This window comes from Epilithonimonas bovis DSM 19482, from assembly GCF_900108115.1.
Lineage (GTDB): Bacteria > Bacteroidota > Bacteroidia > Flavobacteriales > Weeksellaceae > Epilithonimonas > Epilithonimonas bovis.
Genome location: NZ_FTPU01000015.1, coordinates 1 through 57,671 on the forward strand (window position 1 = coordinate 1; position 57,671 = coordinate 57,671).

Sequence of the window (57,671 nt, forward strand, 5' to 3'; positions counted from 1 at the left end):
GGCGTAGTTTATCCTGAGTTTATCGAAGGGAAGCCTTTATCATAAAAGGATTTCTGATTATTTCCAATTCTCGCAGATTATTCGGATTATGCAGATGCTCAATTTATCTACAAAATCTGCCTCATTAGCGAGAATAACTTATTTCTTAGGATATCATTAAATGATGACCTCACAGATTTATCTGATAACGCAAATGCTCAATTTAAAATCTGTAAAATCTGCCTCATCAGCAAGAATATTATATTTCTCAGTATATCATTAAATGTCTACATTGTCAGGCTGAGGCGTAGTTTATCCTGAGTTTATCGAAGGGAAGCCTTTATCATAAAAGGATTTCTGATTATTTTTAATTCTCGCAGATTATCCGGATTGCGCAGATACTCAAATTTAAATCTGTAAAATCTGCCTCATCAGCGAGAGGTTTTATTTTTCAAATATGTCATTTAACTATGACCTCAAAATTGTAATTCACAATTAACTGACCCTATTCCTCCTCATCCAAAAAATTGAGTTCGTCGCTTCTCTGTTCATAATCGGGTGCAATCCCCGGTGGATTGAACAATCCCCAATGGTCTGTGATAAAATGTTTTGGATTAAAACCTGCCACCCAATCAATAAACAGCAACCTTAATTCCTCAATTTGCCTGCGAACCAGATGATAATACTCTGCCTCCTCAAAACCGAACATTTTCAAACTGTGGTGCGAAACCATCAGATCCCGGGCTGCCTTCCGGATCAAAGTGGCATTCTCCATTTTGATGTCATACAGTTTCACAGCGTTTGCACCCGCCAGTTTTACCAGAATCAGCATCGCATCGCCCAACATCTGCTCCTTCAGCATCAGAAGGTGTTCGTTGTCTTCCGGAACCAAATCCAAAAGTGTTTCTAAAGTAGAAAAGATCTCTTCTGCTTTTTGCTCAATGGGGGTTTTGGAAAAAAATGCTGCTTTATCCATTGCACTAATTGTAAAGGTAGCGCTGAAATTCAATAAAATTATTCCTGATGACTGCAATATCACCTAATTTATCTTTAGCATCTTGAATGCTGTGGTATTTTAACTGAAGAAATGCAGATAATTTTTGATCATCCAGTTCCTCTACGCCATTGGTAATATATTGCAGTAACACAAAATCTAAAAACTGACGGTGTTCGTCAGATAAATTTGCCAGGTGATCCTGCGCCTGCACCGCCCTTTGGCTTCTGTTTTTTATTTCCGAATTGTAGGCAACATAGGAAAGAACATCATAAATATCACTTTCTTCGGCATCCAATACCTTTTGAAATTCCCATAACTGATCTTTGGTAAAGCCGGTTTCAGCCAATTTTTGTAGCAGACTTCTTCTCGTAACCGGAACCGACCATTGTTTTTTCAGATCTTCCTCACTGGTGAAAAATTCCGGGAGCTTTCCAAAAAGGGTTTCTAAAAACTGCTGAGCGGTAATGGGTTTTCCTTCCGAACTCCAAAACGTAGTGGTAGTCATTGTCTGGAGTTTCCGCACATTGCCGTCCGAAAGTTTTACTTCAATGATTTTATTTTGTTTGTCACACCTGCAATCCACATAACCACAGACTTCACAAGGTTCTTTTGGCGGCGTTTCACAGATGCAAGGCGATTTCCCACAAATCTTACAAGGTTCTTTCGGTGTTGGCGGCGTAACAACAACGGGATCAATAGGTTCTCCGTCCCAATCCGGATCGTTAAAATGCTTGTAAGCCTTTACAAAATCATAGATGGTGAAATAATCTTTGTTATCATATAATCTGGTTCCCCTGCCTACAATCTGTTTAAATTCAATCATCGAATTCACGGGGCGCATCAGGACAATATTCCGGATTTCCGGTGCATCGACTCCGGTGCTCAGTTTCTGTGAAGTGGTAAGAATGGTGGGGATGTTCTTTTCATTGTCCTGAAAATCTCTCAGGTATTTCTCGCCCATTTCGCCATCTTCTGCCGTTACTCTCTGGCAATAACCCAGATTGGTGGACTCGGAAAACTGATTGATCAGATCCCGAACCAGCAGTGCGTGTTGCTGTGTGGCACAGAAGACCAAGGTTTTCTGGCTTTGGTCAATCATACTGAGAAACTCTTTTACCCGAAATTCTTCCCGTTGTTTGATTCTGATAATTCTGTTGAAATCACTTTCCTTGAATTCCCGACCGTCTTCTATTTCCCCTTCTATTAACTGATCTTCTGAAGTGTAAGTGTATTCATCCAAAGTAGTGGTAATCTGTTTTACCCTGAAAGGTGTTAAAAACCCATCATTGATCCCATCTTTTAATGAATAAATATACACAGGATCACCAAAATATTTATACGTATCACCATTGATGACGCGTCTTGGTGTGGCTGTGAGGCCCAATTGTGTGGCAGGAGAAAAATAATCCAAAATAGCTCTCCAGTTGCTCTCATCATTCGCACCACCTCGGTGACATTCGTCAATGATAATAAAATCGAAAAAATCGGGCGGATACTGCCCAAAGTTGGTCTTGGGCTGTACCTGGTAATTTTCTTTTCCTTCTGCTACTTTTAGCTGTTTGTGCAGCAAATCCTGCTCTATTTCATTTTCAGCTTTTTCTTCAATTTCCTGGTCGGATTCACCATAATTACCCGACATAAAGGTCTGGAAAATGGTAAAGAAAATACTGCCATTCTTCGGGACTCTGCCTTTTTTATTAATTTCTTTTGGCGAAATGCGCACCAATGCATCTTCTTCAAAAGCACCGAAGGAATTGAATGCCTGATCTGCCAGAATATTGCGGTCGGCAAGGAAAAGGATGCGCGGACTTCTTTTGGAATCTTTATTGATATTCCATTTGGCATTAAACAGCTTCCAGGCAATCTGGAAGGCAATGGCGGTTTTTCCCGTTCCTGTAGCCAGGGTCAGCAGAATGCGTTTCTGATCTTTCGCCACCGCTTCCATCACTTTATTGATGGCGTTTTGCTGATAATAGCGCAGTTCCCAGGTTCCGCTTTTGGTTTCAAACGGAATATCATAAAAGCGCTGCTCCCAATTGAAACTTAGCGGCTGCGAAATTTCTTCTTTCTGAAAGATCAAGTCCCAAAGTTCTTCCGGCGTTGGCACCACGCTGATGTCGCCCTCTTTGCCCTGCAAATCTGCTAAATAATACAAAACACCATTGGTTGCAATGGCATATCTCAGGTTGAGTCGGGCTGCATAATCTTTGGCCTGTCCCAAACCGGCGGTATAATACAGCGATTCTGCCTTGGCTTCGATTACTGCCAGATTGCGGTTGTTCATCTGCAGGATATAATCGGCTTTATCAGGCATTGCCCGTTTTCCGTTACCAATTAATCTGCCTTTGGTAATGGGATATTCTCTTCGCACTCTGGAATTGGGAACCACCGCCCAACCTTGCGTTTGCAGGTGCGGATCGATTAACTCGGCTCTGGTTTCGGATTCGTTTCTCAATGGTCTGAACTATGATTTTTTTATAAAACAACTCGCTTAAAAGTGAGACTTTTGCTACCAAAATTGATCAGCAACCCCACTTCAAATTTATACGCTTTCAAATAATTTAATATTTGTGCCAAGTGCACATCGTCTAACTGTGTAATCGCTTTAATTTCTACCAGCACTTTTCCTTCTACAATAAAATCGGCTCTTCTGGTGCCAATAGGTTCTGGTAAGTCTTTATAGTAAATTTCCTGATTAATTTCCCGTGCATATTCAAGACCTGCTTTGTACAATTCATAACCTAAAGCACGCTGATAAATTACTTCCTGGAAACCATTGCCCAGAAATTTGTGCACTTCAAAGGAAGCACCGATAATCTTTTCTGTTATGTCTTTGTACTTTAGTTCAGTCATATTTGTTTCTTTTTCTGAATCACGGATTATTTGGATTACACCTATTTTCTTCTGAATCACGGATTATTTGGATTACACCTATTTTCTTCTGAATCACGGATTAAATTTGATTACACAAATTACACAGATTTAAAGATAAAATAAAAAATCCGTGAAATCCCCTAATCCGTTAAAATGTGTGATTCAGACAACATCAATCCGTGAAATCCCTTAATCCGTAGAAATCTGTGATTCTGACATCTGCACCAATTCTCCTTTAAACGCTTTCTCCAAAATGCTTTTGCGCAGTTCTTCCAGATTACCCAGTTTGGTTTTGTATTTTGCTTCTAATTGTTTGGTTTGTTCTGAAAGCGCATCCAATTGTGATACAATTTCTTGTTGGGTTTCTAAAGATTTTGGGATGTTAATTCTTACTTCATCAAAACTGTAGTTGTTTATTTGTAAGATTGTTGTGCCATTTGCGATATCACTTAGTTTAAAACTTAAGAAGAAATAAAACAGCAATCTTTTATCAATTAATGTCTTGATTGGTATTGCAGCCATTATATTTAAATCAACAACTATATCAATATTTGTAAATCTCTTTTTATCAGTTAAAATCGCTCCACCTCTTTTTGGAAAGATGATACTTCCTCGAGGAATTATATTTTTCGTATTAATGTTTACCTTGTTTACATACCTTGATGAAGTATTTACAATTCCTTTCAAGTTTTCAGCTAAATTCATATCCGCTACTTTAAGATAAGCAATTTCTCCTTGTTTTTTTTCAATTTGAGGACTTAAGGTAGTTCCACTTTTAAACATCGAAACATCATTAATTTTTTTCTCTTCCCAACCCTCGCCTTTTTGGGAGAAGATTTGGTTGAGTTTGGACTGAAAGAGTTCTTTGGCGTTTTGGATATTTTTTTCGATGTTGGCTTTCGCATGATCAATGAGCGCAAATGCCGCATCCAATTTTTCTACAATCGCCTGTTGCTCGGAAAGTGATTTCGGATAAGAAATCTGAATTTTTAGAAGATCACTTTTTACTAAACTAGGAATTGTAGTTCCCTTATTGTAAGATGCAAAATCAATATTTAAACATTGGTAATAATTGAAAAGAGGTAACATTTTTTCGATAAAAGGATAAATTCCAAAAGCCGTATCAACATTCCAAAATTTTTGTTTTATCAATATTGGATTCGATATATTACCTTTCCTTCCAATAATAACAGTATTTTCCTCGCATAAAAATTTTGTTGCATATCCCATTACATTTCCTCCACTACCAAAGATTGGATATGAGCCATTTTCAGAAATTACATATTTTTGGTTTCTTCCATTAATAATCTGACAAACTTCCCCTAATTCTTCAACTTTCCAACTCATCCCACCAATTCATTTAAAGATTGTAACAGATCGGCGGTTTCAGTGTCCAGTTCCTGCATTTCGTCTAAAATTAAAACCGGTTCACGCAATGGTGCTTCTTCCGGTTTGTTCGGGTTTTTTACAGAGAGATCATACTGAGATCCTTCACTTTCGTTCAGGATGACATTCCAGGATTTTTCGGTTTCGGGCTTGGTTTTTTGTAAGGTCACAAATTCTTCCAAATCTTTGTCATTCAGCGGATTGGTTTTGCCCAGACTTCTGCCTGCCTCCAACTGGTAATACCAGATGTTTTTGGTGGGTTCGCCTTTGGTAAAAAACAGCACCACGGTTTTGACACCGGCTCCCAAAAAAGTGCCTTGTGGCATATCCAACACTGTGTGCAGATTACAACTTTCCAACAGATATTGGCGCAGCGCTACAGAAGCATTGTCGGTATTGCTGAGAAAGGTATTTTTGATGACGATGGCCGCTCTTCCGCCTGCTTTCAGAGATTTGATAAAATGCTGCATAAACAGAAACGCCGTCTCGCCGGTCTTGATGTCAAAATTCTGCTGCACTTCGCTGCGTTCTTTCCCACCAAATGGCGGATTGGCAAGGATGACATTGTACCGGTCTTTCTCCTGGATTGTTCTTATGCTCTCGCCCAGCGTGTTGGTGTGCACAATATTGGGTGCTTCTATGCCGTGCAGAATCATATTCATCGTCCCGATGATGTAGGCCAGGTTTTTCTTTTCTTTGCCGTACAGGGTTTGCTCCTGTAATTTTTTAAGATTAGCGGTGGTTTTATCCATACGCTCATACAGATAATCGTAGGCTTCGCACAAAAATCCTGCACTGCCGCAGGCGGCATCATAGATGGTTTCACCCATTTTGGGATCGGTCACTTTTATCATCGCCCGGATGAGCGGGCGCGGTGTGTAGTATTGTCCGCCATTGCGCCCCGCATTGCCCATATTCTTGATTTTGGTTTCGTACAGGTGGCTCAGTTCGTGCTTGTCTTTGCTGCTTCCCAGAGGCAACTCATCGATATAATCCAAAATCTCCCGAAGGTTGTAGCCCGATTTTATTTTGTTGGACAGTTCAGAGAATATTTCCCCGATTTTGTATTCGATGGTTTTGGGATTGTCGATGTGTTTTTCCTTGAAACCTGCGAGATACGGAAACAGTTCAAACTCGACAAATTTCACCAAGTCAGGCCCCGTCTTTACTTTATGAATATCCTGTTCTCCTTTTTCATTTTTGGGAGCAGCCCATTTTTGCCAACGGTAATTCTCGTCTAAGATTGGTGTATAACCTCTCCCTTCCAAAAACGCTTCGTCTGCCCGGTTTTGGTCAAAACTGTCTAAATATTTGAGAAACAAAACCCAGGAGGTCTGTTCGATATAATCAATTTCAGAATCGGCTCCTGAATCTTTGTATAAAAGGTCGTCAATATTTTTGAACGTCTGTTCGAAGTTGGGCATCTACGCTTTTTTTTAATAAATATAATTAATCTGTAAATATACAAAGTAAGCCCTACACAAGTAAACTGATTTTTTGAAAATATTTATTACTCTAAAGGGCAGATATTGAGAAAACGCCTCTTTTTCTTAATAAGCTGCAAAATTTTCTTCTGCCCTCCCTGCACCCTCCTTGCAGACTCCTTCCCAAAATCGCCCAATTTCGGGAACACTTCGCAACAAGTCCCGAACGAGTCTGCAACAAAACGGCTTTTTGCAGTGCCAAACAAAGACAGGATGCGACAGCCAAAGACATCAGAAGACATCCCAGGACAAAGGGCGACACAGGCGGCAGCCAACAGCCAACAGAGGAAACGGAGAGACAATGCCCGACAACTGGAGACCAACAAAGACAAAGCCCGAAGATCAACGCTTTTCTGTGACAAGGAGAGCCTAAAATGCTTATACACCGACAACCAGAGACAAACGCTACCATCTGATGAAAAAGACTGACGGGAAGCGCAAAATACGGTCATAAAATGAAACTTAACGACAGCTAAAGAAAGCTTACGACACTGCTAATCAATATCTTGCAATTGTAAGTTTTCCCCATTACTTTTGTTTTATTAATCCTTAAAAAGTAAACAATGGGAACAATTAAAAAAGGGATCCTCGGGGGATTCAGCGGAACCGTAGGCACGGTAGTGGGCGCCAACTGGCGAGGTATGGATGTGATGAGAAGCCGTCCAAAATCTTCGGGCAGCAACCCCACACCGCTACAGTTGCTGCAAAGGCAGAAGTTTGCCCTGGCTATTAAATTTCAGAATGCCCTGCGCTCTATGCAGAGCCGCCTCTACGGAGAGCGGTCCGGGGTAAGGTCGCGGGTCAACCTGGCAGCTGGCTATCTGCTAAAGGAAGTGGTTGCTGAGCAAAATGGGGAGGCGGTTCTAATGATGAACAAGGTCATCATTACCAAAGGTGACCTTACAGGCTTCCAAAACCTAACGGTGGTGGCCGGCAGCAACCAGACATTGGTTTTTGATTGGGAGGACAACAGCAATCAGATGCTGGCACAATCGACGGACATTTTCTGCACTGCCGTGTTCGAAGAAGAGAGTGGCGTCTTCAATGTTCAGGAAGGGCCAGAACAGCGGGATGCGACCCAAGCCACCCTGGCATTGCCTGACAACTGGAGCGGCAAAACGGTACATGTGTACGCTTTTTTCCAGAATGCTGCTCAGAACAAGGCGTGCAACTCGTTGTACCTTGGCACGGTGGCTGTGCTGTAGCACCACCTTTTTGACATTAAAAAACCGTAGAAAAGTTATCTTCTGCGGTTTTTTAGTGCCTACCCTTATTATCCCAAATAGGACTCATCCTGTCCGTCATTGCCCTCCATCAGCTCATCTACTTTTTGCGAGAGGTAGTAGATCTTACCACCAAGTCTTTTATACGGTACAATACCCTTGTCGCGCCAGCGCTGGAGAGTTCTGCCGCTTACATTAAAGAGCTGCATCATATCGGCATTGTCATAATACTTTTTTACCAGTCCCGGGCTTTGGTCTTGCTTCTCAAAATTAGGCTTGCGATAGGTTGGCCTCTTGCCATTATGATTTCCCATTGTCATCTTGTGCTTTATATTAAAAAATCCGTTTACCGCCATTGGCATTGTTTTCTTTTGGAACGGATTAATACAAATTTAATTAAATAAAAGCATAATTACCAGCCCTATACAGTATTAGAAGCCCTTTACAGGGGGAATTAGGGGCAAAAGTTTTCCACAATTTTATGAAAGCACCAATAATGCGCTGTTGAGGGCTAAAAAAAGCCAAAAACAGGACAATAAGCGGCACTTCCAATTAAACAATATTAATTAAAATAATGATTAACAAATAATTACAATTAAACAAACTTTTTATAACACAGCTAAACAGAATAGTTAAAATTAAATTTTTGAGCCTATAGCCTATTTTCATCTCACCCAATATTCTTTATTCTAGGGATTTCTGATTATTTTTATTGACCTATCCTTTTAATTAATATTAAAGAACAATAATTAATAGAAGTTATTCCAACAAAAGCCCTTCGATAGTTCGTCAGGCTCACTACAGGCTAAACTCAGGGTGACATTCCGAATACTAACCGCAATATTTTAGAATTGTCAGGCTGAGCCTGTCGAAGCCCTTATTAGTAAAAGGAATAAGTCAATATTTTTAATTCTCGCAGATTATTGCGATTAGGCAGATGCCAAAATTTTAATCGGTAAAATGGGCCTCAACAGCTGGAACATTTTATTTCTCGGTATGTAATTAAATGATGACCTTCTCATTAATAACCTATCTTCCAATGAGGTCAAAATTGATATTTCCCCAAAGCAACCAATCGTCATAAAACAATAAAACCTGCTCATAAGAACAGGTTTTTGATTGGATATAGAGAAGTTTTAGTTTTTAATAAATTTAAGAGCCTTCACCTCTTGGTCTGTAAATATCTGGATAATGTAATTACCTTGAGATAATTGACGGACATCAATATTCTCCCGGATATTACCCTTCGTGATACGTTCCAGGACATTTCTTCCAGAGTAATCTGTAATAACAACTTTATTGATCTTAGTTCCGCTGCTGATCTTCAGAATATCATGGACAGGGTTGGGGTAGATTGTTAAAATTGTTGTTTTATCGACATCCCCTGCAGCAAGGGTCTGATCAAGAGCATGTACAGCCAGGGATGATACAGATTCGCAACCATCCACAGTTTGAGTCGCATAGTAGATTTCGTCATGAACGATTGTTGTAGTGGCAGGCAGTGCATTGATATGATTTTCTGCATCAGACGCCGATGCATACCATTTGATACCGACACCGGTAACATTCAGCACGCTCAACTGATCACCCTGGTTGAATGTTTGCGTAGCAATACCCGTAGGAGCCGGCGTACTGTTAACGGTTACCTGTACTGCCTGGCGGCTTCCTAAGCAATCGATTAGTTTATAATTAATTCGGCCATTCCAGGTTCTGGGCGAATATAAATTACCAGTAAAGGGGTACTCCAGTCCGGCACCTGTAGTGATGGTCATATTATCGTCTGAAAAAGCTTCTCCTACTGAACCATTAGAATAATTAAGCCAAACACCCGCCTGGTTGGATGTGACATACAGCGCATAAGTTTTACCGGCAGGTATCGTTAGCTTACCTACTGTGATATTAACAGGACTGCCTGTATAGACCACATTGGCACTACCTAATTTTTTCCAGGCTGCGGGGTTGTTCTCATAACCGATGTATGTCCCTTCTTTATAATAGACCTCTACAGTGGTATTACCCATTGGAGACACATCAAATGAATTGATAACCAAATCCTTCTGAGCAGTTACATTAAACATATTGCCACTGTGGCGGTTACCCCCAGCAAAGGTAGTCTGTAAAACCTTCTGCGGAGACAACGATACACCCTGGGTATAATAGGTGGTACTGGCCGGCAGAACAGGCGTTGTAAAGATCTGCCCTGTAAAATAAGGGCTAACATCTGCCTGCTGGTTATACCACAGGAACTCGTCTGCACCTATGGCAGACACTGTAGCCGCCGTATTGGCACAGGTCGTATTGCCTGAAACCGATACATTGATGGGATTGGCCTCAGTAATGTTAAACGACAAGGTTTTGGACACATTGGCAGCATCTGTTACCGTTACCTGATAATTACCTGCGGCAAGATTGACAGCGGTGGACGCAGTCTGTACCGGCGTGGTATCCCAGCTATACGAATAAGGTGCCGTGCCGCCAGTGGCAACTACTGTGGCGGAGCCTGTTGAACTGCCATTGCACGATATGTTTACCTGAGATCCTACTAGCTGTAACATGTTGCTAACTTTGACAGAATATGTTCTACTACCAGAACAGCCACTGCTGTCTGTTGCAGATACTGTAAAGGTGTAGTTCCCTACCGTGGTAGGAGTGCCAGACAGAGTGCCGTTAGAAGAAAGCGCTAACCCAGCAGGTAAACTGCCGGAAGTGATAGCATAGGTAGCACTACCCAATCCGCCTGACTGACCAAACGTAACGGAATATGGCGTACCCACAGTACCATCAGTCAAAACACTGCTAGCCGGTGTCAAAGCTATCACGGAGCAGACATAAGGTGTATAAACTACATTATCCAGCCCTATATAATCAGAGTTAGTTCCTATGGGGCCCGCTGCAGTTACAAAGTAACGGAAAGCAATACGCCCTGATGTTGGTGCCGGAAGCCCTGAGATTGTAATGGTGTACAACGTCCATTGTCTTGGGTAACCACCTACAGTGAGTGAAGGATTAATACTTAAAAGAAGTGTCGTAAAATCACCCGTAGCTGTTGCACCACTACCTACATTGGTACTGGCACCATTCGTACTCAAGCGTACCTCCATACGATCCGGATAATCTTGTCCAACATCATATTTACGCGTATAGAACGTAATAACATCGCCATTCCTAAATGTCCTGTTAGGTGTCAGAAGCCAGTTGCTGATAGTTCCCGTTCCCCCAGATGTACTGTTAAAATTACAAGCAATATAGGCGTTAGCTGCTCCGTTATAGGCTGTAAAAGGACCACCATTGGATGGAGGGTTTCCCTGGAACCAAACAGGATTAATCCCTGCCGGGGTACTGTTATTGTGCTGATACCAGCCACTACCTGTAAGTGTCGTAATATCGTCAAAATTCTCTGTAAATGCCTGTGCGAAAAAAACTTTCGTAAAAAGCAAAATTAAGACGACTGTCATTTTTTTGTAAAATTTTCTCATATAGATATTTTTTTATTGTAATCATAAAAGTAAAAACGATGAATGCATTATAAAAAAATTAAAGGGGGACAAATGGGGGACAAATGATTTTACAAACAAACCCTATTGATTAACAATACATTACACATAAATATAATTTTAATTATTCATCAGACATCATCTATAAAACTGTAATTAATTGTGTCTGCAATAACAAAATGTAAGCATATCAATATCAATTTACCTCCAAAATGCTTTTAAAATGATACAATCTGCACATGGTCAGCCAATTGGCGTTTGCCGATTATAGACAGGATAACTGTAAATTTTAATTAGCTTATCCTACAATTTGCTATTTTTACCAAAAATTACAAATTGGACTTATCTCTAAGAACGGTCACGGTTACCCGATATATCTTGCCTTTGCGCGAAGGCGGCTCTCTGCCGGCGTTGGCAGAAGCGGATGACGATTTTAAGTATGTTTTGAAATTCCGGGGAGCCGGGCACGGCGTAAAAGCGCTGATCTCTGAACTGATTGGCGGTAAAATCGTTCAGGTTCTGGGATTCCGCATCCCGGAACTGGTGTTTGCCAACCTGTCGGAAGATTTTGGCCGAAGCGAAGGCGACGAAGAAATCCAGGATTTGCTGAAAGCCAGCTCTGGGCTTAACTTGGCGCTGCATTACTTGTCCGGTGCCATCACTTTTGATCCGGCAGCGGTAAAAATTGATCCGAAATTGTCTTCGGAAATTGTCTGGCTGGATGCTTATCTCACCAATATCGACAGGACTTTCCGCAATACCAATATGCTGATGTGGCACAAAGAACTGTGGCTGATAGATAATGGCGCATCATTGTACTTTCATCATTCCTGGGACAATTGGGAAAAAAACGCGGTAAGCCCTTTTACTATGATAAAAGACCACGTGCTATTGCCACAAGCTTCTGAACTGGATGCTGCCAATGAAAAATTCACAGCAATTCTGACAGATGACATCCTGAGGGAAATTGTAGAACTGATCCCCGAAGACTGGTTACAATGGCACGATACCGAGCTGTCTCCTGACGAAATCAAAGCGGTGTATTTCCAGTTCCTGACCAGACGACGCACTCATTCTGATAACTTTTTAAACGAAGCCAAAAATGCAAGAGCCAAAGTTATATGAGTACGCGGTAATCCGCCTGGTACCGAAGCCGGAGCGTGAAGAATTCTTCAACGTTGGCTTGATTATGTTCTCTAAAAAAGAAAAATTTATCCGGGTAAAAATCCATCTTTGTGAAGACAAATTCCGGCTGATGCAGTCCAAAACCGAATTCGGAGAAGTCCTGAAACATTTGGAATCATTTGAGAAAATTGCGCTGGGTGAGAGATCGTCCGGCTCCATTGCGCAACTGGACATCCCGGAACGTTTCCGATGGCTGACGGCGGTAAAAAGCTCTATTATACAGACATCACGTCCGCATCCCGGAGCAAGTTTGGATTTAGACAAAACTTTTGACAGGTTGTTTGAGGAATTGGTAATGTAAGCTGGTGAGACTTGCATTTTTCAGTAGATTGCAATTAATAGTTTTACAGGTCATCATTTAATTACATACTAAGATATATGATATTCTCGCTAATGAAGCGGATTTTGCAGATTTAATTGAACATCTGCTTAACCGGAAAAATCTGCGAGAATTAAAAATAAGCAAAAATCCTTTATTCATAACAATTTTTTAAACCACATAAGTCACATAAGTTAAATCACTGTCAATCAAAGTATAAAAAGTTTTAAAATTTTAGCTTTTGTTAACTTCCTTAAAATTATAAAACCTTAATTATACCAATTATACCGACAAATGCTATAAAAAGATGCCGCTCCTCTGTAGTAATAGTTTGATCGAAATTATTAGGTCTTTTGACTTTTGTGGTTAATAAAATATTTTTTGTCATGTACTAAACAAAAATCCTTTTAATAAAGAATATTTGGTGATATAAAAATATCTTATGATCTCTAAATAGTTTAATTAATATTATAATCGGTTTTTAGAATTTCGAAAACCACATTGAGCCGATCCGGTTCGCCGTAATAAACGACGGTGACTTCATCCACTTTTTTGGCGCCCAGTTTTTCCATGGCTTTTTGAGAGCGGAGATTGTCTTTCCCAACGTGGAAATTGACCTTGTCCACAAACTGGAAAATATAATCCAGCATCAGTTTTTTGACTTGCGGGTTCATCTTGCTGCCCCAGAATTTCCGGGCATAAAAAGTATATCCAATGAAAATGGAATTATCAGCGGCATTGTAGTTATAAAATCTGGTACTGCCGGCAATTTCACCGGTATTTTTTTCGATGATTTTAAAAGCACCGCCACTTTCCAAGGCGCCTTCGAAAAAACGCTCAAAGACATCGCGCTTGTAGCGGTCTTTATTCGGATGTTGTTCCCAAACCAAGGGATCCGAAGCTACCGAAAACAGCTGCTCAAAATCATTTTCTTGTAACGGAACGAGCTTTGCATCATCATTTTCGAGAATGGGCTGAATGGAAAAATTCATTTTTCGGTTAATTTTTTCAAATTTAAAAATATGTTTTGGCTAGAGCCTATTATTTTCCACAAAAAATGAGCAGCCTTCCTTCGACAAGCTCAGGATGACATCGCCCACTCCTATTGATTTTGTATCAAAACAAAATTGCTTTTTCCAGCTCCAAAAGTTTCTGTTTTCGCCAGATGCCACCGCCGTAACCTGTCAGCGTCCCATTGGTGCCAATAACTCTGTGACAAGGGATGATGATGGAAATTTTGTTGAGCCCATTGGCATTGGCAACTGCTCTTACCGCTTTTGGATTCCCCAGAATATCCGCCTGCTGCTGATAGCTTTTCGTGGTTCCGTAAGGGATCGTACGTAGAATTTCCCAAACTTTTTTCTGGAAATCGGTACCAACAGGCGCAAGAGGAACTGTAAAATCAAGCCTTTTGCCTTCAAAGTATTCCTTCAACTCTTTCTCCAAAGTTTTGAAATGAGGATTGTCTCCCTGAACAATATTCGCGTTAAAATGTTTTGCAATATCTTTGAGCTCGGTCGGCAGGGCTTTTCTGTCTGAGAATTCCAGCATACAGATCCCATTTTCGGTGGCGCAGGCAATCATTGTCCCCAGCGGTGTTTCGATTCTTTTGAGGTCAACGATTTTTTCTGATTTTGAGTTTTTGGGTGAAACGCCGAAAATATTTTTGAAGCTATCCGTGAAACCGCTCAGGCTTTCGTAGCCATTGTCCAAAGCCACATCCAACACATTATCGCCTTGTTGCAACTTCTTGAAAGCCGAATTGATCTTAAATATCCTTTGGAATGCGTGGAAGGTCATCCCGTGATGTTTCAGAAACCAGCGCCTTACCGTAACCGGCTCCAAACCTCGTTTTACCAAATCATAATCTTTGAATTTCAGACCTGGGTTTTCGGATAATTCATCTAATAATTCCTGAATGGAGGCGGGTGTTTCATCAGGATTCTCCAGCGGTTTACAAACTTTACAAGGCCTGTAACCTTTCAGGATCGCAGATTTTGTATTATCAAAAAACTCAACATTTTCGGGTTTTGGTTTTCTGGCGGTACAGGTTGGACGGCAAAAAATACCTGTGGTTTTTACGCCCATCCAAAAAACACCTTCGAAGTCCGGGTTTTTATCAAAAGAAGCCTGATACATTTGGTCAAAACTAAGATTCATTGTTCTAAAAGATAATTGATGAATGATAAATGATTCTTGCAAATGTAAAGTTATTGGCCACTGGCTGACAACCGAAAAATGAACAGGTATTTTTTATCATAAAAAGATTATATGGCCAATCTTTCTGACCATTGTAATTCTTTTGGTTAATCCTGGAAACTCTTTAGAATTTGAAATTCTGAAAGGGTGTAATTAAGAAGTCATAACATATTTTATATCAACCAAGATTGTTAAAAAAGATTTCTGATTATATTTAATTCTCGCAGATTACCCCGATAACGCAGATGCTGAAATTTAAATCTATAAAAATCTGCCTCATCAGCGAGAATATTATTTAGTATGTAATTAAATGATGTCTTCTATAATTAATCTTCTTTAGATCCAGATCTTCAAAATCAAAGCTGAAATCTGTTGCATCTGATATTGGTTTCATTCTCGCAGATTGTGCTTTTCCGTTCTCATCAAAATTCAAAATGAAAAACGCATCGGCATCATAACTTCTGTCATCCCATTTCGCTACAAAAGAATTGGCAGAATAAGGGATCAAATCACCCTTTAGCTTTGGAGAAGATTTGCTGATAATCCTGTAACCTTTGCCCAGTTTGGAAACCTCAACAATCCCAAACCAATCATCCTTGTACCAACCGATGAATTGATCATCTTTCAATTCAGATCTGAATTTTGAAGCTTTATCATAAACTTCCTTTTTTTGCTTTGCAAAAGTGTCTTCATTTTTCTTGTTTCTGTCACCATATATTTTCAGCCAGTCACGATTTTCAATTCCAAGATAGGCATCTTTTACCGAATTGGTAATCGTAGAAAAAGCGGCTCCGGACTGTTGATTGGTTAAAACTACAATTCCCAGCTTCATATCCGGGATCAATGTAAAATGGGTTACGGTTCCAATCAACCCTCCACTATGCTGAACTTGCAAATGTCCTTTTACATCACTTAAAAACCAGCCCAATCCATAACCGTAAAAATGAGTATCATAAGGCGATGTCAGTGCAACTTTATCAGGAATCTGAAGGCTCCACAATTCGTGGGCATTTTTCTCAGAAACCAGCCGTTTTCCGTCTTTGGTTATGAAACCGTTCAGAAGAAAATTCGCCCAAGTCGTCATATCATTAATATTGCTGAGGATTCCGCCTGCTGCGTTGGCGGTCTCATTCCAGTCGTGAGGAACTGCAATGGCTTTCCCGTCAACAGGCGCATGCGCATCAATCATATTTTGTGAATTGGCAGCAACCGCTCTTTTATAACTTCCGAAACTGGCAGTCATCCCGACAGGTTTCATAATCCGTTGCTCGATAAAATCTGCCCATTGCAAACCGGAAACTCTGTGGATCACTTCTCCGGCAACAATAAACATGATGTTGTTATAATCCAGAGTTGTACGGAACGGATTCTCAGGTTTAAGGAACCTTACGTTGTGAACAATATCATTGACGTTAAGATTTCCGCCTTCCGGGAAAAACATCAGGTCGCCTTGTCCTAAACCAAGTCCTGCTCTGTGCGTAATCAAATCCTTAATCGTAATATTTTGGGAAACATAAGGATCAGCCATTTGAAATTCGGGGATATATTTGGTCACTTTATCATCCCAATTGAGTTTGCCTTCATCTGCTAAAATTGCGAGAGCAGTACAAGTGAATCCTTTGCTATTAGATGCAATGCCGACTAAAGTACTGGCATCCATTGGTTGATTATTATTAAGCGAACGAACACCAAAACCTTTGGCATAAATCAGTTTTCCGTCTTTCACAATGCCAACGGACATTCCGGGAACATCAAAGGTTTTTAGGGAGTTCTGAATGAGTTCGTCCAGTTTTTTTTCCTCGATCTGAGCATCAATCAAGCAAAAAGAGAAAAGAAGAAAGAGAAAAGATAATGATTTATTCATTTTAAAAAAGCTTTGTACGAAGATAGGAATTTTGTAAAAGTGGAACTATATTCCATTTATTAAGTTTGTACTTTTGTTTTAATTAAACACAAAGGCACAAGAAAATATCATATCAGATGTTTCTATGGCACAATGGTAAAATCAAAGATTTTTTTTCAAATCTTTACATTATGCCTTAAAACTTAAAGAAATAAAAATAACGTCATTGTGCCTTTGTGTGTACCTTTTAAAGAATTAATATCACCAAAAATGTCCTATTGCCAAGCCATAGAAACAATGCAGCCGGAAGAGCGAAAAGCATTGCATAAAAATTACCACGATAACCATTATGGCTTCCCTATTCATAATGATGACGAACTTTTCGGAAGATTAATTATGGAAATTAACCAGGCCGGACTGAGCTGGGAAACGATCCTGAAAAAAGAAGCCTCTTTCCGCAAAGCTTACAGCAATTTCAGTATCGAAAAAATTGCGGCTTACACAGAAAAAGACCGAGAACGCCTTTTGTCCGATGCCGGAATCATCCGAAATAAGCTAAAAGTCAACGCAGCGATTGAAAACGCCAAAACTATTTTGGAACTGAAAAAGGAATTCGTTTCTTTTGAAAAATGGCTGGAGCATCATCACCCGAAAACGAAAGAAGAATGGGTGAAACTGTTCAAAAAAACATTCAGGTTTACCGGTGGCGAGATTGTCGGAGAGTTTCTGATGAGCATTGGTTTTCTGAAAGGTGCACATTCTGAAAACTGTACAATCAATGAAAAAATATTTGCTGCTAATCCGAAGTGGAAAGAAAAATAAACCACAAAAGTCACAAAAGGGAATTTATTAATGAAAGCCTTTATAAAGTTCAAGAAAGCTAATTTTAAAACATTTTTTTATTATTAAAATTTTGATAAACTTCAAAATCCCCACAACTCCTGTGGCTTTTGTGGTTAAAAAAATAGCCTTAAATTTGTAGAAATCTAAGAAAAATCAATGGAAAGTAAAAAAGAATTCTTCCTGGAGTGTTACAAGCTCGGGATCATCAAATTTGGCCGTTTCACACTAAAAAGCGGCATCGAAAGCCCTTTTTATGTCGATTTGCGACCATTAGCATCAGACCCAAAAATCCTGAAAAAGCTCGCCAACTATCTGCTGGATATGCTTCCTTTGGATAATTTTGACATTATTTGTGGCGTGCCTTATGCTGCATTACCCATGGCAACAGCGATGTCTCTGGAGAGTTATCTACCTTTGATTATCAAAAGAAAAGAAGCTAAAGCTTATGGCACTAAAAAACTGATAGAAGGCATCTACGAAAAAGGCCAAAACTGTCTTTTGGTAGAAGACGTCATCACATCAGGGAAATCGCTTGTAGAAACCATTGACGAAGTGGAAAATGAAGGCATAAAAGTTTCTGACATTGTTGTCGTTCTGGACAGGGAACAGGGCGGAAAAGAAAAATTAGAAGAGAAAGGCTATAAAGTACATTCACTTTTCAATATTTCTGAAGTTGTAGAAATCCTGAGAGAAGTCAATTATATTGATGAAGAGGAAGTGGCGAGAATCCGTGACTTTGTGAATGGCAACCAGGTGGTTTTCCAAGAGAAAAAACGCTTATCTTATGAGCAAAAGCTGGAAATTACCGAACATTCTTTTGCTAAAAAAATCCTTGAAATCGCCATTGAAAAAAGATCCAACCTGATTGCCTCGGCAGATTTTATCACGACCCAGGAACTCCTTAATTTCGCAGACATTGTGGGTCCGCACATTGTCGCACTCAAAACGCACATTGATATTCTTAATGACTTTGATGCCGACGAGACAATTCTTCCGCTCAAAGATCTGGCAGCAAAACATAACTTCCTGTTAATGGAAGACAGAAAATTTGCGGACATCGGTAACACACAGGAGCTGCAGTTCTCCTACGGCACCTTCAAAATTTCTAATTGGGCAGACCTCATTACTTCTCACGTCATTGGTGGCAGCAAAAGCCTGGATTGCTTTGTAAACGCTGGTATCGTTGCGATTTTGGGAATGTCATCCGAAGGCACTTTAACCGATTCCCACTACCGTGAAGAAGCGTTGAAAATTATAGAAAACCATCCTAACATTGTGGGTTGCGTGGCTCAAAATAAAGTACCTGACAATATCCTGCTCTTTACGCCAGGTGTCAATCTGGGGACGAGTGGCGATGGCAAAGGCCAACAGTATAACTCTCCGGAGCATGTGATTAAAAATTATAATACTGATTTCATTATTGTGGGACGAGGCATTTATAAAGCCGATGATCCCGAGTTGGAAGCATTGCGCTATAAAACTGAAGGCTGGCAGGCTTATCAGGACGCTTTGTAAACTGTATCAAGTATAAAACATTTGCAACCCTTTCAGAGTTTGGAACTCTGAAAGGGTTTTTAATAGTTTCTAGTCTGAGGTTTTGTCAGTCTGAGGTTCTCGAAGACCAAAAAATAATTCCAAAAATCTTCAGATTTTTGTCCATATTAAAATCACTGATTAGGGAATTTCCTCTTAGAAAGATTAGGTAGTTTTTCCCATTCATCATTGATGACCGCTTCTTTCTTCTTTCTGCTCCAGCCTTTTAACTGTTTTTCAAAAGCAATAGCTTGATTGATGTCATCGAACTCTGTATAATAAACGATTTCAACGGGTCTTCTATTATAGGTATATGCGTTGGGATCATAACCCATTTGATGATACAGAAAACGTGTTTCCAAATCATTGGTTACTCCGGTATAATAAGAATTATCAGTACAAAGCAAAATATAAACGTAGTATCTTTTCATCATTGTGTTTTTTCAAAGTTAAATAATTTTGGAAAAAGCTTTGCTTTTGAGTTTTTATAGGGGTCTTCGAGAGCCTCAGACTGACATTTCTTCGAGAGCCTCAGACTGACATCTTTTTGAGAGCCTCAGGCTAACAATATTAATACTAAAATTGAAACTTCAAATTAGAAGTCTTCGAGAGCCTCAGACTGACAGCGTAAAACTTTAACAACCAAACATTAATATTCATCAGAAAAAATTAGTAGTTTTAAGTAGTTATTATTTTGATGAAGCGACTTCTTTTGTGTTTGATTTTATTGTTCTCTAATTTCTGGGCCAAGGCTCAGCAGGACAGTATTTTGCTGAAAGTTAAACTGAATGACGACCAAAGAACAATCGCTGTTCAGCAAACTTTGATTTATCATAATCCGCATAAAAAACCCATCCGTCAAATAAAACTGCTGAACTGGGTAACAGCCTACCAAAACCGGAAAACAGCACTTCTCAAAAGAAAAGTGGAAGACCGCAAAAAAGAGCTCTATTTTGCCAAAGAAAACCAGCTGGGCAAACTCGAAAGCCTGGAGTATTCCTTCGGAAATGTGTCAGCAGAAATATTGGGTACAAATCATGAAAATCTATTAATTCCGCTCTCTGAGCCATTAGAATATGGTCAGGAAATCAAAATTAATCTTAGATATCAAATCAGGCTACCTGATGCCCGTTTTACAGCTTATGGCAGCGACGCCAATCATATCCTGCTCAAATATTTTTTCCTGGTTCCTGAGACTTTTGAAAACGATAATCAGGATCCTTCTTTCTACCGCGACATCGAGGAAACTGCCAATGCCGGCTCCTACTGGAAAGTTGATTTTGACTTAGCGCAAAACTGGAAATGCTATTCTAACCTCAACCAAACTTCGGATTCTGAATTTGAAGGCCTATCCGTCAACGATCCTGAGTTTCTTTTGTCGCGCGAGATTTACCCTCAGTTTTCAGCAGAAATTGATGGTCAAAAAATCGAAGTTCAATTGGGTTTTCAGATCTCAGAGTTTCAACGTCAAACTCTTAATTTTATCTTGCCGACACAGCTTAAATTTATCAAATCCAGAACAGGAAATCTGCCCAATAAGCTTTTCATTACTCAAAAATTTTTTAATAAAGAAGAGTTTATCGGGATTGATGATATCAAATGGTGGAAATTCAAATTTCAGTTGTTTACGGATTACGAAAAAACCGACCTGGACTACTTTAGCATCCTGTCAAAAAAAGTGATAGACGACTATTTTATCACCGATAAGTCTAATGATCACTGGCTGAAAAACGGGATTAAATCTTATCTGGAAATCCAGTATCTCAACAATTTTTATCCCAACCACAAACTTTTGGGAAACCTGCCGGACAACGCCAAAATCCTCGGGATGAAACCTTTGAAACTGTTCCATGCATCTGATCTGAAACTGACGGAGCGCTATGGATTGGCTTATCATTATATCTATACGCAAAACCTGGATCAGAAAATCACCACGCCTTATGGTGCATTGAGTAATTTTAATACTACTGCCATTAGCCAGTTTGAGATGGGAAGCCTTCTCAACTACATTTCAGAATATCAGGGATCCCAATCTTTTGATTTTTTTCTGAAAGAATACCTGATGGCCAATTATGAAAAGAAAACCACGGGAACCGCTTTTCTTAATCGCCTGGAAAACTTTACCCAAGGCAAATCAGCCTTTTTGACTCCTATGATCAATGAGAAACACAGGATTAATTTTAACCTTAGGCACATCCGTGAAAAAGAATCTTCTTATCAGGCACGCATCACTCATAAAAATGCGTCAGAAATCCCGCTTAAAATTGAAACCATCAATAAAAGTGGCGAACGAAAAACCTACTGGCGAGACAAGATTGCAGATACCGTTTCTGTAGCGAAAGATGATGTTGACAAAGTTGTTATAAACGATGATTATATCTTCCCCGAAACCAATTTCCGGGACAATTACATCTATACCAAAGGGCTCTTTGCCAACACCAAAAAATTAAAATTAAAACTGGTAAAAGACATCCAAAACCCGGAATTTAATGAAATATTCCTTACACCAAGGTTGACCTTTAATGCATACGATAAAGTTTTGTTGGGGCTTAATTTTAAAAACCAAGGGATTTTTGACCAGAAATTTGATTATTCCGTCACACCATATTACAGTACCGGAACGGGAAAACTAACAGGTTCGGGTGCGCTTGGTTACTCTATCCTGCCGCCTGACAGCTTTTTCCGAAGCTGGAATTTTGCAGTGTCGGGTTCTTATTTTCATTATGATAAGGACTTGGCGTACAAAAAATTCGGTGCTGCTACTTCCTTTATTTTTAATAAAAACCCGCGAAGCGCCATAGGAAGAAGCCTTTATTTTTCCTATAATTATTTTGAGCGGGAACTTACCCCACAGATGTTTATCAATCAAGAATATGACAAATATAACCTGTGGAACCTTGGCTATTCTTATTCAGATAACCGCCTGATTCATGAGAAATATATTGGGACTAATATCCAATGGATGGAGGATTTTAGGAAAATTTCTGCAGAAGCCTTCTATCGTTGGGAATATGCTAAGGATAAAAAAATTAGCTTCCGCTGGTTTGCCGGTTATTTTTTGAAAAATGACACCAAAAATTCGCTGTTCAATTACGGGATTTCGCGGGTTTCCAACTATTCTTTTTCTTATGGCTTGTTGGGGCAAAGTGCGACATCGGGCATCTTATCACAGCAGTTTATTTTGGCTGAAGGTGGTTTCAAGTCTTTTTTCAACACATCGGTCAACCAATTTATTACCAGTGTTAATATAGATTCTCACGTTTGGAAATGGTTTAATCTTTACGCCGATGCAGGTGTTTATAAAAATAAAAACAGAAGCACAGAATTTATTTGGGATTCTGGTGTGAAGGTAAAAGTAATCCCGGATTTCCTGGAAATCTACTTTCCTGTAGCGTCAAGCCTGGGTTTTGAACCATCATTTAAAAATTACGGTTACAGGATACGCTACACGTTGGTACTGAATCTTGGCGCGCTCGTTAATAATCTGAGGCGCGGTGTGTTTTAAAACAAAAAGAAGGCTTCCAAAAAATGGAAGCCTTCTCTATTTTCAAAAAAACTATAATTAGTTTTTGATTACTTTTTGAGATACTCTTTCTCCGTTAACCGTTCCGGTTACGATGTAAGTACCTTTTGCCAAAGAAGAAACGTTAAGTGTAGAACCTTCTGTAACTTTAGCTGATTTCACAACCTGTCCGGCAGTGTTTACGATTTGGATATCAGCATTTTTCGCAAAAGAGATAGACTCTCCTACTACAGTGTTTTTAACTAATGTAGAGTTAACTTTTGTAACATCTGATACAGCAAGTTGAGAAGAATTTTGAGGTGTTGGAGCAGAAGCTGTAAAATCTGCAGCATTGTTATTTGTATCAATACCATTAGTTCTTGAAACCGAAAGCGTTGCAGATGGAGCAGGAGCAGCACCACTTCCTTCAAATTGATTGGCAGTTGTACCATAACCTACAAAATCCAAAACATTTGAAGCAGTTACTGTAGAAATCTGATTAGCATCAGAAACCAAAGCTATTTTACCAGCAGCAGCAGCCATTGCAAAACCCGCAACCGAATTTGTTCCACTACCAAAATTAGTTGGAATTGGAGCTACATAATCAGGAGCCAAGTCTGTAGTACCACTAGCACCAGCTTGTTCTTGAATGAGATATTTCTGCCCTGGTGCTAAAGTAATGTTTGGAAGTGGATGATATTGGTTGAATGTTCCAGCTGCAGCTGCATATTGTAAAGTTGCTCCTGTTAAAGTTACAGATGCAGTTCCTTTATTAATAAGTTCTACGAAGTCATTCTTATAAGTAGCTCCAGAGTTACCTCCACCACCATACACTTCATTGATAACGATTTGTGCAGTTGCAACAGTTGCAATAAACACAATTCCTAAAACTGTAAAGATCTTTTTCATAATATAAAGTTTAAAATTGTAATACAAATGTATAGAAAAAATTACTCACATCATTGCGGGCAATTTTCTATATTATAATTATTTTTTGAGAATTTTTTGAGAAACTGTTTGTCCGTTTACAATACCTGCAACGATGTAAGTCCCTTTTGCCAATGCAGAAACATCTAATTTAGAATTTTCTGCAACCTCAGCCGTTTTAACTACTTGGCCAGCAGCGTTATAAACAGATACTTTTGCAGCAGCACCAAAGATCAACTCATTAGAAACGATAGTATTTTTTACCAAGTTTGCTTTTGCTTTTGTAGCATCTACAACTGCCATTGTAGTTGCATCATATACTTTTACATCATCAATTCTCCACTCTGTAGTATTAGTTCCTGTAAATCTAATTGATAATGTTGTAGTAGAAGGTATAGATCCAGATGGAGTTACAAGTGCCCATCCAGCAGTACCACTTCCTGTAGATCTTGTATATGTAAGAGGTGTCCAAGTTGATCCATCTGAGCTTACCTCTACAGTTAACTCGTTATTTGCAGCATTTGTACCTTTTCTTAGACCAAAAGATAACTTAACATTTGAAGCAGTGATAGTACTTGTATTGATTCCTGAAATGATGAAATTTTCTCCTGTAGCATTTACCATTACATTATTACTTCCAGAAGCTCCAGAATAATCACTAGCCGTAGATGCACTAGATGTTCTAACATCTGCTGTTCCTGAGTAAGACCAAGTTCCAGCATTCTGAAAACCAGCATAAGCAGACACTAAAGGATTCCCTGTTGCACCAGTACCCATATTTTCACTTTGTGCATTCACTGTTGCAGTCAAAGCTACTGCCGCTAACAAAGAATAGAATTTTTTCATAATATAAAAGTTTAAAAAATTGTTTATTTTGTTCTGTCGCAAATATAAAATATTATCTTTAACTACAATTTTAACAACCCCTTTCCCGTTTTAAATAATTGTTAATTCGCTGTAAGTCCTATTATTAGTACTTTTACACATTATACCAAAAGGGTGTCCAATATAAAAAAAATTCTGCTTACAATCTGTATTTTTTTCGCACTAACTACTGTTAATGCTCAGATTTTCAGCTGGAAAAACCCTAATATCCCGCAAGATTCTCTTAAAAAAGACAGTATCTTGATTTCTAAAATTAATCACGACTTTTTCACCAAAGACACGCTTGACTTCATCAAAAAACAGAATCGCATCGTTTATGATGAAGAAGTTTTGGTAAAAAATGACAAAAAAAGAATCCTGGGAGAACTCAACTCCAAAGGATCTATTATAAGAGGCATTACATTCGGTAACAATCAGGGATCCTCTGTCCAGAGTTCTATGGATATGCAGATCTCCGGCAAGCTGAGCCCGGATGTTTCTATCCTGGCTTCTATTTCGGACCATAATCTCCCCATTCAGGCAGATGGCTACACGCAGACCTTGCAGGAATTTGATAAAATCTACATCCAGCTGAATATCAAAAACCACAGCATTATAAGAGCCGGCCACCTGGACCTGAATGACGAAACCACCTATTTCGGGCGCTATCAGAGGCGAAGCATGGGACTGCAATTTCTCACCAACTGGGAAAAGAACGGCAACAAAACTTCCGTTGATGTTTCCGGGGGCGTTGCAAGAAGTGAGTTTTTCCGGATGCGATTCCAGGGGATTGAAGGCAACCAGGGGCCTTACCGATTAACCGGCAAAAACGGAGAATTGTTTATCACCATCATTTCTGGATCTGAGCAGGTCTACATAGACGGAATACTGATGAAACGCGGCGAGAATCAGGACTATACAATTAATTATAACACTGGTGAAATTACCTTCACAAGCTTCCGGCCGATTTATAAACAGAATTTTATCAATGTCTCTTACAATTACACCAACCGCAACTATACCAGATTCCTGATTACCGGAAGTATCAAACATAAGCGGGAAAAACTGAAAGCCGGATTTAGCTGGTTTATGGAGAATGATAACAAAAACGCGCCACTGTCACTTAACCTAAGTGATGATGACCGGCAGACTCTGGTGAGTGCCGGCAATAATCCCGATGCCATGTTTTCTCCATCGGGCGTGGAAACTGAGTACGATGTCAACAAAATCCTTTACAAAAGAATCTTTTCGGGAGATACTTACCATTATGAGTTCTCTATCGATCAGTCACAAAAACTATATCAGGTTTCTTTCACCTATTTTGGTACAGGAAAAGGCGATTACCAATTGCAGCAGACCACCAATAACGGCCGGGTTTTCCAGTACGTTGGTACTGGTCTTGGCGATTATATGGCGGTGAGGAAACTGCCAGCACCGGAAAAATCCCAGGTGTACTCTGCCAATGTAGAATATGCGTTGGATAATGGTGTCATCGGGACAGACGTATCGATGAGTAACTATGATCTCAATACTTTTTCATCCAAGGATAACCATCAGAACATCGGTTACGCAGCAAGGGTCTACGCTAACAAAACCTTCCGTAAAAATACATGGACTGGTACGCCAATGGTAGAATATCAGGTGATTCAGAAAAACTTCCATATTCTGGACCGCATCAATAATGTTGACTTCTGGCGCGATTTTAATTTGACTAATGAATTCAGCCAAATCACGCAGAACCGGTTTATTTTTTCTTTCCTCAATGATTTTAACAAAACCTCATCCGTTAATTATAAAATCAATTACCTCGAAGAAAAAAACACTTATAAAGGGATTAAGAATGATTTGGATGCCGTCTGGAAAACTGGGAAATTCAATAATCTTGGGGCTGTTTCTTATCTTAATACCCAGTCAACAGATCTCAACACCAACTTTATCCGAGGTACGGTTTCATCTGAACTGTCCGGCAAAAAAGGCAGCTGGATGCTGGGCGGATCTATGGAGCACAATGAGAAAAAGTATAATGCCACACAGGCGATGGATCTGAGCAGTTATAGCTGGAAAGAAATTTTTGTTCAGAAAAAAGTAGCCGATTCTGCAAGGACAAAGTTGCTGACCAAACTTTATTTCCGAGGTAATGATTCGGTCTTGGACAATCGTCTCAAAAAGATGAATAACATCCTTGGGATCATGGCAGAAAGCCAGATTATCAAAAACGAGAAAACCCAATTATCTGCATTGGTGCATTATAGAAAATTCTTTTACGAAACCCCAACCTTTGCCAACAATCAAAACCAGGATTTTGTTGTAGGAAACATGCTGTACAACCAGCAATTATTCAAAAACGGGATGCGCCTTCAGCTTTTTTATGAACTCGGGAACGGGCAGGAAGCGCAACGGGAGTTCCAGTACATCAAAGTGACCGACGGGCAGGGCATCTACAAATGGACGGATTACAACAATGATGGCGTACAGCAATTAGATGAATTCGAAGTAGCAGAATATACGGATCTGGCACAATACATTCGGGTTTATACCAACAGCGTGAACTATCTGGCATCTAACAAGAACAAACTGCAAGTCGCTTTGTTTGTGAATCCGTCTGTCATCATTAGCTCAGAAAATGCTTTTCTGAAACGCTGGAACTTCAACCTGTCGCTCCTTTCCCAGAATTCTTATCTCAAAGGTAGCCAGGTCCTGGTGTGGAATCCTTTTGCCAGACAAAGTGATCAGCTGCTCAGGACTCAGAATATCCTTGCATCAGCATTATTTACTTCTAATGACAAATCCGGGTGGAATGGCAGTTACCGCTACACCGATAATGACAATCTGGTGAATGCCAATTTCAGTAACGAAGCGCATGCTCAGAAATCCCATTTTATGAATGTAGGTTATTCTTTTACAAAAGCGTTCCGCGCGGATTGGGAAAACACAGTGCAAAATGTAAGCAACAGTTCCCAAGTGTATGAATCGCGCAATTACCTGTTGCAAAACTGGGAAACCAAACCAAAAGCCACTTATAAACTGACAGAAACTTTGCAAACTGAATTATTCGGAGCGTTGCGCCAGAAAAAAAGGACCGATGGCGAAGAACTTTTGAAAACCTACGAGATATCGGGTACGCTACAATGGGAAAGGACAAAAACATCTGTGCGCGCTCAATTTTCATTTATTAATAATCAATTTGACGGGAATAACTACAGCATTGTAGGAAATCAGATGCTGGAAGGCCTGAAACCCGGAAAAAATCAAGTCTGGACGCTCTACATCCAACAGGCCATCAATTCGTTCATCCAACTCAATGTGAACTATGAAGGCCGGAATTCCGGCGACCGCACCATACACATTGGTAGCATGCAGGTGCGGGCAAGTTTTTAAGAAGGAGGATTGGAACGTTAAAACACGCTAAACTCTCCTGATCTAAAACTACAACGCATTCCGGCTCCACTCGCTCCAGCTTCCGACATACAAATTAGGGATTTCAAAACCGGCATAATCCAAAGCTAACAAAGAATGGCAGGCTGTTACGCCACTTCCGCAATGGAAGATAATTTTGTCCCGATCATAGTTTTCAAACAAATCCGAATAAATTGTTTTAAGCAGTTCTGGAGATTTGAATAAACCGCTGTTATCTAGATTTTCAGAAAAAGGAATATTTTCTGCATTTGAGATATGTCCTGCGACCAGATCAATGGGCTCTGTAATACCCTGATAACGTTGCGACTCCCGCACATCTACAATTACAAAATCAGGGTTTTGCGTGGCTAACTTTACCTCATCAATCCAAATTTGTGGCAATTGCCAATTTTGATAATCAGGAACATATTGAGTTTTGGGATAAGACTCATTGCCAGAGCTTAAAGGATAACCCTGGCTTTCAGCATACTGCAAACCGCCGTCCAGGACCTGAACATTCTCATGCCCAACAGCCCGCAACATCCACCAAAACCTTGCGGCGGCATTAGCGCCGTTTTTATCATCGTAGATCACAACATGAGAATCTCTGTCAATCCCTAATTCCCCTAAAGTTTTGATAAAATCTTGAAAACCAGGAAGCGGATGCCGTCCACCATTTTTAGGATCATCAATGCTTGCCAGATCTGAATTCAGATCAACAAAAGCGGCATTTTTGAGATGTTTTTCAAGGTATTTCTCTTTCGCATCTGGTCCGGTTCTGACATCGTAAAGCTTGAAATTTTTGATTTGAAATTTCCGAATAAGCTCATCCGGTCTAATAATTGGAATGATTTTCATAAAAATTATATTGTTAGTTTAAAGAGGATTTTTTCAGCAACAGAAGTTAAAATTAAAATAAAACTTCAAAGTCACAAAGTATTTTCAAACTTACACCTTTCAAAGCAATGGCTTTGATACAAAAACCTTAATAACTGAAAATTTTACCCAGTTAGTTTATTTAATTAGATTTGCGAATCAATAAACGTAAAAATGGAGACACACACTGAAAAAATCCTGATCACGGGTGCTTTGGGACAGATTGGCACCGAACTTACCGCCAAGCTGGCAGAAATCTATGGTAAAGAAAATGTCATCGCATCAGGTCTTGACAAATGGAAAGAAGGCATTACGGAAGCCGGGTATTATGAGAGACTGGATGTTACCAATTTCCAGGCTGTTACAGAGCTTATTAAAGAACATAATATTACAACAGTTTATCATCTTGCATCGCTGTTATCGGGTACTTCGGAAAAACAGCCGCTTTTTGCGTGGAAACTAAATCTGGAACCACTCATTCATCTTTGTGAACTGGCCAAAGAAGGTCTTATAAAAAAAATATTCTGGCCGAGTTCTATTGCGGTTTTCGGAAAAGGAATCCCGAAAGTAAATGTGGGCCAAGAGGTCGTTCTCAACCCTACTACAGTCTACGGAATATCCAAAATGGCAGGTGAAAAATGGTGTGAATACTATTTTGAAAAATACGGTGTTGATATAAGAAGTATACGCTATCCTGGTTTGATTTCCTGGAAAGCACCAGCCGGAGGCGGCACTACAGATTATGCCGTAGAGATTTTTTATGAAGCGGTAGAAAATGGTAAATACACCAGCTTTATCAGTGAAAATACGGCGATGCCAATGCTCTATATGGATGACGCCATTGATGCCACTATCAAGCTAATGACTGCGCCAAAAGAAGAGGTAAAAATCAGGTATTCTTACAACCTTGGAGGGATGAGTTTTACGCCGGCAGAACTGGCATCGGAGATCAAAAAAACGATACCGGATTTTGAGATAAAATACGAGCCGGATTTCCGTCAGGCTATTGCAGATTCCTGGCCGGCAAGTATTGATGATTCGGCAGCAAAACAAGATTGGGGATTGAATTACCAGTTCGATATTTCATCAATGTCAATAGATATGATTAATAATCTAAAACACAAACTCAAGAGAGAAGAGTAATTTAATAGAAACTTTAATTTAAATTATTTTTAACAACTGATTTTTAAATAATTACAAAACAAATCTCAATACTACTTTAAGTGATTTTATTAACTTTTAACATAGCAATGCCTACTTATCAATATTCTGAAAAACAAAATATTGACCAAGATCAATTGATAACAACTATCGAAAAAAAGTTAGTAGTTATACTTCAGAAACTGGAACTCAACGGATTCCTGGCAACCTTTTTTATTGAGATTTCTTTGGTTAAGCTTTTGGAAAAACAGTTAAAAAATATCGTTTATGCCGGTCACGAAGTTGCATTTTTTAATGCTGATTCTGATACTGAAACGATAGAAAAAACAAAGATTTTTGCTGAACAGTTTTTGCAAAAACCGATCCGTGGCCTAAGGCAAAAATACCACCAGATTGATTATCCGGAAATCAAAAAAATGAACTTTAGCTATGTCTCCAATATAGAAGAATCCAGCATCAATTTCTTATGGCGTAAACTGAGTAGCAAGACAGAGATCCATTACAAAAACGACCTGACTATAATCCCGGAAAGCCAGTCTCCTTATTCGCAACTTCCTTTCAATGATTTTGTTTTTCAGGTTACTCCAATGCGGTATTACGAGAGTATGATCACAGAAAGCCTGAAGAGTAGCGAGTACGTCATGATATATACCAACATATGGCAATATATGACAGCAGAAGAACTACCCTATAAGCTCCCTTTTTACAAAAGACTCAACATTGGTACTAATACAGAAAAGCGGCTGGAAAAGCTCCTGCAATACATTGATGAAAGCGAAATTGCCGTATCCAGGATGAAGGACTATTTATTTTAAACAAAAAAAAAGCTTAGAAATTCTAAGCTTTTTTTTTGATTGATATCAGCAAAGTCAACTCAATTCAAATACTGTAATCTCTGGCAACACCCCTACTCTACCCGGGTAGCCAATTACACCAAAGCCGCGGTTGACGTACAGATATTTCCCTTCGCTCTCATACAGATCTGCCCATTTAGGGTATTTATATTCGACCGGCGACCAACGGAAATTTTTAAGATCTATACCAAACTGCATCCCGTGTGTATGCCCAGACAGTGTAAGCTGCACATTAGAAGGATGATGCTTAACAATCGCATCAAAATGTGACGGATCGTGCGACATCAGTATTTTTACCGCATCTACGGGAACACCTGCCGCTGCCTTATCGAGATCGCCAAATTGCGGAAACGGCGGAATACCCCAGTTTTCCACACCAAGTATATACAGTTTTTCACCGTTTCTCTCGATGACCCGACTCTCATTTCTCAACATTTCAAAACCAGCTTTTTTTTCGTTTTCAATCAATCTTGGGATATTATTTTTCCGGTCATCCACAGATTTCCAAACTCCATATTCGCCATAATCATGATTACCAAGGACTGCCAATTTACCATCTCTGCTTTTAATTTGCGAAAACAAATCAATAAATGGTACAAACTCATCTGCATAATTGTTAACCATATCACCAGTGAAAAGGATCAGGTCTGCATCCTGATTATTAATCAGATCAATGGCATGCTGCAGATGCTTTGGATTCTGGAAACTACCGCTGTGCACATCAGAGATCTGTACAATCTTGTAACCTTTGAAACTCTCTGGAAGATTTTTGAGTTTTAACCTGACAATTCTTGCCCTGTGCCGGTACTTGCCAAAGATAATACCATCCAAAAACATACCCGCCAAAACAGCACCCGAACCCAATCCTACAAGACTAATAAAACGACGTCTGGAAGGATAATGCGTCTCCTCTTTTGTTATGTACTGATACCCAAATCCCAAAAAGCGTACAACATCCTCCAATAAAAGAAAGACTGCGACCAATATCTTTGGCAGTACAAAGATTAGAATCACAGAGAAAACAATCTGTAACCTTAGGTAACTGTGCGAAGCTTTATTAAAGGTGATTACTGAATAAAAAAGAAACATGTACACCAAAACGGTTGGAATCCAGTAAATTAATTTAGAATTAAATGTATTAAAAGCTGTTTTAAAAGCCTGATAAACATACAACTCAAGAAAAAGGAAAAGCACCAGAAGTGTAAGAATGGTTTTTTGCATAATATTATAAAAAAGAAAAAGGAATTGTTATAAATTCCTTTTATGATAGAGACGTTTAAAAACTAATTTTACTCTGCATGTGAAGTACTAAATTTTACCTTCGGGGAATTTGTAAACTACGCAATTAATATTCATCCCGGCTCCTACCGAAGTAAACAAAATATAAGAACCCGGTATAAACTGCTGTCCTTCTAACTTTCCTTTTCTTATTAAATCAAATAATGTAGGAACGGTTGCAACAGACGAATTACCTAATTCCTGAATCGTCATTGGAGAAATAGAATGATCATATTCTCTTTGACCGTATAGCCTAAACAACCTGCCAATCATAGCATAATCCATCTTGGCATTGGCCTGGTGAATTAAAATCTTGCTGATATCAGAAATATCAAGACCTGCTTTATCTATGGTTGCTTTGATCGCATCGGGAACGTTTTTAAGGGCATATTCGTAGATTTTACGCCCACGCATCCTGATGTACAGTCTTTTTTCATCAAAATCCGGATTCAGAGAAGGGCCATTTTCCAGATAGCAAAGCTCTTCACCATTATCACAAAGGGTGTTATCCGCCAAGACACCCACTGTGGTATCCTCTGTGGCTTTTACAACCACCGCACCAGCACCATCTGCAAAAATCATTTTGTTCCTGTCAAAAGGATCAGTAATCCTACTAAGAGTCTCACCACCTACAACCAGAACTGTTTTGGCTTTACCCGCTTTTATGAGGGTATCTGCCAGTATAAGCGCTTCTACCCAACCTGGGCATCCAAAAATCATATCATAATTGATACAATCTCTTCTTTTGATACCCAATTTACCTTTGAGCCTGGCAGACATCGAAGGCATAAAATTCGGGATACCATTTACATCTACTTCACCAAAGTTGGTAGCATAGATAATATAATCAATCTCTTCTTTATCAATACCAGCATCTTCAATAGCTTCCACAGAAGCCCTGAGAGCCAAATCAGAATTACAATCTTCTGCATTGATATACCTTCGCCTTTCGATTTCTGTAATATCAACAAATTTTTGTACGATTTCTTCTGTCGGTTTCTCGATCAACTCGTTATTATCATCATAAAAAACCGCATCCCTGAAATGAGAACCTTCTATAATGTTTTCCGGGATATAACTTCCGGAGCCAATGATTAGTGTATTAGGCATTGATATGAAAAAATTTTAACTGCAAAATTACATAAAAATTAATTGTCTGGATTTTTATTTTGATGATTTTCTTTACAAGAAAAGCAACATAAGGTTACAATTTGATAATTAAGCAGCAGCACATCAAAGTTTCTTTCAGAAATTTATATTTTTGAAAAATGTTTGAATTCCAGACCATCAGCAAGGCGATAGAAGATATTCTTCTAAAAGAAAAAGGCAGCAAATTCATTGGTTTTGCTTATCCCGTCAATTCCGAATCCGAAATAAAAGAAAAACTAAGCCATCTGAGAGCCCTTCACCCAAAAGCAACCCATCATTGCTACGCTTACAGATTGGGCCTTAATGGAGAAAACTACCGTGCCAATGATGACGGAGAACCATCAGGTAGTGCAGGATTACCAATTTACAATCAACTTTTAGCCCATCAGGTTACCAATGTTTTACTGGTTGTAATCAGATATTATGGCGGGACCAAATTAGGCGTTGGCGGCTTGGTAAAGACTTATAAAGAATCTGCAAAATATACGCTGGAGCAGGCGAAAATCATCACCAAAGAATTAGAATCCGGGTTAGAAGTACGTTTTAAATTTTCTCAACAGAATCTGATATTCACCCTGCTTAATAAATACGACGCCAAAATCATTGATTTTGATGCCAAAGAAATATGCGTTATCAAAGCTCATATAAAGACTTCTAAAAAAGAAAGCATCTCCGACGAATTGTCTGAGATGCTCTTGGAATTTAATTTTTCATAACTTTTATTCCTATTTTTTAATCTCTTCTGTTACCAGAGAGCATACTTGCAAAATAAATCAACTGAGCCAAAGAACCTAGCGCTGCAACAACATATGTCCTTGCCGCCCATTTAAGCGAATCTTTAGCGCCCGCATACTCATCGGGAGTCACAGTCCCCGAAGATTCCAGCCATTTGAGAGCCCTGTTACTGGCATCATATTCTACCGGCAATGTTACAAATGCAAATAATGTTGTCACTGCAAAAAGCACAACTCCTATGGCTAAAACCGTTGTATTGCCATTAGGATTATCAATACTTCGGGTTGCAATCATAATCCCTATGCCGGCCATCAGAACAAACTGTAATAATCTGGAACTGATATTAACCACAGGAACCATTTTGGAACGGAACTCTAACATAGAATAACCTACTTTGTGCTGAACGGCATGACCGCACTCGTGCGCTGCAACTGCCGCTGCCGCTGCATTCCTCTGCATATATACTGCTTCAGACAGATTGACGGTTTTAGTTTCCGGATTATAATGATCGGTCAGCTCACCCGGTACCGAAACAACCTGAACATCATTGATTCCATTTTCCCTCAACATTTTCTCGGCAATCTCCTTACCCGACAAACCGTTTCTCAGATGTACTTTTGAATAATAATCAAACTTTGATTTGAGCCTGGAAGAAACAATCCAGCTAAACAACATAGATAGTCCGATAATTATATAATAACCACTCATTTTTGCTTTTTAAATAATAAAAAAATTACGTATTTCAAGAAGTAAATATTATGCCAAAGACTTGCTATTTTTACCTTAAAACCTATCTTTGTCTAATAGATGCGCAAGAATATGAAAAACATTATTGTAAAGCAAGTTGTTACCAAAAATGATCTGGAAGATTTTATAACATTCCCAATGGATCTTTATAAAAACAACCCCAATTATGTCCCGCCATTAATCAACGAAGAAAAAAATATATGGAATGAGAAAGAGAATCCTGCCCTTCATTACTCTGTAGCAAAACAGTTTTTAGCTTATAAAAATGGTAAAATAGCAGGCAGAATTGCGGTCATCATCAATCAGAAAGAGGAAAAAGAACTGGGAATCAGAAAAGTGCGGTTCGGGTGGCTTGATTTTATTGATGACGAAGATGTTTCTAAAGCACTTATCGATGAGGCCATAATATTTGCCAAAGAAAACAAAATTGACAAAATCGAAGGCCCCATGGGTTTTACCAATCTGGATAAAGCCGGGATGTTGACTATGGGCTTTGACAAATTGGCCACTATGATTGGCCTCTACAATAATGAATATTATCCAAAACATCTGGAAAAACTGGGACTTGCCAAAGAAAAAGAATGGGTAGAATTTGAGATAAATTTCCCGGAAGTCTTGCCTGAAAAAGTGGTAAAATTCAGCAGCCTGATTGCAGAAAAGTACAAACTGAAAGTGATCGATTTCAAATCAAAACAAGAGATTCTACCATTGGTTGATCCCATGTTCAAACTTCTGGATGAGACTTACAAACACCTTTCTACTTACACGCCAATCACAGAGGAGCAGATCAAAACTTATAAAGAAAAATATTTTCCGTTCATTGACAAAAATTATATCATCTGTATTACCGATGACAAAGACGAGCTGGTCTCTTTTGCGATCACAATGCCTTCTTACTCCAGAGCGCTGCAAAAATCCAAAGGCAAGCTCTTCCCTTTTGGCTGGTGGCACTTTTTACAGGCAGGCAAAAAGAACGACAGGGCTAATTTTTATTTGATTGGCATCCATCCGGATTATCAGAGACGCGGCGTAACAGCTATTATTTTTAAGGAAATTTTTGAACGGTTCAGAAAAATGGGAATCCAATATGCGGAGACCAATCCTGAACTAGAAGAGAACAAAAATGTCCAGCTGTTGTGGCAGGATTACAACCCCGTCAATCACAAAAGAAGGAGAACCTACTCCCTGACTATAAAAATATAAGTGTTTTAAACGTTCGTTTGATTAAAAAACATTAATTTCTGCTAACAAAATGTAGACACATGAAAAAACAACTATATATCTATATCGTATTGATAATTCTTTTTGTCCTTTACAATACCTTCAAACCGGTAAAAGACCCAAGAACCGACACGATTATTAACATTCTTTTCGCCAGTGTCCTGTTTTTGTACATCGCATACATCGCTTACCTTGTGCTTAAAAAAACCTCAAAACACAAAGAATAAGCTTATTTATAACTATTCTAAATTTACAAAAGCAGGCTTTTGTTTCCTTTTCACAAGGCCGATAATTTAATATATTAAATCTTTATTTAGTATTTTTGCATAGTTAAATTTCGATTTTATGAATTTACCGGAAAATTACATTCCTATTCTTATTCAGGCAGCTGTCGGACTTGGTTTTGTCGCCATTTCTTTACTTGGCGCTCACTTTTTGGGACCTAAACAAAAGAAAGGAAATTCTGTAAAAAACCAAAGCTGGGAGTGCGGTGTTGCTGTAGAAGGTAATGCAAGGACACCTTTTTCTATTAAATATTTTTTAACAGCAGTTTTGTTTGTTCTGTTTGATATAGAAATTGTGTTTTTTTATCCTTACGCCGTTAACTTCAGGGAGTTTGGGATGCAGGGCTTTTTAGCCGTACTTACATTTGTTGCCATTTTCTTTGTTGCTTTTTTCTATGTTTGGAAAAGAGGCGCATTGGATTGGGATAAATAACAGAAATTATATTTTTTTAATTACAGATTTTCAGATGTTTGGTTTTGAATTTGAATCATTTAAAATCAAAAGTTTAAAATCTAAAATCAACTACAATGTCAGATAAAAAACCAACTATAATAACCAATGCCCCCGCTCCCGAAGGTTTCGAAGGAGAAGGCTTTTTTGCAACTAAGCTGAGCAGTGTTATCGGTATGGCGAGAAAATTCTCGCTGTGGCCGTTGCCTTTTGCTACCTCATGTTGTGGTATCGAATTCATGGCGACACTTAACCCAACTTATGACGCATCAAGATTTGGGATGGAGCGTAACTCGTTCTCGCCAAGACAGGCTGATATGCTGATGGTTTGCGGAACAATTTCTAAAAAATTGGGCCCGGTTCTTAAAGAAGTTTATACCCAGATGGCCGAGCCAAAATGGGTAGTTGCTGTTGGTGCTTGTGCTTCCAGCGGTGGTATCTTTGATACCTATTCAGTGTTACAGGGGATTGACAAGATTATCCCTGTGGATGTTTATGTTCCCGGATGCCCACCACGACCAGAGCAGATTATAGAAGGCGTGATGCAGGTTCAGGCACTTTGCGAAAGCGAAAGTATCAGAAGAAGAGATATGCCGGAATATCAAAAACTGTTGGATTCTTACAACATTAGCAACTAGAAGAAGATGACGAACGAATTTGTATTAGAAGCAATTACCAGAGAATTTCCAGAGTCTGTTCTGCTGAGCTCAGAACCTTATGGGATGCTGACGGTAGAAATCAAAAAAGATGATATCAAAAAAGTTATTCATTATCTGAAGGATTCATCTCTGGAAATTAACTTCCTGACAGACATCTGCGGAATCCATTACCCGGAACATCCAGCTCAGGAGATTGGCGTTGTTTATCATTTGCATAATATGATGACCAATTTCAGAATACGTCTTAAGGCGTTTATGACGAGAGAAGATACAGAAATTGATTCCCTTACAGATCTTTATGCAGGAGCCAACTGGATGGAAAGGGAAACTTTTGACTTCTACGGAATCAAGTTTAAAGGGCATCCGGATCTAAGGCCAATCCTTAATATGGAAGACTTAGGCTACCACCCTATGTTGAAAGAATATAAGCTGGAAGATGGTACCAGGACGGATAAGAACGATGCGATGTTCGGAAGATAAAAATTAATATAAATGATGAATGATGATAGATAAATGATTATCGATTATCAACTATCAATTATCAATTATAATCAATATGAAAGATAACTCATTATCTAATATACTTAACCAATACGACAGCAAGGAACAGATCGACGGACAATTATACACGTTGAATCTTGGGCCTACACACCCTGCAACACACGGCATTTTCCAGAACGTCCTTACGATGGATGGCGAAAGAATATTGCATGCAGAGCAGACGGTTGGTTATATCCACAGAGCATTTGAGAAAATTTCTGAAAGAAGGAACTTTGCTCAGATCACCACGCTTACAGACCGTATGAATTACTGTTCTGCGCCTATCAATAATCTTGGCTGGCACATGACCGTAGAAAAACTGATTGGTGTAAAAGTTCCAAAACGCGTCGATTATATGCGTGTTATCCTAATGGAGCTGGCAAGAATCGGTGACCATTTGATCTGTAACGGTGTAACCGGAATGGACTCGGGCGCTATTACAGGCCTTACCTATATGTTTATCGAGCGCGAGCGCATCTACGATATGTACGAGCAGATTTGCGGCGCTAGGATGACGACTAATATGGGAAGAATTGGAGGATTCGAAAGAGACTTCACGCCTAAGTTCCACGAACTATTGAAAGACTTTTTAAAAACATTTCCACCAAGATTCCAGGAGTTTTGTAATCTTTTAGAGAGAAACAGGATCTTTATGGACAGAACCATTGGTACCGGAGCCATCTCAGCAGAAAGAGCATTAAGCTACGGTTTTACTGGCCCTAACCTGCGTGCTGCCGGTGTGGATTATGATGTAAGAGTAGCACAACCATATTCTTCTTATGAAGATTTCGACTTCATTATCCCTGTAGGTACCGCCGGCGATACTTACGACCGTTTTATGGTTCGGCAGCAGGAGATTTGGGAATCGATTAAGATTATCAAACAGGCTTACGAAAACCTTCCAGAAGGCCCTTTCCACGCTGATGTACCGGATTTTTACCTTCCGGAGAAAGCCGATGTTTACCAAAAAATGGAAGCTTTGATCTACCACTTCAAAATTGTAATGGGAGAAACCGATGTTCCGAAAGGCGAAGTGTACCATGCAGTAGAAGGCGGAAACGGAGAATTAGGATTCTATCTGGTGAGTGATGGCGGAAGAACGCCTTATAGACTGCACTTCCGTAGACCTTGTTTCATCTACTATCAGGCCTATCCGGAGATGATCACAGGTTCTGTTATCTCTGATGCCATTGTGACGATGTGCAGTATGAATATTATTGCGGGAGAATTAGACGCATAGAAAGACATTAAGAAAAAAGATGAAAGATAAAAGACTTTCATTCCAAAATAAAAATTGAATTTAGAATACAGAATTTTGAGTCTAGACTCTATGTTCTTGGTTCTTTAATCTTAAATAAAATGAGCGAAACAATTGCTTTTAAACCTGAAAGTTTAGCGCAGGTTCATAAAATTATCGCAAGATATCCTGAAGGAAGACAGAAGTCTGCCCTGATTCCTGTTTTGCATTTGGCACAGAAAGAATTTGATGGCTGGCTGGCTGTCCCTGTAATGGATTATGTTGCAGAATTATTAAGTATCACACCCATCGAAGTGTACGAGGTAGCAACGTTCTATACCATGTTTAATATGAAGCCGGTAGGCAAATATGTTTTGGAAGTGTGCAGAACCGGGCCTTGTATGGTGAATGGAAGCGAGAAAATCCTCAATCATATCAGAACAAAACTCAATATCAAAGATGGAGAAACAACAGCAGACGGATTGTTTACTTTGAAACCTGCTGAGTGTTTGGGAGCATGTGGTTACGCACCAATGATGCAGCTGGGGAAATTTTATCACGAGAACTTAACGATAGAAAAAGTGGACGAGATCCTTGAGCTTTGTAAGCAGGGAGCTGTTGCTTTAGATTAATAAATAGAACAATGAGTAAAAAACTTTTACTTAAAAACGCACATATAGAGGGCATCCGGTACTTCGAAACTTACCGTAAACACGGTGGTTACGAATCTGCGGAAAAAGCCCTGAAGATGAAGCCTGAAGAGATCCTGGAAGAAGTAAAGACTTCCGGACTCAGGGGCCGTGGTGGTGCTGGTTTCCCAACAGGGATGAAGTGGAGCTTCCTTGCAAAGCCGGAAGGCGTGCCAAGACACTTGGTCGTGAATGCTGATGAATCCGAGCCAGGCACTTTCAAAGACAGGTACCTGATGGAGTTTCTTCCTCATCTGTTGATCGAAGGGATGCTGATCGCTTCTTATACACTGGGTTCCAATACATCGTACATCTACATTAGAGGAGAATACTCTTGGATTCCTGATATTCTGGAAGCTGCGATTGATGAAGCCAAAGCAGCGGGTTTTCTCGGTAAAAATATCTTAGGAACCGGTTTCGATTTAGAAATTTATGTTCAAAGAGGTGCTGGAGCTTACATCTGTGGAGAGGAAACTGCATTGCTGGAGTCGCTCGAAGGAAGAAGAGGAAATCCAAGACTTAAGCCACCTTTTCCGGCTGTAAAAGGCCTTTGGGAAAGGCCAACAGTGGTTAACAATGTAGAATCTATTGCGGCGGTTGTCCCAATTATCGAAATTGGTGGCGCAGAATATTCTAAAATTGGTGTAGGCCGGTCTACAGGAACCAAACTGATTTCTGCTTGTGGCAATATCAATAAACCAGGCGTTTATGAAATCGATATGACCATTACTGTTGAGGAATTTATTTACTCTGACGAATATTGTGGTGGCATCCCGAATGGTAAAAAGCTAAAAGCATGTATCCCGGGCGGAAGTTCTGTTCCAATTGTGCCAGCTAATCTTTTGCTGAAAACGATCAATGGCGAACCGAGATATATGAACTACGAATCTTTATCAGACGGTGGTTTTGCTACCGGAACCATGATGGGGTCGGGAGGATTTATTGTTCTTGACGAAGACCAGTCGGTTGTAGAACACACCATGACACTGGCAAGATTTTATAACCACGAGAGTTGCGGACAATGTACACCTTGTAGAGAAGGAACCGGCTGGATGTATAAAATCCTGAAAAAAATATGGAAAGGAGAAGGTAAAATGGAAGATATCGATTTGCTTTGGGATATCCAGAGAAAAATTGAAGGTAATACCATTTGCCCGTTAGGCGATGCAGCGGCATGGCCGGTTGCAGCAGCCATCAGACATTTCAGAGATGAGTTTGAGTGGTATGTTAACAATCCGGAACTCAGCCAGACTCAAAATTACGGATTGGCCAATTATGCGGATCCAATCCCGGCAGTTACTAAATAATGTAGACGCTAAATGAAGAATTTTTTTGTATTGGCTTTGATAATTCTGGGAACACAGATCGGATTAGCCCAGGATATCGATAATAATAATAAGCCTGATCCACTTTCAAAAAAAGGACAGATGTTTGTTTTCTTTGGTTGGAACAGAGGCGCTTTCAGTAATTCTGATATTCATTTTACCGGAAACGGCTATGATTTTCAGTTGAATAATGTATCTGCAAAAGACCGCCCTACAAAGTTTGGCATCGTCTATTTTGATCCGGCATGGTTTACAGTAGTGCAGTATAATTTCCGGGCAGGTTATTTTATCAAGGACAATTTGGCCTTAGTCCTTGGGATTGACCACATGAAGTATGTGATGAATCAGAATCAGACGGTTAATTTTAATGGGCATATCTCGGATCCTAAATATGCTGCGATGGTACAGAATGGCCAGGTTGATTTATCTGATGAACAATTCCTTACCTTTGAGCATACCGATGGGCTTAATTATGAAAACCTGGGTCTGGAAAAATATAAAAACCTGATTAATAAAGATAATATTGATCTGGTCTGGTCTTATGGAGCTGGTGTAGGCGTGATGTTTCCTAAAAGTAATGTGAAGCTCTTTGGTAATGAAAGAAGCGACCGTTTTCACGTAGCAGGTATTGGTACCGACGTGAGAACCAGCCTTAACCTTGTTTTCTGGAGACACTGGATGGCAAGGCTGGAGGCCAAAGCCGGGTATATTAATATGTGGGATATCAAAACCACACTGAATAACAAACCGGACAAAGCACAGCAGGACTTTGTATTTGGACAGGTGTTGGCGGGTATTGGATATACATTTAATACAAAAAAGTATAAATAAATATAGCTTATTTGCAAAGGCATAAGAAGCGAAAAGCATAAGATATGAGCGAAGAAGTTAAAAAATTTAAAATCACAATAGACGGACAAACAACCGAGGTTTTGCCCGGCACTTCTATCCTGGAGGCCGCGAGACAAATCGGTGGAAAATCTGTACCTCCGGCGATGTGCTACTACAGCAAACTGGAAACCAGTGGCGGTAGATGCAGAACATGTCTTGTAGAAGTATCCAAAGGTTCCGAGGCAGACCCGCGACCAATGCCAAAATTGGTTGCCAGCTGCAGAACAGGCGTGATGGATGGGATGGAAGTCAAAAACCTGACCTCCGAAAAAGCACAGGAAGGCCGAAAAGCGGTAACCGAATTTCTTTTGATCAATCACCCTTTAGATTGCCCTGTATGTGATCAGGCAGGAGAATGCCATCTTCAGGACTTGGGTTATTTGCATGGTGTAGAAAATACAAGGACAGAATTCGAGAGACAAACCTTTGATGCAGATGACATTGGCCCTAACATCAAGTTGAATATGAACCGTTGCATCCTTTGCGCAAGATGTGTATTGGCTGCTAATCAGTTAACTGAGAAAAGAGAACACGGGATTCTTTTCCGTGGTGATCATGCAGAAATTTCTACCTATCTTAACAAAGCTTTGGACAATGACTTTATTGGTAATGTCATCGATGTGTGTCCTGTAGGCGCTCTAACAGACAGAACTGCCAGATTTGCCAGCAGAGTGTGGTTTACAAAACCTTACAACGCCACTTGCAAATGTGAAAAATGCAGCGGAAAAGCGGTGCTTTGGATGAAAGGCGATGAAGTAATCCGTGTGACAGCCAGAAAAGACCAGTACGGCGAAGTTGAGGAATGGATTTGTGACGATTGCCGTTTCCACAAAAAAGATTTGAAATTCTGGAATTTAGAAGAACCTCGACATCTTGACAGACATTCTGTAATATCTCTTAACCATTACGAGAAAAAAACTGATAGTTACGATGTTCTGGATAATCCTGAAGCTAAAGAAATTGGCTCTTCAGACGAAAAAGAAATTGAAAAATTAGATAATGAGATGATTTGATAATAGGGATTACCTCGTTTGTCAAATTGAAATAAATTGATATGGAATTACTGACTTTTAAAATCATATTAGTATTAGCTCTTTTCCTGCTGGCGCTTACCGTTGCTGCCTACTCTACCTGGGCAGAGAGAAAAGTGGCATCCATCATGCAGGATAGGATTGGGCCAAACAGAGCCGGGCCTTTTGGTCTCTTACAGCCGTTAGCTGATGGTGGTAAATTTTTCTTCAAAGAGGATTTTACACCGGCTAATGCAGAGAAGTTTTTATTTATCCTCGGCCCGTCACTGGTGATGTTTATTTCACTGATTACAGGAGCCGTTATCCCTTGGGGTAAAAGCCTTAACATTGGCGGAACTTCTTTTGATCTTCAGGTTGCTAATATAGATGTTGGTGTTCTGTATATCATTGGGATGGCTTCTATCGGCGTTTACGGGATTATGATCGGAGGCTGGGCTTCTAATAATAAATATTCATTGTTAGGAGCTATCAGAGCGTCTTCCCAGATGATTTCTTATGAGTTGGCAATGGGCTTGGCTTTGTTATCAATAATTATGATGTCAGGAAGCCTGGATCTCAAAGCAATTACTGAAGCACAATCCGGAGGGAAAATTTGGGGTTTTATCCCGGCTATTTCCGGTATCAATTGGAATATCCTTTACCAGCCGTTGGCATTCTTGATATTTTTTGTTGCAGCTTTGGCAGAAACCAACCGTCACCCATTTGATTTACCGGAATGTGAATCTGAACTGGTAACCGGTTATTCTACCGAATATTCCTCAATGAAACTGGGATTGTACATGTTTGGAGAATATGTTAACATGTTTATTTCCAATGCATTCATCGTGGTTCTTTTCTTTGGCGGATATAATTATCCCGGCATCGATTGGGTCACCAACCATTGGGGAGAAAATGCGGCCGGAATATTAAGTATCGTTGCATTTTTGGCTAAAACAGTAATAGGGATCCTGATCTTTATGTGGATCAGATGGACATTACCAAGATTCAGATATGATCAGTTGATGCACTTGGGTTGGAAAACACTGATTCCATTAGCATTGGTAAATCTAATCGTAACAGGTGCTGTGATTTTGGCATTTGGAAATTAAAAAAATTGTCCGAAGCCAGATGACGGAAGTCAGAAGATTTGATTCGGAAACAATTCAAAATTTAAAATAAAATATACATAAAGTGTGAAACATCGGACATCCAGCTTCCGACTTCAGACCAAAAAAATATAAAAATGAAACTTACTAACAGATCAAAAGTTGTTTCTAATAAAGAAATGACCATTGCAGAAAAGATCTACCTGCCGGCGATCTTCAAAGGGATGGGCATTACCTTTAAGCATGCTGTAAGAACAGTTATAAAAGGGGCTCCTGCAGTGTATTCTTATCCTGAGGTTCAGAAACCACGTGCCAAAGTTTGGCGTGGGCAACACGTTTTGAAAAGAGATGAGGAAGGCAGAGAAAGATGTACTGCTTGCGGGCTTTGCGCTGTTGCATGCCCTGCAGAAGCCATTACAATGACCGCTGCAGAAAGAACCAAAGACCAAAAAGATCTTTACCGCGAAGAGAAATATGCTGAGATCTATGAGATTAATATGTTGAGATGCATCTTCTGCGGTATGTGTGAAGAAGCCTGCCCAAAATCGGCCATCTATCTTACAGACAGATTGGTAGATGTGCAAACCAACAGAGGTTCTTTCATCTACGGGAAAGATAAATTGGTAGAAAAAATTAATGAAAGGATTGATATTACTTCCAGACAATCTGAAAAACAAAAAAATGCAGTAAAATAATGGATCAGTTTTTATTTTTCTTAATCGCATTTTTGGCTGTTGCAAGTGCTGTTTATTTTGTATTTGCCAGAAATCCTTTATACGCCATTCTTTCTCTCATTGTTACCATGTTCTCTATTGCCGCGATGTATGTGCTTCTCAATGCGCAGTTTTTGGGCATCGTTCAGATCATTGTTTACACAGGTGCCATCATGGTATTATTCCTTTACATTTTGATGATGCTGAATCTTAATAAAGAAGACGAGAGCAAAAAAGCGAACCTTCCTAAGTTTATCGGTATTTTTTCTGTGTGCATTTTATTTGTGGGAATGCTGGGCGCTTACAAGGGCCTTAGCGGGAAAACAACTGCAGCAGCAGGTATCGATCATTCTGTAGGTCTTACCAAAAACCTGGGAAGATTATTGTTTAACGAATATGTATTGCCGTTTGAACTGGCTTCTATCCTTATTTTAGCAGGGATTGTAGGTGCGGTTCTTATTGGTAAAAAAGATTTATAAGATTATGGGAGAAGTTAATACATTAATACAGCAGGTACCTCTGGAATATTTTATTATCCTGAGTACACTACTGTTTTGCCTGGGTGTTTTGGGCGTTTTGATCCGCAAAAATGCCATCGTCATCTTAGGATGTGTAGAATTGATGCTTAATTCGGTAAATCTTTTATTAGCAGCATTCTCTGCTTACAAAGGTGATGGCAACGGACAGCTTTTGGTATTCTTCATCATGGTGGTTGCAGCTGCAGAAGTTGCTGTAGGACTGGCGATTATCGCAATGATGTACAGAAATACAAGATCTGTGGACGTAAGTATTTTTAATAAATTAAGAGGATAAGAAAGGAATGGAAAATTTAGTTTACGCAATTGTACTTCTACCTTTAGCCGGCTTCATCATCAACGGGCTTTTTGGGAAAAACCTTCCTAAAGCTTTGGTTGGCGGATTGGCAACATTGGTAGTTTTCGCTTCGTTTGTTATCACAACAAGTATATTTTTCGGATTCAAAAATGACAGCGCGCCTGTCGTTGTAAAAGCTTTTGAATGGTTCCGGGTGAATGGCATCCAGGTTAATTTTGGATTCCAGATCGATCAGTTATCTCTGATGATGGTGATGATCATTACCGGTATCGGATCGTTGATCCACCTTTACTCTATGGGTTATATGAGCCATGACAAAGGTTATTACAAGTTTTTTACTTACCTGAATCTCTTCATCTTCTCGATGTTGCTTTTGGTTTTAGGAAGCAATTACCTAATCCTTTTTATCGGATGGGAAGGTGTAGGCCTTTGTTCTTACCTGTTAATCGGATTTTGGTATACCAACGAAGATTACGGGAAAGCGGCCAGAAAAGCCTTTATTATGAACCGTATTGGTGACCTTGGTTTGCTGATTGGTATTTTTGCCATCGCCTCTCAGGTCAACGCTGTCGATTATCTTAGCGTCGCTGAAAATTCTTCAAAATTCGCTTTGGATAGCAGCGTTATTATTTTTATAACCGTTAGTTTATTTATTGGGGCAGTTGGTAAATCAGCGCAGATCCCATTATTCACCTGGTTGCCTGACGCTATGGCTGGCCCAACGCCGGTTTCCGCTTTGATACACGCCGCAACCATGGTAACTGCCGGAGTTTATCTGGTAGTAAGAAGCAATTTCTTGTTCTCTTTGGCGCCATCTACACTCAACCTGATCTTATTCATAGGACTTGCAACAGCTTTGGTTGCAGCATTTATTGGTCTTAGACAAAATGATATCAAGAAAGTCCTGGCCTACTCTACTGTTTCTCAGTTAGGATTTATGTTTATCGCTTTGGGAGCGGGTGCTTACACAACAGGGATGTTCCACGTTATGACGCACGCTTTTTTCAAGGCATTATTGTTCTTGGGAGCAGGTTCTGTAATCCATGCCATGAGTGGTGAGCAGGATATGCGTTTTATGGGCGGACTCAGAAAAAAAATACCGGTAACTTACTGGACTTTCCTCATTGGAACACTGGCAATTACTGGTATCCCACCATTGTCCGGGATGATTTCTAAAGACGAAATCCTGACACATATTTACGCAAAAAGCCCGGTTCTCTGGGGATTGACATTATTCAGTGCTGCATTAACGGCGATCTATATGTTCCGGTTATTGTTCCTGACTTTCTTTGGAGAATTCAGAGGAACCGAAGAGCAAAAGCATCATGTACACGAGAGCCCTGCGGTAATGACTTTACCATTGATTATATTAGCAATTCTCTCTGTGGTAGGTGGTTTTATAAACCTGCCGCACTTTATCGGGCATGGCCATTATCAGAAACTGGCGCAGTGGCTAAAACCGATTTATGTATATGATATCGAGACACCGGAGATCCCTTTTGCTACAGAAATGATTCTTTTAGCGATAACTATCATTATGGTTGTAGTCATTTTCTTTGTTGTGAAAGCGATATACGTTACCAAAAAGAAACAGGCTCTGCCGGAAGGAAAATACACAGGCTGGGAAAAATTATCATCCCGCAAATTATTTATCGATGAGATTTATAATGCCATGATTGTAAGACCATTCGAAGAAGCTGGTAAAGCCGCTGCTATGTTTGATAAAGCCGTTCTGGATCCTATTGTTAATTTCATCGGATTAGGTGCTCAGGACTCTGGCAGAGCAGCGAAACGTCTCCAAAACGGGAACGTGGAAAACTATGTGCTGATTATGTCGTTAGCCATAGGAATTGTATTGATTGTTAACTTTATACTGAAATAATGTCTTGTTTACTATTCACATTATTACTTTTACCTCTTGTAGGTGCGGGTTTGTTGTTTTTCTGGAAAAATGCCTCCAGTAAATATATTGCACTGGCTTTTGCCCTTGCACAGATGTTTTTGGCTTTCTACATGCTGGGGAATTTTGATTTTAACCCAACCGTAGACGCGCCATTGCAATATGAGATCACTTATCCATGGTCCAGCTATATCAAAAGTAATCTCAATTTTGGAGTAGACGGCATGAGTATGCTGATGGTCCTGTTAACCAACATCCTGGTTCCACTGATTGTTTTATCATCATTTAATGATAAAAAAGGTTTCCCAAATTCTTTCTATGCCTTAATATTATTAATGCAATTTGGATTATTGGGCGTTTTCACGGCATTAGACGGATTATTATTCTACATTTTCTGGGAAATCACACTGATACCAATCTGGTTTATCGCCGGGCTTTGGGGTGAGGAAGATAAACGGCTTAAGTTTACAACCAAGTTCTTTGTATACACCTTCGTAGGATCCTTGTTTATGTTGATAGGCCTAATCTATGTCTACAATCATTCAGCATCATTTGCATTGACGGATCTGTACAACGCAGACCTTAATGTTAACGAACAGACAGTAGTATTCTGGTTTATTTTCTTTGCATTTGCAGTTAAATTGCCGGTTTTCCCTTTCCACACATGGCAGCCGGACACTTATACCTATTCACCAACTCAGGGATCGATGCTGTTATCAGGAATCATGCTGAAAATGGCTGTGTACGGCGTACTGAGATACCTGTTACCAATTACACCTTTGGCTATTGGCGGCATATCTGGTGAGATCGTCATTATTCTTTCCGTCATCGGAATTATTTATGGTGCTTTGATCGCAATGATCTCTACCGACAGCAAACGTCTCATTGCTTATTCTTCTCTGTCCCACGTTGGGCTGATTGTAGCGGGGATTTTCTCTTCGGCAGTCGTCACTATGCGTGTAGGATTGGATTTTGAAGGTGCACAGGGCGCAATGATACAGAGTTTTGCACACGGGATCAATGTTGTAGGACTTTTCTATTGTGCTGATATTCTTTACAGAAGGTTCAAAACCAGAGATATCAGAAAAATGGGTGGCTTGGCAAAAGTAGCACCTAAGTTTGCTGTACTGTTTATGATTATCATGCTGGGTGCAACCGGTGTCCCATTAACGAATGGTTTTATTGGCGAATTTATCTTATTGAAATCGGTATTCACTTACAATAATCTGATGGCCGTCTTGGGAGGGTTAACATTAATCCTCTGTGCTGCCTATATGCTTAGATTTTACGGTAAAGCTATGTTTGGGAAAGGTGACGATGCTATCTTGGCCACTACAAAAGACATTAGCTCTGTAGAATTTTCTGTATTGGCAAGTTTGGCAGTATTTGTCATTGTATTGGGAGTGTATCCACAACCGGTTATCGAGATGGTGACAAGCTCTGTACGATTTATTTATTCATCAATGATTAACTAACTGAAATAATTGATCAGTTAAAATTTAGAAAATTAAAAATTGGAAAGAGAGTGGAAATTGGGAATCTCAAATTTCTAACCTCAAATCTTAAACATATATTATGAATGTTTTAATAATTTTATTCCTTACGGCAATTCTTGTATTATTCTCCGGTGTTTTTGAGAAAGGAAAATATGCAAGATATATCGGGATTTTGGGATTAATCATTGGTTTGTACTTCAGCTTTTTACCCGATTGCGATTTTTTTGCCCAATACAAATCGATGTATGACTACGGTTATAATGCGGCGTTATTTACAAAAATTTCGGTTGTCGTTACCTTATTGCTTTTCTTTTTGGGAGGATTTGCATTCAGCAACCACAGGAGTCATCAGTCCGAGCTTTACGCATTGCTTTTATTTGCGCTTTGTGGCGGGATCGTGCTTTTCGGGTTTCAAAATTTGGTAACATTATTCATAGGTATTGAGATCCTGTCTATTCCTTTATACGTGATGGCAGGTGCCAACAAAACAGATCTGCGCTCTACAGAAGCCTCTATGAAGTATTTTCTGATGGGAGCTTTCGCAACAGGGTTTCTTTTATTTGGTGTAGCATTGGTCTATGGCAGCGCCGGAAGTTTTGATCTGTATACCATCCATGATTTTGCCATTAACAATCCAAAAAATCTAATGCTGATTATGGGAGCTATCCTGATGCTGGCCGCATTGGCCTTCAAAGTATCATTGGCACCATTCCACATGTGGAGTCCCGATGTATATCAGGGCGCACCATCGCTCATCACTGCTTTTATGGCATCGGTGGTTAAGATTTCAGGATTTTTCGCATTATTTAGATTGATGACGATTGGCTTTGGCGGCATCGCCGGCGACTGGATTAATATTTTAGGTGTTTTCATCATCCTCACTTTACTTCTAGCCAATGTAATGGGACTTGTGCAAAGCAATGCCAAAAGGATGCTCGCCTACTCCTCTGTATCGCACGCTGGTTATATTGCGTTGATATTTTTTGGTCTTAATAGTTTTTCAACTTACATCTTAGGGTTTTATCTTTTCGCATATTCTTTAGCAACTGTTGGGGTTTTCATCAGTTTGATCTATGTAGAAAAAATCAAGAGAGAAACCTCTTTTACCGCTTTCAACGGTTTGGGGAAAAAAGAACCGGTGCTGGCTGTGGTATCCAGTATCTCGATGCTGTCTATGGCAGGGATTCCTTTAACAGCAGGTTTTATCGGGAAGTTAGGCCTCTTCAACCAGGTCATTGCAACCGGTAATGGCCGCGAGCAGTTTTTGGTAGTCGTAGCGGTTTTAGGCTCTGCACTCAGCATCGCTTACTATCTAAAACTGATTGTTGCTATGTTCTTCTACAAAGAAGACAGCTTCAACGTCAAAGAAAAAGCGAGCATTACTTATAATATTGTTTCTGTGGTAATCATCGTTGCATTGGTGTCTATGGGTATTGTCCCAGATCTATTCGCCAGGATCTTTGGATTATAACAATCGGAACAATTTTCAACAATACAAATTAAACCTGATTCTCTTGAGTCAGGTTTTTTTATGTTATGTTTTATTTGGGCGCCTGTATCCGTCTCCAGTTCCCGCTCTTTTTGCTCGGCAAGGCCTCTCGCAAAAAGGAGCTCCACTTCCGCCGGGGCGCAGCTTGGCAATGTCAGACGCTTACATTACCAGTATTTAGCCAATAATCAGTTTGAATATCCCCTATCACTGGCGGTTTACAAATTTGTGCAGCATATTTTAGTTGATGCTTGGCCTGAAATAGCTATGCGGACTCTGACACAGACAGCAATTCAAAAATTTTTCAGGATTTATATATAAATCTACATGATTCCTAAAAATTCAGATTCAAAAGAATTAATATGCTTAATTACTTCAAAAAATCTTATTTTTATATAAATTTTTGATTTCAATGAAAAAACTATTCCTGTTCTGTTGCCTCATCAGTTTTACATTCAGCTTAGCACAGGCCAATCCGGTGGAAGAAAACTACACCAAAAAAGAAGTTTATATCCCGATGCGGGACGGTACCAAACTCTTTACTATTATTTATATCCCAAAAGACATTTCCAAAAATAACAAGTATCCCTTCATTATGAACAGGACTTGTTACAGTATTGCACCGTATGGTGAAACCAATTTCAGGAAAAAACTGAACCCCAACAAATTCATCGAAAAAGAAAAATATATTTTCGTTTTTCAGGATGTGCGCGGCCGCTATATGAGCGAAGGGACCTTTACCAATATGACACCGCAGGTGGATCATAAAACCAAAAAAGATATTGATGAAAGCACAGATACCTACGATACTGTAGACTGGCTGGTGAAAAATGTGGAGAATAACAACGGTAAAGTGGGACAATACGGGACATCCTATCCCGGATTCTACACTGCTGTAGGCACATTGGCCAATCACCCTGCCTTGGTAGCATCATCTCCACAGGCGCCAATCTCGGATTTCTGGTATGATGATTTTCACCACAACGGCGCTTTCCTTATGGGTTACTTCAAGACCTTCCCTGTTTTCGGCATCCAAAAAACCAAAGCTGAAAAAGAAAGCTGGTTTGCAGACAAAATGATCAAATCAACGTCGGAAGACGGTTATCTGTTTTACGAAAATATGGGAACGCTGAAAAATGGTGTAGACCAATATTACAAAGACAACTTCTTTATGCAGGAAATCGTAAGCCACCCTAATTACGATGACTTTTGGCAAAAAAGGAACCTTCTGCCACACCTCAAAAATATCAACCACGCAGTGATGACCGTGGGTGGCTGGTTTGATGCAGAAGATCTCCGAGGCCCGTTAGCCATTTACAAAACCATAGAAAAAACAAGCCCAAAGGCGAAAAACAAGCCCAAAGGCGAAAAACACTATTGTAATGGGGCCTTTTTCTCACGGTGGATGGAATTATGACAGCGGAAAACATTTTCATAATGATATCTATTTTGGAGACAGTATTGCCACATTTTATCAGAGAAATATAGAGCAGCCATTTTTTCATCATTACCTGAAAGAAAATTCTAAAACTGCAGCTAAACTTCCCGAAGCATATATGTTTGATACCGGTAAAAAAGCATGGGAACGGTTTGACAACTGGCCGCCAAAACCAATACAAAAACAATCTTTTTATCTGGCTGCCAATGGCAAACTAGAGTCTAAAGCCAACCCGAATACTTATTCAGAATATACTTCGGATCCTGGCAAGCCGGTTCTCAGCAGCGAAAACTACAAGGATATGAATGGTTTTACACCCAGAAACTATATGAGTGAAGATCAAAGGTTTGCAGCCTACAGGCCGGACGTCCTGACCTTTACAACAGATATCCTTGACAGTGATCTGACATTAGCCGGAGAGATTACTGCAAAATTAAAAATTCTCTCCTCCTCTACTGATGCGGACTTCATTGTAAAATTGATCGATATCTATCCTGCTGATGAAAAAGCAAACCCGGATAAACCAGGTGTGGTCTATGCCAACTACCATCAGATGGTGCGAAGCGAAATTATGCCTGCAAGGTTCCGCAACAGTTTTGAAAAACCGGAAGCGCTGACACCCAACAAAGAAACCGAAGTAGATGTGAAATTACAGGATGTACTCCACACTTTCAAAAAAGGGCATAAGGTACAGATTCAGGTCCAGAGTACTTGGTTCCCGCTCATGGCAATTAACCCACAAAAGTTTATTGAAAATCCTTATCTGGCCACAAAAGCGGATTATACCAAGGCTGAGATCAAAATCTCAGGAGAAAGCCAGATTGAGTTTGGTATCATTAAGTAGCTCCGATTGTCAGCATAAAAAAAACACAAACCCAAAGGTTTGTGTTTTTTTTATTTTCCGAAATTTTTATTCCGGATCTTTTTATAACCGGTATTTGCCGCTGGCTTTTTGCTGCCAGCCGCTGCCCTGGGCTGCGAATTGCGCGGATTGCTTCTTGGCTGCATCGGTTTATTATTGCTGTCTCTTTTTTGCTCTACAAGATTATCGGTATGATAAGGATGGTCTTTAACTACTGGTATTTTTTTACCAATCAGTTTCTCGGTATTGCGGAGATTGGCAAGATCCAATCCATCTACAAAAGAGAAGGAAGTACCTTCTGCGCCGGCCCTTCCGGTTCTCCCAATCCTGTGAACATACGTCTCGGAAACATCAGAAAGCTCATAATTTACCACATATTTCAGTTCATCTATATCAATACCTCTTGCTGCAATATCTGTTGCTACAAGGACCCTCGTTTTTTTCGATTTGAAATTATTCAGCGCATTCTGTCTGGCATTCTGAGATTTGTTGCCGTGGATCGCTTCTGCAGAAATTTTTGACTGGTGCAGTTTTCTCGCAATTTTATCGGCACCGTGTTTTGTCCTGGAAAATACCAAAACCTGATCCAGCTTTGGATCCTCCAAAAGATGAATCAACAGATCTGTCTTGTCATCTTTTTCAACAAAATAAATACTTTGCTGGATAGTATCTGCCGTAGAAGAGACTGGCGCTACTTCCACTCTTACCGGATTTACCAATATCTCCGATGCCAGCTTTGCAATTTCCTTAGGCATGGTTGCCGAGAAAAACAGGTTTTGCCTTTTCGCCGGGATTAGTTTCAGGATTCTTTTCACATCATGTACAAATCCCATATCCAGCATCCTGTCAGCCTCATCCAGAACAAAAATTTCTAAATGATGAAGCTTGATAATGCCCTGCGAAATAAAATCCAGCAAACGGCCAGGTGTGGCAATCAGAATGTCTACGCCTCTTTTAAGCTGTTGCTCTTGCTGGTGTTGTTTGACACCTCCAAAAATTACCATCGATTTAAGCTTAAGATTGGTACTGTAATCCTGAAAATTATCCTGAATTTGTATCGCTAGTTCTCTGGTTGGCGTTAAAATAAGCGCTTTTATCTGATTTCTTGAGACATCTTTATTGGTAAGATTCTGCAAAATAGGAATGGCAAATGCCGCAGTTTTCCCGGTTCCTGTCTGTGCACTTCCCAATAGGTCTTTGCCTTCTAAAATTGGCGGAATAGCTTTTTGCTGTATTGGGGTTGGCTGTTCGTAGCCTTTAGTTTTTAGTGCGTCTAATATTGGTTTTATTAAACCTAATTGTTCAAAATTCAAATGAATAAGTTTTAATTAAAATGAAAATTCCTCCCATAATCAGAAGGAATTATATTTTGCAAAGGTAGCTGAAATAAAATTAATGCTAATTAATCTTTTTCCAGTTTTGCTTTTCCTTGAGTTGGATGATATACTGGACTAATTTTACTAAATTTTCCGGCTTTTCACCTGCTGACATTGCAATATTCTTTAGGCTTCCGTCTGAGAAAAAAATGCTGAGGGATGTTCTGGATGCGTCCATAATCCTTTGATCTTCATAATTGCCCTTCAGAGATTTGACATTAGCCTGACCTGCAAGTGTCATCAGCTTATCAAAATCTTCTTTGCTTATAATTGACCTGTAAGTGCCTTCTCTCGGTTTATCTAGATCACCGCGGCCTTCACCTTTGGAGAAATTGAAATGTTCTGCTTCCAGGATTGCGGTTTTGTCGGCATTTATAATGATTTTATAAATGGGACAGAAACCAAAACACGGCCCTACTTCATATTCTATTTTAGAATATTTGGAAACCTTTGAAGAAGAGCATGACATTAAACCTGCCAACAGGATAAAACTTAGTAAATATCTCATTTTATTTTTTCTCAAAGCTCTCAATAATTATTCCGATCTATCCGTGCAATTTTTTCCAGATGGCATCTTTTAGTTCCATCAGTCCTTCGCCGGTAACGCCTGAGAAGAACAAAGGCTGCCGGTTTTCCGGGAATTCTGCCGCAATTTCTCTCTTCAGTTCATCGTCAAGCAGGTCTGATTTGGATATTGACAAGAGAAAATCCTTATCAAGAAGTTCGGGATTGTATTCTTTCAGCTCATTTTCAAGGATTTTAAATTCGTGATAATGATCCTCGGAATCTGCAGGGATTAAAAATAAAAGGATCGAGTTTCTCTCAATATGCCTTAGAAACCTGTGCCCAAGGCCTTTACCTTCTGCAGCACCTTCTATAATACCCGGGATATCCGCCATTACAAATGATTTGTAATTCCTGTAATCTACGATGCCCAAATTGGGTGTAAGGGTTGTAAAGGCATAATTGGCAATCTTAGGTTTTGCCGCAGAGACGGCTGACAACAATGTTGATTTTCCTGCATTAGGGAATCCAACCAAACCTACATCGGCCAGAATTTTTAGTTCAAAGACCACAAAGCCTTCTTCGCCGGGTAAACCGGGCTGTGCATAGCGTGGCGTCTGATTGGTAGAAGATTTAAAATGCTCATTACCCAAACCACCTTTCCCACCGTGCATGATGATGATCTCCTGGCCGTCCTCCAGAATTTCGCCCAGGACTTCGCCTTCCTCATTCCTGGCAATAGTTCCTATGGGTACTTCTATGTAAACATCTTCACCAAAAGCACCTGTCAATTGATTTTTACCACCGTTCTCACCGCGTTGCGCTTTGATATGCCTTGTGTAACGCAACGGCAAAAGTGTCCATTCATTAGCATTACCCTTCATGATAACATGACCTCCTCGCCCGCCGTCACCTCCATCAGGGCCACCTTTTGGGATATATTTTTCTCTGCGGAGATGGGCAGAGCCTGCACCGCCGTGACCGGACTGACAATGGATTTTTACGTAATCTACAAAATTGGACATAACTTTTGGTCAAGGTTTAAGGTTAAAGGTTCAAAGTTGCAACCTTGAATTTTGAACTTTGAACCCTGAATCAAAAAATTATTTTTGAATTTTTTCTACTTCTGCAAACAATTTTTCAGAAATTTCATCGATGCCTCCGACACCATTGACTTCTACATACTTGCCCTGCTGCTTATATAATTCTGCAACTTCGGCTGTTTTTGCATAATATTCTTTGATACGGTTACGGATGATCTCCTCATTAGAATCATCTGTACGTCCGCTGGTCTCGCCACGCTTTAGCAGCCTCTCTACAAGGATACTGTCTTCCACAACCAGAGAGAGGCAAATGCTGATCTCAGACTGCAGTTCTTTTTTTACAATATTTTCCAAAGCTGCTGTCTGGGCCGCTGTTCTTGGGAATCCGTCAAAGATAAAACCTGCGGCGTCGGTTGGTTTCTTCACTTCTTCTGTCAGCATATCAATGGTTACCTGATCTGGTACCAGTTCGCCCTTATCAATATAAGATTTAGCAAGCTTTCCCAGTTCTGTATCGTTTTTCATATTATACCGGAAGAGATCTCCTGTAGAAATCTGCTTCAGATTGAATTTTTCGATCAAGTGTTGTGCCTGGGTTCCTTTTCCACTTCCCGGAGGGCCAAATAGGACAATATTAATCATAATTATTTTGCTTTTGGCATTTCGCAATTGGCTTATTGCTTGTTGCGTTTAGGTTATAATTTATTTTTAGTTTAGTCTATTATGAGTCTGTAAAAAAGCTATTAGCCAATCGCTATTAGCCAATGACAACTGCTATTCGTTGATTTTGCCTTCTTCCAGTTGGTAAAGATCTTTTAGGTTACGCCCTAATTCATCATAATCAAGACCATAGCCCAAAACAAATTTATTAGGAATCTCTTTTCCTACATAATTAATCTTGAATTCTTTCTTATAGACATCAGGTTTCAGTAGAAGAGATGCAATTCTTAATGATTTTGGACGTTGCGTTTCTGTAAAATAGTGGCAAAGATTCTCTATAGTATTTCCGGTGTCCACAATATCCTCCAAAAGAACGATGTGGCGGTCTTTGATATCCTTCGTTAATTCCATTTCTTTAAAAACAATTCCCGTGGATTGAGTACCCACATAAGAACTCATTTTGATAAATCCGATTTCGCACTCGCCCGGATATTCTTTCATAAAATCAGAAAAAAACATGATAACACCGCTCAATACACCTATAAAAACGGGTACTTCATCTTTGTAATCTTCATAAACTTCCAAAGCTACGCGCCTTGTCATTTCCTGTATTTCTTCGTGTCTTAGATAAGGGACAAAGGTCTTGTCGTGAATTTTGATACGCTCCATATATAATTTGAAAGTACAAAAATAAGGTTTTTATAGCAATCTGCCGATTTTCTTTTTTTGCGGAAGGGAGAAATCGGTAATACAATTTAATTATCTATCTTTGCGTTACTATTTCTGAAAAAGGATAATTATGTTCAAATCGCTTTTCAACTGGAAAGTTTTACTCAATATTGTTTTAGCATTAGCGTTTTTTGCCGGCCTTGTCTGGCTGACTTTCCGCTGGCTGGAGTTCCATACAGATCACGGTGAAGAAATCCCTGTCCCTAATGTTATGAATATGACGGTGCACGAGGCTATCAAGGTATTGGATGACTCAGGTCTGGAATACGAAGTAGACAGTTTTAAGTATGACCCAAAATTCCGGCCTTTCCAAGTCTTAGCGGTGAATCCAAATCCTGGTGCCAATGTAAAAAGTGGCCGTGTGAT

Annotated in this window: 53 protein-coding genes and 1 pseudogene (1 of these 54 running past the window's edge); 31 read left to right on the forward strand and 23 right to left on the reverse strand. The window is 39.6% G+C overall.

Features of this window, described 5'->3' with window-relative positions; translation table 11 throughout:
* Positions 1 to 484: 484 nt before the first annotated feature.
* The 5 genes from B0B05_RS08005 to B0B05_RS08025 all read right to left on the reverse strand — a co-directional run bounded on the left by B0B05_RS08005 (position 485) and on the right by B0B05_RS08025 (position 6,660).
* Positions 485 to 955: a hypothetical protein gene (locus tag B0B05_RS08005; protein ID WP_076783142.1), complete on the reverse strand. Its 471-nt coding sequence runs from the start codon at positions 953 to 955 to the stop codon at positions 485 to 487.
* A gap of 4 nt (positions 956 to 959) precedes the next feature.
* Positions 960 to 3,431, reverse strand: coding sequence for an EcoAI/FtnUII family type I restriction enzme subunit R (gene hsdR / locus B0B05_RS08010; protein ID WP_076783143.1), 2,472 nt, complete (start codon positions 3,429 to 3,431; stop codon positions 960 to 962).
* 20 nt (positions 3,432 to 3,451) lie between these two features.
* Positions 3,452 to 3,829, reverse strand: coding sequence for a GxxExxY protein (locus B0B05_RS08015; RefSeq protein ID WP_076783212.1), 378 nt, complete (start codon positions 3,827 to 3,829; stop codon positions 3,452 to 3,454).
* Between the two features lie 210 nt (positions 3,830 to 4,039).
* Entirely contained in the window at positions 4,040 to 5,197 is a 1,158-nt protein-coding gene (locus B0B05_RS08020; protein ID WP_076783144.1) for a restriction endonuclease subunit S, read from the reverse strand.
* Positions 5,194 to 6,660, reverse strand: a complete 1,467-nt coding sequence (locus B0B05_RS08025) for a class I SAM-dependent DNA methyltransferase (RefSeq protein WP_076783145.1) — start codon at positions 6,658 to 6,660, stop codon at positions 5,194 to 5,196. Before B0B05_RS08025 ends, B0B05_RS08020 begins: the two co-directional genes overlap by 4 nt.
* Before the next feature lie 273 nt (positions 6,661 to 6,933).
* On the opposite strand from B0B05_RS08025, the gene B0B05_RS08035 reads away from it, so the two are divergent.
* Both B0B05_RS08035 and B0B05_RS08040 read left to right on the forward strand, forming a co-directional pair.
* Positions 6,934 to 7,149 (forward strand): hypothetical protein, encoded by a 216-nt coding sequence (locus B0B05_RS08035; protein WP_076783147.1) that lies wholly within the window; start codon positions 6,934 to 6,936, stop codon positions 7,147 to 7,149.
* Between the two features lie 134 nt (positions 7,150 to 7,283).
* Positions 7,284 to 7,925: a DUF6266 family protein gene (locus B0B05_RS08040; protein ID WP_076783148.1), complete on the forward strand. Its 642-nt coding sequence runs from the start codon at positions 7,284 to 7,286 to the stop codon at positions 7,923 to 7,925.
* 68 nt (positions 7,926 to 7,993) lie between these two features.
* Here B0B05_RS08040 and B0B05_RS08045 read toward each other — a convergent pair whose 3' ends face one another.
* Together B0B05_RS08045 and B0B05_RS08050 are read right to left on the reverse strand one after the other, a co-directional pair.
* A complete protein-coding gene (locus B0B05_RS08045) occupies positions 7,994 to 8,299 on the reverse strand; it encodes a helix-turn-helix domain-containing protein (protein ID WP_159435858.1) in 306 nt (101 codons plus the stop codon).
* Between the two features lie 780 nt (positions 8,300 to 9,079).
* A complete protein-coding gene (locus B0B05_RS08050) occupies positions 9,080 to 11,398 on the reverse strand; it encodes a T9SS-dependent choice-of-anchor J family protein (RefSeq protein WP_159435860.1) in 2,319 nt (772 codons plus the stop codon).
* 375 nt (positions 11,399 to 11,773) lie between these two features.
* Between B0B05_RS08050 and B0B05_RS08055 the strand changes: the two genes are divergently transcribed.
* Both B0B05_RS08055 and B0B05_RS08060 read left to right on the forward strand, forming a co-directional pair.
* Entirely contained in the window at positions 11,774 to 12,562 is a 789-nt protein-coding gene (locus tag B0B05_RS08055; RefSeq protein ID WP_076783151.1) for a HipA family kinase, read from the forward strand.
* Positions 12,540 to 12,923 carry a DUF3037 domain-containing protein gene (locus B0B05_RS08060; protein ID WP_076783152.1) on the forward strand — a complete coding sequence of 128 codons (384 nt, stop codon included), beginning with the start codon at positions 12,540 to 12,542 and terminating at the stop codon, positions 12,921 to 12,923. Before B0B05_RS08055 ends, B0B05_RS08060 begins: the two co-directional genes overlap by 23 nt.
* A 476-nt stretch (positions 12,924 to 13,399) precedes the next feature.
* On the opposite strand, the gene B0B05_RS08065 is transcribed toward B0B05_RS08060, so the two are convergent.
* The 4 genes and pseudogenes from B0B05_RS08065 to B0B05_RS08075 form a co-directional block, all read right to left on the reverse strand.
* Positions 13,400 to 13,933 (reverse strand): GNAT family N-acetyltransferase, encoded by a 534-nt coding sequence (locus B0B05_RS08065; RefSeq protein ID WP_076783153.1) that lies wholly within the window; start codon positions 13,931 to 13,933, stop codon positions 13,400 to 13,402.
* Positions 13,934 to 14,057: 124 nt separating this feature from the next.
* The gene (locus tag B0B05_RS17190; RefSeq protein ID WP_245799263.1) at positions 14,058 to 14,564 is read right to left on the reverse strand and encodes a methylated-DNA--[protein]-cysteine S-methyltransferase; all 507 of its coding nucleotides are present in this window, start codon (positions 14,562 to 14,564) and stop codon (positions 14,058 to 14,060) included.
* Between the two features lie 30 nt (positions 14,565 to 14,594).
* Positions 14,595 to 15,101, reverse strand: a pseudogene (locus tag B0B05_RS17195) (bifunctional transcriptional activator/DNA repair enzyme AdaA); the annotation flags it as partial.
* A 334-nt stretch (positions 15,102 to 15,435) separates the two neighbouring features.
* A complete protein-coding gene (locus B0B05_RS08075; RefSeq protein WP_076783155.1) occupies positions 15,436 to 17,004 on the reverse strand; it encodes a serine hydrolase in 1,569 nt (522 codons plus the stop codon).
* Between the two features lie 249 nt (positions 17,005 to 17,253).
* Here B0B05_RS08075 and B0B05_RS08080 point away from each other — a divergent pair, with 249 nt between their 5' ends.
* Complete coding sequence (locus B0B05_RS08080) at positions 17,254 to 17,805, forward strand: DNA-3-methyladenine glycosylase I (protein ID WP_076783156.1); 552 nt, start codon at positions 17,254 to 17,256, stop codon at positions 17,803 to 17,805.
* 177 nt (positions 17,806 to 17,982) lie between these two features.
* Positions 17,983 to 19,341, forward strand: a complete 1,359-nt coding sequence (gene pyrF, locus B0B05_RS08085; RefSeq protein ID WP_076783157.1) for an orotidine-5'-phosphate decarboxylase — start codon at positions 17,983 to 17,985, stop codon at positions 19,339 to 19,341.
* Positions 19,342 to 19,493: 152 nt separating this feature from the next.
* On the opposite strand, the gene B0B05_RS08090 is transcribed toward pyrF, so the two are convergent.
* Complete coding sequence (locus tag B0B05_RS08090; protein WP_076783158.1) at positions 19,494 to 19,790, reverse strand: GIY-YIG nuclease family protein; 297 nt, start codon at positions 19,788 to 19,790, stop codon at positions 19,494 to 19,496.
* A 266-nt stretch (positions 19,791 to 20,056) separates the two neighbouring features.
* Here B0B05_RS08090 and B0B05_RS08095 point away from each other — a divergent pair, with 266 nt between their 5' ends.
* Positions 20,057 to 22,864, forward strand: coding sequence for an aminopeptidase (locus tag B0B05_RS08095; RefSeq protein ID WP_076783159.1), 2,808 nt, complete (start codon positions 20,057 to 20,059; stop codon positions 22,862 to 22,864).
* Positions 22,865 to 22,921: 57 nt separating this feature from the next.
* Here B0B05_RS08095 and B0B05_RS08100 read toward each other — a convergent pair whose 3' ends face one another.
* Positions 22,922 to 23,770: a lamin tail domain-containing protein gene (locus B0B05_RS08100; protein ID WP_076783160.1), complete on the reverse strand. Its 849-nt coding sequence runs from the start codon at positions 23,768 to 23,770 to the stop codon at positions 22,922 to 22,924.
* A 78-nt stretch (positions 23,771 to 23,848) separates the two neighbouring features.
* Entirely contained in the window at positions 23,849 to 24,634 is a 786-nt protein-coding gene (locus B0B05_RS08105) for a T9SS type A sorting domain-containing protein (RefSeq protein WP_076783161.1), read from the reverse strand.
* 153 nt (positions 24,635 to 24,787) lie between these two features.
* On the opposite strand from B0B05_RS08105, the gene B0B05_RS08110 reads away from it, so the two are divergent.
* Positions 24,788 to 28,030, forward strand: coding sequence for a hypothetical protein (locus B0B05_RS08110; protein WP_394332785.1), 3,243 nt, complete (start codon positions 24,788 to 24,790; stop codon positions 28,028 to 28,030).
* 48 nt (positions 28,031 to 28,078) lie between these two features.
* On the opposite strand, the gene B0B05_RS08115 is transcribed toward B0B05_RS08110, so the two are convergent.
* Positions 28,079 to 28,906, reverse strand: a complete 828-nt coding sequence (locus tag B0B05_RS08115) for a sulfurtransferase (protein ID WP_076783162.1) — start codon at positions 28,904 to 28,906, stop codon at positions 28,079 to 28,081.
* Positions 28,907 to 29,098: 192 nt separating this feature from the next.
* On the opposite strand from B0B05_RS08115, the gene B0B05_RS08120 reads away from it, so the two are divergent.
* Entirely contained in the window at positions 29,099 to 30,067 is a 969-nt protein-coding gene (locus B0B05_RS08120; protein WP_076783163.1) for an NAD-dependent epimerase/dehydratase family protein, read from the forward strand.
* 80 nt (positions 30,068 to 30,147) lie between these two features.
* Complete coding sequence (locus tag B0B05_RS08125) at positions 30,148 to 30,900, forward strand: polysaccharide deacetylase family protein (protein ID WP_143745973.1); 753 nt, start codon at positions 30,148 to 30,150, stop codon at positions 30,898 to 30,900.
* Positions 30,901 to 30,954: 54 nt separating this feature from the next.
* Here B0B05_RS08125 and B0B05_RS08130 read toward each other — a convergent pair whose 3' ends face one another.
* Entirely contained in the window at positions 30,955 to 32,160 is a 1,206-nt protein-coding gene (locus B0B05_RS08130; RefSeq protein WP_076783165.1) for a metallophosphoesterase, read from the reverse strand.
* Between the two features lie 87 nt (positions 32,161 to 32,247).
* Positions 32,248 to 33,327 (reverse strand): 3-oxoacyl-ACP synthase III family protein, encoded by a 1,080-nt coding sequence (locus tag B0B05_RS08135; protein WP_076783166.1) that lies wholly within the window; start codon positions 33,325 to 33,327, stop codon positions 32,248 to 32,250.
* 158 nt (positions 33,328 to 33,485) lie between these two features.
* Between B0B05_RS08135 and B0B05_RS08140 the strand changes: the two genes are divergently transcribed.
* Positions 33,486 to 34,082, forward strand: a complete 597-nt coding sequence (locus B0B05_RS08140) for an IMPACT family protein (RefSeq protein ID WP_076783167.1) — start codon at positions 33,486 to 33,488, stop codon at positions 34,080 to 34,082.
* A 16-nt stretch (positions 34,083 to 34,098) separates the two neighbouring features.
* Here the strand turns inward: B0B05_RS08140 and B0B05_RS08145 are convergent, their stop codons facing one another.
* The gene (locus tag B0B05_RS08145) at positions 34,099 to 34,809 is read right to left on the reverse strand and encodes a zinc metallopeptidase (RefSeq protein ID WP_076783168.1); all 711 of its coding nucleotides are present in this window, start codon (positions 34,807 to 34,809) and stop codon (positions 34,099 to 34,101) included.
* 111 nt (positions 34,810 to 34,920) lie between these two features.
* Between B0B05_RS08145 and B0B05_RS08150 the strand changes: the two genes are divergently transcribed.
* The 19 genes from B0B05_RS08150 (at position 34,921) to B0B05_RS17100 (ending at position 52,975) form a co-directional block, all read left to right on the forward strand.
* Entirely contained in the window at positions 34,921 to 36,051 is a 1,131-nt protein-coding gene (locus B0B05_RS08150) for a GNAT family N-acetyltransferase (protein ID WP_076783169.1), read from the forward strand.
* A 59-nt stretch (positions 36,052 to 36,110) separates the two neighbouring features.
* Positions 36,111 to 36,296 carry a hypothetical protein gene (locus B0B05_RS08155; RefSeq protein WP_076783170.1) on the forward strand — a complete coding sequence of 62 codons (186 nt, stop codon included), beginning with the start codon at positions 36,111 to 36,113 and terminating at the stop codon, positions 36,294 to 36,296.
* Between the two features lie 118 nt (positions 36,297 to 36,414).
* Positions 36,415 to 36,786: an NADH-quinone oxidoreductase subunit A gene (locus tag B0B05_RS08160; RefSeq protein ID WP_076783171.1), complete on the forward strand. Its 372-nt coding sequence runs from the start codon at positions 36,415 to 36,417 to the stop codon at positions 36,784 to 36,786.
* Between the two features lie 95 nt (positions 36,787 to 36,881).
* Complete coding sequence (locus tag B0B05_RS08165; RefSeq protein ID WP_076783172.1) at positions 36,882 to 37,442, forward strand: NADH-quinone oxidoreductase subunit B; 561 nt, start codon at positions 36,882 to 36,884, stop codon at positions 37,440 to 37,442.
* A 6-nt stretch (positions 37,443 to 37,448) separates the two neighbouring features.
* On the forward strand, positions 37,449 to 37,943 hold the full coding sequence (locus tag B0B05_RS08170) for an NADH-quinone oxidoreductase subunit C (RefSeq protein WP_076783173.1): 495 nt from the start codon (positions 37,449 to 37,451) through the stop codon (positions 37,941 to 37,943).
* A 76-nt stretch (positions 37,944 to 38,019) separates the two neighbouring features.
* A complete protein-coding gene (locus B0B05_RS08175; RefSeq protein WP_076783174.1) occupies positions 38,020 to 39,243 on the forward strand; it encodes an NADH-quinone oxidoreductase subunit D in 1,224 nt (407 codons plus the stop codon).
* A 119-nt stretch (positions 39,244 to 39,362) separates the two neighbouring features.
* A complete protein-coding gene (locus tag B0B05_RS08180; protein WP_076783175.1) occupies positions 39,363 to 39,872 on the forward strand; it encodes an NADH-quinone oxidoreductase subunit NuoE family protein in 510 nt (169 codons plus the stop codon).
* 11 nt (positions 39,873 to 39,883) lie between these two features.
* Entirely contained in the window at positions 39,884 to 41,236 is a 1,353-nt protein-coding gene (nuoF, locus tag B0B05_RS08185) for an NADH-quinone oxidoreductase subunit NuoF (protein WP_076783176.1), read from the forward strand.
* Between the two features lie 12 nt (positions 41,237 to 41,248).
* A complete protein-coding gene (locus tag B0B05_RS08190) occupies positions 41,249 to 42,085 on the forward strand; it encodes a hypothetical protein (protein ID WP_076783177.1) in 837 nt (278 codons plus the stop codon).
* A 44-nt stretch (positions 42,086 to 42,129) separates the two neighbouring features.
* Positions 42,130 to 43,158, forward strand: coding sequence for an NADH-quinone oxidoreductase subunit G (locus B0B05_RS08195; RefSeq protein ID WP_076783178.1), 1,029 nt, complete (start codon positions 42,130 to 42,132; stop codon positions 43,156 to 43,158).
* A 41-nt stretch (positions 43,159 to 43,199) separates the two neighbouring features.
* Complete coding sequence (gene nuoH, locus B0B05_RS08200) at positions 43,200 to 44,264, forward strand: NADH-quinone oxidoreductase subunit NuoH (RefSeq protein WP_076783179.1); 1,065 nt, start codon at positions 43,200 to 43,202, stop codon at positions 44,262 to 44,264.
* A gap of 134 nt (positions 44,265 to 44,398) precedes the next feature.
* Positions 44,399 to 44,956, forward strand: a complete 558-nt coding sequence (locus B0B05_RS08205) for a NuoI/complex I 23 kDa subunit family protein (protein ID WP_076783180.1) — start codon at positions 44,399 to 44,401, stop codon at positions 44,954 to 44,956.
* On the forward strand, positions 44,956 to 45,453 hold the full coding sequence (locus B0B05_RS08210) for an NADH-quinone oxidoreductase subunit J family protein (RefSeq protein ID WP_076783181.1): 498 nt from the start codon (positions 44,956 to 44,958) through the stop codon (positions 45,451 to 45,453). Before B0B05_RS08205 ends, B0B05_RS08210 begins: the two co-directional genes overlap by 1 nt.
* Before the next feature lie 4 nt (positions 45,454 to 45,457).
* On the forward strand, positions 45,458 to 45,787 hold the full coding sequence (gene nuoK / locus B0B05_RS08215) for an NADH-quinone oxidoreductase subunit NuoK (protein ID WP_076783214.1): 330 nt from the start codon (positions 45,458 to 45,460) through the stop codon (positions 45,785 to 45,787).
* Between the two features lie 7 nt (positions 45,788 to 45,794).
* On the forward strand, positions 45,795 to 47,690 hold the full coding sequence (nuoL, locus tag B0B05_RS08220; protein ID WP_076783182.1) for an NADH-quinone oxidoreductase subunit L: 1,896 nt from the start codon (positions 45,795 to 45,797) through the stop codon (positions 47,688 to 47,690).
* Entirely contained in the window at positions 47,690 to 49,183 is a 1,494-nt protein-coding gene (locus tag B0B05_RS08225; protein ID WP_076783183.1) for a complex I subunit 4 family protein, read from the forward strand. Before nuoL ends, B0B05_RS08225 begins: the two co-directional genes overlap by 1 nt.
* 100 nt (positions 49,184 to 49,283) lie before the next feature.
* Positions 49,284 to 50,675: an NADH-quinone oxidoreductase subunit N gene (locus B0B05_RS08230; protein WP_076783184.1), complete on the forward strand. Its 1,392-nt coding sequence runs from the start codon at positions 49,284 to 49,286 to the stop codon at positions 50,673 to 50,675.
* 430 nt (positions 50,676 to 51,105) lie between these two features.
* Complete coding sequence (locus B0B05_RS17095) at positions 51,106 to 52,110, forward strand: CocE/NonD family hydrolase (RefSeq protein WP_317044122.1); 1,005 nt, start codon at positions 51,106 to 51,108, stop codon at positions 52,108 to 52,110.
* Positions 52,076 to 52,975: a CocE/NonD family hydrolase gene (locus tag B0B05_RS17100; protein ID WP_317044123.1), complete on the forward strand. Its 900-nt coding sequence runs from the start codon at positions 52,076 to 52,078 to the stop codon at positions 52,973 to 52,975. Before B0B05_RS17095 ends, B0B05_RS17100 begins: the two co-directional genes overlap by 35 nt.
* A 50-nt stretch (positions 52,976 to 53,025) precedes the next feature.
* On the opposite strand, the gene B0B05_RS08245 is transcribed toward B0B05_RS17100, so the two are convergent.
* The 5 genes from B0B05_RS08245 to B0B05_RS08265 form a co-directional block, all read right to left on the reverse strand.
* Positions 53,026 to 54,306 (reverse strand): DEAD/DEAH box helicase, encoded by a 1,281-nt coding sequence (locus B0B05_RS08245; RefSeq protein WP_076783186.1) that lies wholly within the window; start codon positions 54,304 to 54,306, stop codon positions 53,026 to 53,028.
* A gap of 85 nt (positions 54,307 to 54,391) precedes the next feature.
* Positions 54,392 to 54,877 carry a DUF6438 domain-containing protein gene (locus B0B05_RS08250; protein ID WP_076783187.1) on the reverse strand — a complete coding sequence of 162 codons (486 nt, stop codon included), beginning with the start codon at positions 54,875 to 54,877 and terminating at the stop codon, positions 54,392 to 54,394.
* Positions 54,878 to 54,914: 37 nt separating this feature from the next.
* A complete protein-coding gene (gene obgE / locus B0B05_RS08255) occupies positions 54,915 to 55,898 on the reverse strand; it encodes a GTPase ObgE (protein ID WP_076783188.1) in 984 nt (327 codons plus the stop codon).
* Between the two features lie 78 nt (positions 55,899 to 55,976).
* Positions 55,977 to 56,558: an adenylate kinase gene (locus B0B05_RS08260; protein ID WP_076783189.1), complete on the reverse strand. Its 582-nt coding sequence runs from the start codon at positions 56,556 to 56,558 to the stop codon at positions 55,977 to 55,979.
* 132 nt (positions 56,559 to 56,690) lie between these two features.
* Complete coding sequence (locus B0B05_RS08265) at positions 56,691 to 57,245, reverse strand: phosphoribosyltransferase (protein WP_076783190.1); 555 nt, start codon at positions 57,243 to 57,245, stop codon at positions 56,691 to 56,693.
* 130 nt (positions 57,246 to 57,375) lie between these two features.
* On the opposite strand from B0B05_RS08265, the gene B0B05_RS08270 reads away from it, so the two are divergent.
* Positions 57,376 to 57,671 carry the 5' end (the start) of a PASTA domain-containing protein gene (locus B0B05_RS08270; RefSeq protein ID WP_076783191.1) on the forward strand. It continues 730 nt past the right edge of the window, so the window shows 296 of its 1,026 coding nt (coding positions 1-296); it begins with the start codon at positions 57,376 to 57,378; the stop codon falls past the right edge of the window.

Excerpts from the sequence above, each read along its gene's own strand:
- B0B05_RS08005 (WP_076783142.1), bottom strand. The coding sequence starts at position 955 with ATGGATAAAGCAGCATTTTTTTCCAAAACCCCCATTGAGCAAAAAGCA.
- B0B05_RS08015 (WP_076783212.1), bottom strand. The coding sequence starts at position 3,829 with ATGACTGAACTAAAGTACAAAGACATAACAGAAAAGATTATCGGTGCT.
- B0B05_RS08020 (WP_076783144.1), bottom strand. The coding sequence starts at position 5,197 with ATGAGTTGGAAAGTTGAAGAATTAGGGGAAGTTTGTCAGATTATTAAT.
- B0B05_RS08025 (WP_076783145.1), bottom strand. The coding sequence starts at position 6,660 with ATGCCCAACTTCGAACAGACGTTCAAAAATATTGACGACCTTTTATAC.
- B0B05_RS08035 (WP_076783147.1), top strand. The coding sequence starts at position 6,934 with ATGCGACAGCCAAAGACATCAGAAGACATCCCAGGACAAAGGGCGACA.
- B0B05_RS08040 (WP_076783148.1), top strand. The coding sequence starts at position 7,284 with ATGGGAACAATTAAAAAAGGGATCCTCGGGGGATTCAGCGGAACCGTA.
- B0B05_RS08045 (WP_159435858.1), bottom strand. The coding sequence starts at position 8,299 with ATGGCGGTAAACGGATTTTTTAATATAAAGCACAAGATGACAATGGGA.
- B0B05_RS08050 (WP_159435860.1), bottom strand. The coding sequence starts at position 11,398 with ATGACAGTCGTCTTAATTTTGCTTTTTACGAAAGTTTTTTTCGCACAG.
- B0B05_RS08060 (WP_076783152.1), top strand. The coding sequence starts at position 12,540 with ATGCAAGAGCCAAAGTTATATGAGTACGCGGTAATCCGCCTGGTACCG.
- B0B05_RS08065 (WP_076783153.1), bottom strand. The coding sequence starts at position 13,933 with ATGAATTTTTCCATTCAGCCCATTCTCGAAAATGATGATGCAAAGCTC.
- B0B05_RS08075 (WP_076783155.1), bottom strand. The coding sequence starts at position 17,004 with ATGAATAAATCATTATCTTTTCTCTTTCTTCTTTTCTCTTTTTGCTTG.
- B0B05_RS08080 (WP_076783156.1), top strand. The coding sequence starts at position 17,254 with ATGTCCTATTGCCAAGCCATAGAAACAATGCAGCCGGAAGAGCGAAAA.
- pyrF (WP_076783157.1), top strand. The coding sequence starts at position 17,983 with ATGGAAAGTAAAAAAGAATTCTTCCTGGAGTGTTACAAGCTCGGGATC.
- B0B05_RS08090 (WP_076783158.1), bottom strand. The coding sequence starts at position 19,790 with ATGAAAAGATACTACGTTTATATTTTGCTTTGTACTGATAATTCTTAT.
- B0B05_RS08095 (WP_076783159.1), top strand. The coding sequence starts at position 20,057 with ATGAAGCGACTTCTTTTGTGTTTGATTTTATTGTTCTCTAATTTCTGG.
- B0B05_RS08100 (WP_076783160.1), bottom strand. The coding sequence starts at position 23,770 with ATGAAAAAGATCTTTACAGTTTTAGGAATTGTGTTTATTGCAACTGTT.
- B0B05_RS08105 (WP_076783161.1), bottom strand. The coding sequence starts at position 24,634 with ATGAAAAAATTCTATTCTTTGTTAGCGGCAGTAGCTTTGACTGCAACA.
- B0B05_RS08115 (WP_076783162.1), bottom strand. The coding sequence starts at position 28,906 with ATGAAAATCATTCCAATTATTAGACCGGATGAGCTTATTCGGAAATTT.
- B0B05_RS08120 (WP_076783163.1), top strand. The coding sequence starts at position 29,099 with ATGGAGACACACACTGAAAAAATCCTGATCACGGGTGCTTTGGGACAG.
- B0B05_RS08130 (WP_076783165.1), bottom strand. The coding sequence starts at position 32,160 with ATGCAAAAAACCATTCTTACACTTCTGGTGCTTTTCCTTTTTCTTGAG.
- B0B05_RS08135 (WP_076783166.1), bottom strand. The coding sequence starts at position 33,327 with ATGCCTAATACACTAATCATTGGCTCCGGAAGTTATATCCCGGAAAAC.
- B0B05_RS08140 (WP_076783167.1), top strand. The coding sequence starts at position 33,486 with ATGTTTGAATTCCAGACCATCAGCAAGGCGATAGAAGATATTCTTCTA.
- B0B05_RS08145 (WP_076783168.1), bottom strand. The coding sequence starts at position 34,809 with ATGAGTGGTTATTATATAATTATCGGACTATCTATGTTGTTTAGCTGG.
- B0B05_RS08150 (WP_076783169.1), top strand. The coding sequence starts at position 34,921 with ATGAAAAACATTATTGTAAAGCAAGTTGTTACCAAAAATGATCTGGAA.
- B0B05_RS08155 (WP_076783170.1), top strand. The coding sequence starts at position 36,111 with ATGAAAAAACAACTATATATCTATATCGTATTGATAATTCTTTTTGTC.
- B0B05_RS08160 (WP_076783171.1), top strand. The coding sequence starts at position 36,415 with ATGAATTTACCGGAAAATTACATTCCTATTCTTATTCAGGCAGCTGTC.
- B0B05_RS08165 (WP_076783172.1), top strand. The coding sequence starts at position 36,882 with ATGTCAGATAAAAAACCAACTATAATAACCAATGCCCCCGCTCCCGAA.
- B0B05_RS08170 (WP_076783173.1), top strand. The coding sequence starts at position 37,449 with ATGACGAACGAATTTGTATTAGAAGCAATTACCAGAGAATTTCCAGAG.
- B0B05_RS08175 (WP_076783174.1), top strand. The coding sequence starts at position 38,020 with ATGAAAGATAACTCATTATCTAATATACTTAACCAATACGACAGCAAG.
- B0B05_RS08180 (WP_076783175.1), top strand. The coding sequence starts at position 39,363 with ATGAGCGAAACAATTGCTTTTAAACCTGAAAGTTTAGCGCAGGTTCAT.
- nuoF (WP_076783176.1), top strand. The coding sequence starts at position 39,884 with ATGAGTAAAAAACTTTTACTTAAAAACGCACATATAGAGGGCATCCGG.
- B0B05_RS08190 (WP_076783177.1), top strand. The coding sequence starts at position 41,249 with ATGAAGAATTTTTTTGTATTGGCTTTGATAATTCTGGGAACACAGATC.
- B0B05_RS08195 (WP_076783178.1), top strand. The coding sequence starts at position 42,130 with ATGAGCGAAGAAGTTAAAAAATTTAAAATCACAATAGACGGACAAACA.
- nuoH (WP_076783179.1), top strand. The coding sequence starts at position 43,200 with ATGGAATTACTGACTTTTAAAATCATATTAGTATTAGCTCTTTTCCTG.
- B0B05_RS08205 (WP_076783180.1), top strand. The coding sequence starts at position 44,399 with ATGAAACTTACTAACAGATCAAAAGTTGTTTCTAATAAAGAAATGACC.
- B0B05_RS08210 (WP_076783181.1), top strand. The coding sequence starts at position 44,956 with ATGGATCAGTTTTTATTTTTCTTAATCGCATTTTTGGCTGTTGCAAGT.
- nuoK (WP_076783214.1), top strand. The coding sequence starts at position 45,458 with ATGGGAGAAGTTAATACATTAATACAGCAGGTACCTCTGGAATATTTT.
- nuoL (WP_076783182.1), top strand. The coding sequence starts at position 45,795 with ATGGAAAATTTAGTTTACGCAATTGTACTTCTACCTTTAGCCGGCTTC.
- B0B05_RS08225 (WP_076783183.1), top strand. The coding sequence starts at position 47,690 with ATGTCTTGTTTACTATTCACATTATTACTTTTACCTCTTGTAGGTGCG.
- B0B05_RS08230 (WP_076783184.1), top strand. The coding sequence starts at position 49,284 with ATGAATGTTTTAATAATTTTATTCCTTACGGCAATTCTTGTATTATTC.
- B0B05_RS17095 (WP_317044122.1), top strand. The coding sequence starts at position 51,106 with ATGAAAAAACTATTCCTGTTCTGTTGCCTCATCAGTTTTACATTCAGC.
- B0B05_RS17100 (WP_317044123.1), top strand. The coding sequence starts at position 52,076 with ATGGGGCCTTTTTCTCACGGTGGATGGAATTATGACAGCGGAAAACAT.
- B0B05_RS08250 (WP_076783187.1), bottom strand. The coding sequence starts at position 54,877 with ATGAGATATTTACTAAGTTTTATCCTGTTGGCAGGTTTAATGTCATGC.
- obgE (WP_076783188.1), bottom strand. The coding sequence starts at position 55,898 with ATGTCCAATTTTGTAGATTACGTAAAAATCCATTGTCAGTCCGGTCAC.
- B0B05_RS08260 (WP_076783189.1), bottom strand. The coding sequence starts at position 56,558 with ATGATTAATATTGTCCTATTTGGCCCTCCGGGAAGTGGAAAAGGAACC.
- B0B05_RS08265 (WP_076783190.1), bottom strand. The coding sequence starts at position 57,245 with ATGGAGCGTATCAAAATTCACGACAAGACCTTTGTCCCTTATCTAAGA.